The sequence below is a fragment of the Streptomyces sp. NPDC033229 genome, assembly GCF_055576875.1.
In genome coordinates this window covers 117,445-172,166 of the sequence record NZ_JBVIQR010000012.1, presented here as the reverse complement: position 1 = coordinate 172,166, position 54,722 = coordinate 117,445, and the positions used below count along the sequence as shown (strand labels likewise).

The following is a 54,722-nucleotide window of genomic DNA, read 5'->3' as shown; positions in this document are numbered from 1 at the left end:
GTCCGCTGCGCGTTGCTCGGCCCTTGCCCGCCGGAGGGGCAGGGGCCGAGCCGGGTGTCGCTCAAGGGCAACCCTCGCCGAACTTCACCGCGTCGAGCCGCACGGGCTGCCCGTCCAGCTTCGCGCCCGCCTTCGGCTCCTGCCCGCACACCTGCCAGTTGGACTCGACCAGGACCATACGGCCGCTGCCGGAGGCGTCCTTCACCGTGAGGCTCGTCGAGCTGTCGAGTGCCTGCCGGGCGACCTTGACGGACTTCCCCGTGAACGCCGGCATCGTGCCCCCGGCCTTGGCGGGTCCGCGCTCACCCGGGTCGTCCTTCGCCGGGCAGTCCTCGGTGAGCTTCACCGCGGCGAAGTCCACCTTGGTGTCCGTCGGCCGGGTCCCGGGGGCCGGGGTCTGCGAGCAGACCTTCCAGTTCCGGTCGAAGGCCTGCATGCGCCCACGGCCGAGCGCGTCATGCGAGGCGAGGCGGCGAAAGCCCGCGGCCTGTGCCTGGTCCTGCGCGGACTGGAGCCCCTTGCCCACGAGGTCCGGGAGCTCGGCCGTGCCGCCGCCGTTCTTGCCACGGCCGTCCTTGCCGCCGCCGTCCTTGCCCTGCGCGGACTCGGATGCCCGGCCGACGGTCCGCTCCGGCTTGGCATCGGAATCGGCGCTCTCGCAGGCGGTCAGCGTGAGAAGCGCCGCCGCGGCGAGGAAGGTGAGGGCTGAGGGGGTCCGCATAATGCCCATCATGCGTGACCGGGAAACAGTACGGGCGGCAATGGCGAAGGTGCCCCTGGGTCACAGGTTCCGTTCCGGGTGAATGACCCTTCAATACCCTCGGGCGGCCATGTCGCGGGAGTAGCGTGCGGGTCCCGATTCGCAGGGACCGTGCCGCAGGGGGAGAACCAACCGTGCAACAGCCCTACCCGCATCCGTACGCCGTGCCACCTCCCCGGCCCAGGCCGAAGTGGCAGCACCCCGTGCTGATCATCAGCCTTCTCGTCTTCCTGCCGCCTGTCGGGGTCTTATGGGTGTGGCTGAGCCGCTGGCCGCGCCGCAAGAAGACCATCGCGACGGTCCTGTCGCTCCTGTGGTTCGCGCTGGTGCTCGCGTCCGATCCACCGGCCGAAGGCAAGAAGGCGGACGCGGCCCCGAAGCGGGTGACGGCGGTGACGAACCCCAGCGCGAGCCCGACACCTCCGGCTTCCCGGAAGTCGTCCCCTTCGCCGTCCCCTTCGCCTTTCCTTTCCCCTTCTCCGACCCCCAAGCCGACGCCGACGGAGAGCCCGAAGCCGAAGCCGCTGGTTCGCCCCGAGGACAGCCGCTGGACGTCATGCGGCGGCGTGGAAGGGCGGCGTGCCGCGCGACTCGGGCCTGACGCGTGACGAGCACAGGGGCTACCGGCCGGCACTCGACGTGGACGGCGACGGCCATGCCTGCGGCAGCGACTACCCGGAGGAACCGGAGGCTGCGCCCACGGCGGCCGACGACAGCGGGGGCTCCTCCGGCGGCTCCTCCGGAGGTTCGTCAGGTGACTCGTCCGGGGGCGGAGCCGCCTACTACAGCAGCTGCGCGGCAGCCCGCGCCGCCGGAGCGGCCCCGATCCACCGAGGCCGGCCGGGCTACCGCGCAGGCCTGGACCGCGACGGCGACGGCGTCGCCTGCGACCGATGACGGGGCGGCCGTCGCGCGGATGACGCCGCGCCTACGACGAGGCGCGCCTTAGGGACGCGCCCTCAGCCGCCGGACGAGCCCGATGTGGCCGGCCTCAGCCCATCCCGGCCCGTCCGGTGCTTTGAGGGCTCCGCCGCGCGGCGGTGGTGGGCGGGTCGCTCACCCTCCCGCGGTGAACACCTCGTCCAAGATCTGCCGCGCGCGTTCCTGCTCCCTGGACGAAACCGGCCCCTCGCGGCGCTCGTAGTCAGCCAAGTACTCGTCCAGGATCCGACCTCGCAGCTCCCGCTCGACCGCCGCCGCGACGAACGCGGAGAACTCGTGCCTGCCTACCCGTTGCCTGATGGCTTCAGCGGTGCCCTCCGGAAGCGAGAGGCTCACCTTGATCGCCGGCCCCTGGCCGATGCCGTAGGGAGTCTCAGTCACGCAGCGAAACTATCGGAGCAGTAGGAATCGCGCCGGGTATCGGGGCGGACGGTGCATGGCCGCCACTGGACCGCTCTCCCCGCGAACCGGCCACTCACATGGCCTGTTCGCGCTCTCCTCTGAGTCGTGGGTGACCGGTACCTGATGGGGTGCAGGCGCCGCCAGCACCGATGGCAGAAGCTGAAGATGGTGGTCGCGCGCAGCAAGGCCGGTGATGTATCGCGCGCGGTCTTCCCGACCGCGAGAGACAAATTCGTGGCCTTCATCGCGGTGGGGCAGTCGATCTCTCGGATTACGACGATGGCGGAAATACTGTGGGGCATCCCCGCCATCGTTCGTTCATGCGGTCGGGCCTGTGACCTGCGCGAGGAAGTCGGTGTTCGCCTTCACGTCGTGCCCCAGGGCCAGGACGTTGTGGGGAAGTCCGCCAAGGAGTTCGAGCAGGGGCTGAGTGTCGGGGAGGTCGGCGGGCAGGAGGCCGAAGACGTCGGGGTAGCGGTCTTCGGTACCGGCGGTGAAGAAGTCGCCGACCCCTACACTTCGGCCCGCATCGAGGAGGACGGGCTTGGCGCCGGGAGTGATCCTGGGGAAGAGGACGCCGGCGGCGTGTCCTTCGGTGGCCAGGGTCAGGCCGAGCCAGGAGTGGAGCTGGTCGGGGAAGAACTGGGGTTTGAGCTCCTTGCCGGACTCCTGCCACAGGGGTGTGCGGCTGCCGGAGTGGAGGGCGTCGGTGACCTTCTGGTGCTGGGTGGGGTGGAGCTGTTCGCCGCGCTGGACGCGTTCGCGGACCTGGTCGTACCAGCCGAGGGCGTCGAGGAGGCCGAGGCCGATGGCGGCGGCCGAGGGCCAGGGCAGGACCCTTAGCCGGTCGTCCTCGCGGCGGATGAAGACGCGGTCGTTGGCCAGCAGTTGCCAGCCGGCACGGGCCAGGAGGAGGGCCGTGGTGGTCTTCCCGGCGCCCTTGTCGCCCAGGGTCAGCACGGTCTGCCCGTCACGGACGACGGCGGAGGCGTGCAGGATCGACCAGCCGTCCGCCAGGAGCTGCCCGCGGACGACCTCGCGGGCGAGCCGTGCGGCGGCCAGGGCGACGGGAACCTCTTCGCACCCGTAGATGCGCAGGGGCCCGCCGGGCTCGGCCCGGTAGACGAGCTTGTCGTCGGGCTGGGAGGCGAGCACGGTGCCGTCGTCGTCCCGGCCGAAGAACATGGTCGAGTTCGCGTAGACGGTTTCCTCGTGCGCGTGGTCAGCCACGCGCTGGGCGATCTCGGTGACTGGGGCAGGGTTCACGTCGGCGATCACCGCTGCGTTGGCGTCAGGGGCGGTGCTGGTGGCATTCCACCAGGGGCCGAAGTAGCGAAGAGCCCAGTCTGTGACCACCGGGCTGTTGCTGGTTACGGTTGCGGCCTGGGCGGCCGTGGCGATACGGACAGCGGTCTGGGGCACTGCGGTCTTCTCCTTCTGCCGGGGTTGCGCGGGGATGTACAGGCGGGCCAGGGGCTCGTAGGCATCACGGAGCTTGGCGTCGGCGGCTATCAGCTGACGGGCCTCGGCGGCGTCCAGCCGGGGGAGGCACACGGTGGGGGTTCCGGCGGTGAAGCGCAACGGAATTCCCATCCACCGGCCCTCGTGGTTGACGGACAGCTCCACCACCGTGTCGTTCAGGCCCAGGCCGGCACGGAGGGCAGCGATCACCGCTCCGGCGGGGCCGCAGCGGGTGACCTTCGCGTACAGGGGTTGGCCGTCCAGCGTCAGGCGCCGGACGTAGGCCGTCACGCTCGGCGTGTGCTGGCCGAACCGCACTTCGGCGCCCGGCCACAGCCTGGTCGCGGCCTGATTGATCTGCCGATCCGCATAAGCGAAGACGTCCCCAGCAGCCAGCGGGGCGTTCGACGTCATGTCACTGGCCCCCTGGCGTGGAGGGCACCGTGCTGTCCGGCATGGACAGCGTGAGAGGAAGCTATCGGCCGCTCCGCCGCCACGGCTGGCGAATCATGGGCCGCCCACTACTCGCCCGGCCGGTGGGCTCACGAATCCGGCATGATCCTCACCCGCCTGGGCGACCTCGACGCCGCCGAAGAACACCTCCGCCTTGCCCTCGACATCCACGGCCTCGACCGCCGTCGCACCCGAGCGATCGTCCTGGCCGACCTCGGCGGCGTACGCCTACGCCAAGGTGACCTCGACGGCGCCCTCGCTACTTGGACCGAGTTCGTCGACTGCGCGGACGGCATCCGCTCGGTAAAAGTCCACACCGCGGCTCAAGACATGCGCACCCGGCTCAACCGATTCCAGGACATGCCCGACGCGGCACAACTCCAGCAAAAGGCGTCCCGGCTCCTCCCGTAGCGGCGATTCAGGGCACAACCAGAACGCAAGAATGATCAAGGGGAGTTCAGGTGAATCCGTCTCGACGGCCTGCTTCACACCGCTCGCATGCTGCCCGGGAACGAGCTGATCCCGTGGAGGAGTACCGCCGGACCGGCCGGGCTTGGGGGTGCGACGGTGCCTGACCGAGGGCAAAAAGCCGCCGTGGGCGGCATCACTGAGGAGGGGATGCGATGACCAGTTCTGTTCCGTGGCAGGAGCGTCTGTCCACCGGTACCGAAACAGTCCAGGATGACGTAGTCCGCTGGTATCAGGACGCACGCGAGGGCAAGGCGTTCGTGCCCGGCATGATCTGGGGAACACTCCAGACAGAGGCGTAAAGGCTGCCGCCGCACAAAGGAGCCTGGGTAAGCCGACGAGGGCTGCTGCCCCGACTGTGGGGTAGCAGCCCTCGTGGTTGTTCGAGATCAAGTCAGAGCAGCGGCCGGGCGGTGCACACGCGGTGCCCAGGTCGCCCGACCTCGCCTCTTAGATGTCGAAGTACAGCTCGAACTCGTGCGGGTGCGGACGCAGCTGCATCGGCGCGATTTCGTTCGTGCGCTTGTAGTCGATCCAGGTCTCGATCAGGTCGGACGTGAAGACGCCGCCCGCCTGGAGGTACTCGTTGTCCGCCTCGAGGGCCTCGAGGACCGCCGGGAGGGAGGTCGGGACCTGGGGGACGCTCGCGTGCTCGTCGGGGGCGAGCTCGTAGAGGTCCTTGTCGATCGGCTCGGCCGGCTCGATCTTGTTCTTGACGCCGTCGAGGCCCGCGAGGAGGAGGGCCGAGAAGGCGAGGTACGGGTTCGAGGACGGGTCCGGGGCGCGGAACTCGACGCGCTTGGCCTTCGGGTTCGAGCCCGTGATCGGGATGCGCATGGCGGCCGAGCGGTTGCGCTGGGAGTAGACCATGTTGACCGGGGCCTCGAAGCCGGGGACCAGGCGGTGGTAGGAGTTCACCGTCGGGTTGGTGAAGGCCAGCAGCGACGGGGCGTGCTTGAGGATGCCGCCGATGTAGTAGCGGGCGGTGTCCGAGAGGCCCGCGTAGCCCTGCTCGTCGTAGAAGAGCGGCTCGCCGCCGGTCCACAGCGACTGGTGGACGTGCATGCCCGAGCCGTTGTCGCCGAAGATCGGCTTCGGCATGAAGGTCGCGGTCTTGCCGTTGCGCCAGGCGACGTTCTTCACGATGTACTTGAAGAGCATCAGGTCGTCGGCCGCGGCGAGCAGCGTGTTGAACTTGTAGTTGATCTCCGCCTGGCCGGCCGTGCCGACCTCGTGGTGCTGGCGCTCGACCTGCAGGCCGGCCGCGTCCAGCTCGAGGGAGATCTCGGCGCGCAGGTCGGCGAAGTGGTCGACCGGCGGGGCCGGGAAGTAGCCGCCCTTGTAGCGGACCTTGTAGCCGCGGTTGTTCTCCACCGCACCGGTGTTCCAGGCGCCGGCCTCGGAGTCGATGTGGTAGAAGGACTGGTTCGCGCTGGTCTCGAAGCGCACGTTGTCGAACACGTAGAACTCGGCCTCGGGGCCGAAGTACGCGGTGTCGGCGATGCCCGTGGAGGCGAGGTACGCCTCGGCCTTCTTCGCCACGTTCCGCGGGTCACGGCTGTACTGCTCGCCGGTGATCGGGTCGTGGATGAAGAAGTTGATGTTGAGCGTCTTGTCCTTGCGGAAGGGGTCGAGGCGGGCGGTCGACAGGTCCGCGCGAAGCGCCATGTCGGACTCGTGGATGGCCTGGAAACCGCGGATCGACGAGCCGTCGAACGCCAGCTCCTCGGCCGGGTCGAACGCCTTCGCCGGGATCGTGAAGTGCTGCATCACGCCGGGCAGGTCGCAGAAGCGGACGTCGACGAACTTGACGTCCTCGTCCGCGATGAACTTCTTGGCGTCGTCGCCGTTCTGGAACATCCAACTCCTCCTAGCCCGGCCGAGAGCGGTCGGGGTTGCTTCGGTGGCGCAGTCCATGTGCGGGTGACGCGCTGGGGCCGACCCTAGAGAGACGGGATTTCCCAAGCATGACCCATTTGTTTCGCCGAGGTTAACCGGAGTGAAGCCCTCTCACTGTGGAGACAGGCGGAGGGCCGACCCGGGCCGAAAGGAACGTATGCGGTCGCAGTACCGTGGACGGGTGGACAACAGGCAAGCAATCGGCTCGTGGCTCTCGGGTCCCCGCGCCGCCGCGGAGGAAATGGGCGTCGAATTCGGCTACCGGGGCGAAGGCCTCGGGCTGCCGGAGAAGGGGCCCGGGTCCGTCGCCCCGCTCGGGCGGCGTTTCGGGGCCATCTTCATCGACTGGGCGCTGTGCATGCTCATCGCTTACGCGTTCCTCGCGGACGGCGAGCCCCAGCGGGCGGGCAACTGGGCCCTGCTCATCTTCTTCCTGCTCAGCCTCCTCACCGTCGGGACGGTCGGCTGCACTCCCGGCAAGCGCCTGCTGGGCCTGCGGGTCGTCGCGGAGGACGGCGGGCGGCTCAGCCTGCCCCGGGTGCTGCTGCGCAGCGCCCTCCTTGCCATCGTAATCCCGGCGGTCATCTGGGACCGTGACACGCGCGGCCTGCACGACCGGCTCGCCCGTGCCGTCCAGGTGCGGATCTGATCCCGGACAGAAGGACAGAAGAACAGCGCAGAAGACAGCGCAAAGGGCGGGGCGGAACCCTTCGGTTCCGCCCCGCCCTTTGCGCGTGAAAACGTGCGGTAAGACCCTCAGCGGCCCTTCGGCATCCGCATGCCCTTGGGCATCGGACCCTTCGGGATGGGCATGTTGCTCATCAGGTCGCCCAGCGCCCGGAGGCGGTCGTTGACGACCGTCACCTGTGCGCCCGGCAGTACCCGCGGCAGCTTGAGCAGCGTGGTGCGCAGCTTCTTGAGCGGCACCTGGCCCTCGCCGTCGCCCACGACCACGTCGTGCACCGGCGTGTCCGCGACGATGCGCGCCATGCGCTTCTTCTCGGCCGCCAGCAGGCTCTTGACGCGGTTCGGGTTGCCTTCGCCGACGAGCACGATGCCCGCCTTGCCGACGGCCCGGTGGACGACGTCCTGGCTGCGGTTCATCGCCACCGCCGGAGTCGTCGACCAACCACGGCCGATGTTCTCCAGCACTGCCGCCGCCGCTCCCGGCTGGCCTTCCATCTGCCCGAAGGCAGCACGCTCGGCCCGTCGCCCGAAGACGATCGCCATCGCGAGGAAGGCCAGCAGGAAGCCCAGGATGCCGAGGTAGATCGGGTGGTCGATCAAGAAGCCGATGGCGAGGAGTACACCGAAGGTGACAATTCCCACAGCCGCGACGACAAGACCGACCTTCGAGTCGACCTTCTTGGTCATCTTGTAGGTCAGGGCGATCTGCTTCAGTCGCCCGGGGTTCTCGGATGTTTCCTTCCTCGCCATATAGCGAAGTTTACGTGGCCTGCGGACCCGGGGCGGCCACGGCCTCCAGTACGTGCTGAGCCTCGCGTCGGTCCTTGGCCCGGCGGCGGTCCTCGAGCACCGCGGTCCAGGCGTTCCGGCGGGCGGTGCGCTGGCCCCCGCGCAGCAGCAGCCCCTCCAGGGCGCGCAGGGCGCCGGTGACGGACGGAGGCCGTACGGAGAGCGTGGCGGGAAGTGCGGAAGGCGGTACGGAAGCGGCGCGTACGGTCGCGGCCTGCATTGGCGAGGTCCCCTCGGGAGCGGAAGTGAGGAATGAGGCGCGGGGGGCTGGGTACTGCTGTGCGTGCTTCTATCGTTACGCAACGGTGTTACCAATGGATGACCTGTTGGTCAAACACCTATGAAACGTTGACGCGGCCCGCACCGCCCCGCGCTCTTGCGGGGGATGCGGGCCGCGTTGTACGGCATGCCGGGGGAGGGGCGAGGCGGTCAGACGGCCTGGGTCGACGCCACGGTCTCGCGCCGCTCGATGGCCTGCTGGAAGAGCCGGCCGGCGCGGTAGGAGGAGCGGACCAGCGGCCCGGACATCACACCGGAGTAGCCGATCGCGTCGGCCTCGTCCTTCAGCTCCACGAACTCCTGAGGCTTCACCCAGCGCTCGACGGGGTGGTGCCGGGGGGAGGGGCGCAGGTACTGGGTGATGGTGATCAGCTCGCAGCCCGCCTCGTGCAGATCGCGCAGCGCCTCGCTGACCTCCTCACGGGTCTCGCCCATGCCCAGGATCAGGTTGGACTTGGTCACCAGGCCCGCCTCACGGGCCTTGGTGATGACCTCCAGCGAACGCTCGTAGCGGAAGCCGGGGCGGATGCGCTTGAAGATCCGGGGCACCGTCTCGACGTTGTGGGCGAGCACCTCGGGGCGCGCGGAGAAGACCTCGGCCAGCTGCTCGGGCACCGCGTTGAAGTCGGGGATCAGCAGCTCGACCTTGGTGTGGCCGCCCTCGCGCTCCGCCGTCATCGCGTGGATCTGCCGCACGGTCTCCGCGTACAGCCAGGCGCCGCCGTCCTCAAGGTCGTCGCGGGCGACGCCGGTGATGGTGGCGTAGTTCAGGTCCATGGTGACGACGGACTCGCCCACGCGGCGCGGCTCGTCGAGGTCCAGTGCCTGCGGTTTGCCCGTGTCGATCTGGCAGAAGTCACAGCGCCGGGTGCACTGGTCACCGCCGATGAGGAAGGTGGCCTCGCGGTCCTCCCAGCATTCGTAGATGTTCGGACAGCCGGCCTCCTGGCACACGGTGTGCAGGCCCTCGCTCTTCACGAGGTTCTGCATCTTGGTGTACTCGGGGCCCATCTTCGCCCGGGTCTTGATCCACTCGGGCTTGCGCTCGATGGGGGTCTGGCTGTTCCGGACCTCCAGGCGCAGCATCTTGCGTCCGTCGGGTGCGACAGCGGACACGTCCGGCTCCCTACGACTTCGATTCTTCGGCGGACACCAGGGTACGCCCGTTAATTGTGCGTCTTTACGTGCTGACCAACCTGGGGAGACCGGGGGCCATTCCCCGGACCGATCCCAGCGGGTTCTCCGACCGCCGCTCCGGGCGGTCGTCGAGGGGGCCCGACCCCCGTCGTCACACCGCCCGCGGCAGGGGTTCCGCCGACTCCAGGACCTCCCGGAGGTGCTTCTCCACCACCGGCAGGACCTCGGCGACCGGCACCCGCCGGCCCAGCTCGTTGGAGAGCGAGGTCACGCCCGCGTCGCGGATGCCGCAGGGCACGATCCGGTCGAACCAGGTGTTGTCGGGGTCACAGTTCAGCGAGAAGCCGTGCATCGTCACACCCTTGGCGATGCGGATGCCGATCGCGGCGAGCTTGCGGTCCTCCCGGCGCTGGCCGGCGTTGGACGGGGCGTACTCCGGCCCGTTCAACCGGGGGTCGAACTCCTCGTCCGTCAGCCGCGGGTCGAAGTCCAGGCTGAGGCCGCCGAGAGCCGGGCGGTCGGCCACCGGGTCGCCCAGCACCCACACCCCGCTGCGGCCCTCGATCCGGGTGGTCTCCAGACCGAAGTCGGCACAGGCGCGGATCAGCGCCTCTTCCAGCCGCCGTACGTGCGCGATGACGTCCACCGGGCGCGGCAGCTTCAGGATCGGGTAGCCGACGAGCTGACCCGGGCCGTGCCAAGTGATTTTTCCGCCACGATCGACATCGATCACAGGAGTGCCATCCAGGGGGCGCTCGCTGTCCTCCGTGCGCCGTCCCGCGGTGTAGACCGCCGGGTGCTCCAGCAGCAGGCAGGTGTCCGGGAGCTCGTCCGCGAAGCGGGCCGCGTGCACCCGTCGCTGCTCCTGCCAGGCCTCCTGGTACTCGACGGCGTCCGTTCCGAAGCCCAGGTGGACAAAGCGCAGCTCACTCACGGCAGCTCCTCTTCGAACCATTTCGAACCTTGCGTGGTCTGTCTCGGTGTTCCCGCGCCGTTTCCCGCGCCCCTGCAACTGTACGGCCGGGGTCCGACAAGCCTGCGGGCGGCCGACTCCGGGAGCGGTCCGGGCACCGTCAAGATCGACCCGGACGGCCCTGCGGGCGTATTTGATCTGTCCTCACACGATCGGATGAATGCGGGGCGAAGGTGGCGATCGGGGCGGCGGACGACGCTAAATTCACGCCGTTCCAGAGGGCGATCAGGGAGACCGGCAGGCTGATGACGGAACGACCCCCACAGCGCATCCCCAACCGTCAGCTCGCCGCGCTCATCGCGGAGGCCGGCTTCTCCAACGCGGGGCTCGCTCGTCGTGTCGATCAGTTAGGGCTGGAGCACGGCCTTGACCTGCGATACGACAAGACGTCCGTCACCCGGTGGCTGCGCGGGCAGCAACCGCGCGGCACGACCCCGGCGCTGATCGCCGAGGTCTTCACGCGACGGCTCGGGCGACGGCTCTCCGCGCAGGATCTCGGGCTCGACGCGTGTGCGCCGGTGTACGCCGGTCTCGAATTCGCCGCGTCACCCGAAGAGGCCATTGACATCGTCAGCGGGCTCTGGCGCAAGGACTCCGGGAGCCATACCGAGCTCCGGAAGATCGCGTTCACCCCCGCCGGGCTGGTGGTGCCCAGCCGTGACTGGCTGATCGGGCGGGCGGACGAGCGCGTGGCACGCGGCGGCTCGCCGCCCGCGGCGGACACCGCCCGGGTGCCCCTCCAGGCACGGGGCGTCCCGCCTCGCCAGCGGAGCGCCGAGCGGGGGCCGGGAGGCCGGGTCTCGATGGGCGACATCGCGGCCCTGCGGTCGGTGGGCGAGCTGTTCCGCACCCTCGACCACGCCTACGGCGGCGGCCACGCCCGGCAGGCCCTGGTCCGGTATCTCGAGCACGAGGCCGAGCCGATGCTCCGCGGCACCTACGGGGAGGCCATCGGCCGGCGGCTGTTCGCGGCGGCCGCGGACCTCACCCGGCTCGCGGGCTGGACGTCGTACGACATCGCCGCCCACGGGCTGGCGCAGCGCTACTTCGTCCAGGCACTGCGGCTGGCCCAGGCGGCGGGCGACCGGGCCTACGGCAGCTATGTGCTGGTCACCATGAGCCGGCAGGCCGTGTACCTGGGGCATGGGCGCGAGGCGGTGCAGCTCGCGCGGGTGGCGCAGCAGGGCGTGGGCTCCGGCGCACCGCCCGTCGTCCAGTCGCTGCTGCACGCCGTGGAGGCGCGCGGGCACGGCGTGCTCGGCGAGGTGCGGGCGTGCTCGGCGTCGCTCGCGCGGGCCGAGCGGGCACTGGAGACGTCCCGGCCGGGCGACGACGTGCCGTACTGGGCGCGCTTCTTCGACGAGGCACAGCTGGCGGACGAATTCGCCCACTGCCACCGCGATCTCCAGCAGTACCGCGCGGCGGCGCAGCACGCGGAGCGCTCGCTCCAACTGCGCAGCGCCTCCTACGCCCGCAGCAGGCTCTTCTGCAAGGTGGTGCTGGCCTCGGCCCGGCTGGGCCTCGGCGAGCTGGAGCAGGCGTGCGCGCTCGGTGTGGAGGCGGCGCAGCAGGGCGCCGAGATGCGCTCGGTCCGTGCGCTGGAGTACATCCGCGACTTCGAGCGGCGCCTGGAGCCGTATCGCGATGCCGCTCCGGCTCGGGCGTATCGGGAGAAGGTCGCGGCACTCTGAGTCTCCCCGCAGGCCGTGGTGGGTTCACCTCCGCTGCGCGGCGGTGTCCTCAAGCGCCGGACGGGCTTGATTTTGGCTGAGCTCAGCCAAAACAGCCCGTCCGGCGATTGAGGACGCGCCCGCAGGGCGCCCGCCGCCGCAGGGGGTATGACGGGCGGGGGCTACGCCACCTGCAAGGTCGCGGCGTCGAAGTCCGACCGGATGCCGAAGTCGCGCAGCACCGCGTGCGCGGCGCGACGGCCGGAGTGCAGCGCGCCCTGGACGGTGCTGGTGTCGCGGTGGTCGCCGCAGACGTACAGGCCGTCCAGGATCCGCACCGGGCGGCGTACGTCGTGGGGCGCGGGCATCGCCGGGACCGCGTCGGGGTCGTGGTGGGCGGCGAGGAGCCGCCAGCCCGTGGTGGACGTGCCGTAGACGCGGGCCAGCTGGGCGCGGGCCGTCCGGTCCAGCTCGGCGATCGGCAGCCCGGCGGCCGCGCCGAGCACCGTCGAGGTGATCAGCGGCCGGCCGGCGGGGGCCCGTGAGGGGTCCACCTCGCTGGCGACCATGGTGTGCGCGACCGGGCCCCGGCCGGTGGTGAGGATGAGCGACGCGTCGCGCAGCGGCGGTGCGTCGGCCGTGTGGTGCAGCACCGTCACGGGGTGGAAGCCCGGCAGCCGCAGGCCCGGGATCAGCTCGGCGGCGGCGCGGGCCCCGGTGGCCACGATCACCGAGCGGCAGCCGATCTCACCGTGCTCGGCCGTGCCGACGGAGGTGGTGCAGGCGGCCTTGGCGTGGATGCCCGTCCGGACCGTGCCGGGCGGCAGCGCCGCCGCCAGCAGCGCCGGGACGCTGTCCGCACCGCCCGCCGGCAGACACAGCCGGCCTCGCGCGTAGCCGCGCAGGACGAGGTCGGCGCAGCGGCTGGAGGTGGTCAGGTCCGGGTCGCACAGCAGGGAGGTCAGCAAGGGGCGCAGAAAGCCCTCGACCGTACGGGCCGGCAGGCCGCGGGTGGTGAGGGTGTCGGCGGTGGGCCGGTCGGGCCGGGCGAGCATCCGGTTGGTGGACAAGGTGGCGAGGCGGGCCAGCGCCGCGCCGAGCCGGGCCTGGTCGAGGCCGCCGCCGCGCGGTGCCCGGGCGGCCGTGGCGAAGGCCCGCGCGGTGGTGAACGCGCGCCGGGCACCGCGGGGTTCACCGGTGCGCTGGATACGGCCGCCGCAGTGGACGAGCACACCGGGGGTGAAGGGGCGCAGGGCGAGCGCGCCGAGCCCGGGGGCCAGCAGTTCGGGGAAGGAGGTATTGAGCAACTGGCCCGTGCGGTCGAGCCGGAAGCCGTCGACCGTGTCGGTCGTCATCCGGCCGCCCACGTAAGGAGCGGCCTCCAGGACGGTGACGGTCACCCCGGCGCTGGTGAGCTGATGAGCCGCGGAGAGACCGGCGAGGCCGGCTCCCACGATGACGACGTCAGCGTGCTGTGCGGTGTCGCGTGCGCTGCTGAGCACGTGCCCTCCCGGGATCGGTCCGCTCACTCGGGGGCCTGATGCCCTCAACGGGCGGCGGGGAAGCGCGAGTTTGCCTCGACCGTAGAGAGAAATTCGGTCAATAACAGTCGCGCACAAACAGGGCACGGTCGCACAGCGGTCGCACGGTGCGCAGTCCGCTGTCCGGACCCCTGGCTGAGGCCCCACCAAGGACCCGAAGCGCGCCCGGCTCACACCGGTGGCCCGCGCCGGTGTTCTGCCAGGTACCGGCCGTGCGGAGCGGTCCGAACGTCAGCGTGGAGCCGTCAGCGCCGTCCGTAGCGCCCCCTCGATGTCCGGGAAGGCGAAGTCGAAGCCGGACTCCAACAGCCGCCGGGGCAGCACCCGCTGACTGCCCAGGACATCCGTGGACAACTCGCCCAGCGCCAGCTTGAGCGCGGCGGCGGGCACGGGGAACGGGGTCGGGCGGCGCAGGACGCGGCCCATGGCCGCCGTCACCTCGCGGTTGGTGACGGGGTTCGGCGCGGTGAGGTTGACGGGCCCCGACAGCTCCGGGGTGTCCAGAAGGTGGCGCAGCGCGGCGATGTGGTCCCGCAGGGCGATGAAGCTCCAGTACTGGCGGCCGCTGCCGAGCCGCCCCCCGAGGCCCAGCTTGAAGAGCGGGAAGAGCCGGCCCCACGCACCGCCGCCCTGGGCCACGACCAGCCCGGTACGGGCGAACACGGTCCGGACGCCCGCCTCCACGGCCGGGTCGGCCGCCGCCTCCCACTCCTGGCAGAGGTCCGCGAGGAAGCCGTGGCCGGGGGCCGTGGCCTCGTCGACGGCCCGGTCCCCGGTGTCCCCGTAGACGCCGACCGCGCTGCCGCTGATCAGCACGCGCGGCGGGGTGGGGAGGGCGGCGACGGCCTCGGCGATCGTGGCGGTGCCCAGCACCCGGCTGTCGTGGAGCTCCCGCTTGTAGGCAGCGGTCCAGCGGTGGTCGCCGATGCCCGCGCCCGCCAGGTGCACCACGGCCTCGCACCCTGCGAGGCCGCCGGTGTCGACCCGGCCGCCCTTCGGGTCCCAGGTGACCTCGCCCTCCCGCTGTGGCGGCCGTCGTACGAGCCGCACCACCTGGTGGCCGTCCGCCTCCAGGGAGCGTACGAGTGCCGTGCCGATGAGCCCGGTCGAGCCGGTGATCGCGATCCGCATGACGCCCATCCTGCACGGGATCGTGGACAGGGGGTGGGTACCCGGCCGGGTGCGTGGCACAGTGATCGCATGCCCGAGCCGGTCATCCGCCCCGCCACCCACGCCGATGACGAGGCGCTCGCCGAGCTGGACCGGCGCGCCTGGTCGCCGCTGCACGCGGTCCAGCCACGACCCCGGCCGCCGTACGAGCCGTTCTTCGACGCCCGGCATCCGCCCGAGCACATCATCGTGGCGGAATCGGAATCGGGAGCTGCGTCCGGCGAGGGCGCCGCCGGCGTCCCCCGGCTCGTCGGTTATATCCGGCTCGCCCCGGCGACCCGGCTGGTCTGCAACGCCCACGTCCGTCAGATCCAGGGGCTGGTCGTGGACGACCGCTACCGGGGGCGAGGGATCGCGCGCGCGATGCTGCGGGCGGCGTACGCGGAGGCGCGGCGGCAGGGGGCGCGCCGCGTCACGCTGCGGGTGCTCGGGCACAACGCGCCCGCCCGCGCGCTCTACGCCTCGGAGGGCTTCGCCGTGGAGGGCGTGCTGCCGGGCGAGTTCCTGCTGGAGGGGGCGTATGTGGACGACGTCCTGATGGGCCGCGCGCTGTGACGGCCCGCCCGGGCGGGGCCGGACGGGCTCACACGGGGCCTCGGCCCGGGCGGCCAGGGAGCCTCAGGCCCTGAACCGGTCCCACAGCCTGGGGAACCGTTCCTCCAGGACCGCCTCGTCCTCCAGGTCGAACGGCGAACCCATCGGCTCGGCCGGGGGGCTCGACAGCCCGAGGTCCGGGGTCTGTGCCCCCGTCAGCTGCTCGTACGCCTCGTCCGCCGCGTAACCCAGGTCCTCCGCGTCGCCGTCCACCTCGTCGTCGAACTCGTCGAGGAGGTCCGCGAGATTGTCCGGATCGTGCACCGCGCCCTCGAAGACCTCGCGGCCCTGGCCGATGAGCCAGCAGCGGAAATAGTCGAACGCGTCATCGCTCGCGCCGTTCAGCAGCACGGCGGCCGCGCCCCACAGATCCCAGAGGTACGCGCGGTTGTAGCGCGCCTCGAAGTGCCGGGCGAAGTCCACCACGCGGTCGGGGTCGAGCTGCACCAGCCGCTCGACCAGCAGGTCGGCCTGATCCTCGGCGTCACCGCCGGCGGCCTCGCGCGTGCTGTCGACCAGCTCCCAGAACTCCGTCTCGTCCATCACGCCACCAGCATCGGGCCTGGCACCGGGCGGCGCACGCGGAGCGGAGCGGATGCGGCCGTGTCGTTACGTCCGGCTCGTGCGAGGTCGGCTGTGCCACGGGTGGCAGGGGGGACACGGGGGAGAGGGGACGGAAGGAAATGCCGGGAAATCACGACGGAAGGTGTCGGGTATCGCTGGAAAGATCGTTTCTGACGGAGAACGGTGGAACGAGAGGACCAATGGACGTGCAGTCGCAGAGTGCGCAGGCCGGAGAGCCGGCGGGCAAGGTCGCGCTCGTCGCGGGCGCGACGCGGGGAGCGGGCAGGGCGATGGCCGTGGAGCTGGGCAGGGCGGGCGCCACCGTCTATGTGACGGGCCGCAGCACGCGGGCGCGGCGCAGCGAGGTGGGCCGACCGGAGACCATCGAGGACACCGCCGAGCTGGTGACGGCGGCGGGTGGCACCGGCATCGCGGTACCCACCGACCATCTGGAGCGCGAGGCGGTGAAGGCGCTCGTCGAGCGGATCGACGAGGAGCAGGGGCGGCTCGATGTGCTGGTCAACGACGTCTGGGGCGGCGATCACCTGGTCGAGTTCGACACCAAGGTGTGGGACGTGGACCTGGACAAGGGGCTGCGGATGCTGCGGCTCTCGGTCGAGACGCACGCCATCACCAGCCACTACGCGCTGCCGCTGCTGATCCGCCGGCCCGGGGGACTGGTGATCGAGGTCACCGACGGGACGGCCGAGTTCAACAAGACCTACCGCGGCAACCTCTTCTTCGACCTCGCCAAGAACGCCCCGATCCGGATGGCGTACGGCCTCGCGCAGGAGCTGAAGGAACACGGCGGCACCGCCGTCTCGATCACTCCGGGCTTCCTGCGCTCGGAGGAGATGCTCGACCACTTCGGGGTCACCGAGGCCACCTGGCGGGACGCGGTCGAGAAGAGCCCGCACTTCGCCATCGCGGAGTCCCCGGTGTTCATCGGCCGGGCCGTCGCCGCGCTCGCCGCGGACCCGGACAGGGCGCGCTGGAACGGCGCCTCCGTCTCCAGCGGCGAGCTGGCCAAGGCCTATGACTTCGACGACGCGGACGGCTCCCGTCCGGACTGTTTCGCGTACTTCAAGGACGTCGTCTTCGGTGGCAAGGAGGCGAGCGCGGAGGAGTACCGCTGAGGCCTGTCCGGCGGATCGTGTTGGCGCACCTCCGCTGCGCGGCGGTGTCCTCAAGTTCCCCCAGCTACCGCTGGGAGGTGCCCCCAGCGGGCTGCTGTGCTGTGTCCTCAAGCGCCGGACGGGCTTGGCGTCTGAGCTCAGCCCGATCAGCCCGTCCGGCGTTTGAGGACGCGCCCGCAGGGCGCTCGCCGCCGCAGGCGGCACGGACGGCCTGCGGCCGGGGTGCCGTGGGCCGTGTGCCAGCACCACCGCTGCGCGGCGGTGTCCTCAAACGCCGGACGGGCTGGTGGGGGCGGCATACAGCGCCGCGCCGCGGGCCGCCGCCTCCGCGAAGCGGGCGCGCAGCTCCGGCGGGCCCAGCACCTCCGCCTCCGGGCCGAGGGCGAGCAACTGCTCGTACGCGACGTCGAGGCTCTCGACGGCCAGGGTGACGGTGACCCGCCCCTGCCCGTCCGGGCCGGCCGCCTCGGTGAGGGCCTCCCGCGCGGCCGTACGGTCCGTCAGATACGGCAGCCGTCGGGCGCCGTCGGGGGTGAGACGCAGCTCCACCCGCTCGCGCAGCAGCGACCGGGCGAACTGCGCCGCCCGCTCGTCCCAGAAGGCGGGCAGGTCGAAGTCGTCCGCGCGCGGGAAGCGCTTCTCGCCGGCGGCGACCGCCGTGAAGCGGTCCACCCGGTAGACCCGGTGGTCGCCGTCCGCCCGGGCCGCCAGGTACCAGACGCCCGCCTTCAGGACGAGCCCGTAAGGCTCCAGCTCCCGCTCGACCTCGGTGTCCGACCGGAGGTAGCGGGCCGTGATCCACCGGTCGTCCCACACGGCGTCCGCGATCGCGGGCAGCAGCTCGGGGGGTTCGGCGGGCTGCCACCAGCCGGGGGCGTCGAGGTGGAAACGCTGGGCCGCGCTCGTGGGGGCGTCGCTCAGCTCGGGCAGCAGGGCCGCCGAGACCTTGAGGCGGGCGGCCGAGGCGGCGTCCGCCAGGCCCATCTCGCGCAGCGCGGACGGCACCCCGGACAGGAACAGCGCTTCGGCCTCGGTACGCCCCAGGCCGGTGAGCCGCGTGCGATAGCCGCCGATGAGGCGGTAGCCACCGGTACGGCCGCGGTCGGCGTAGACCGGGACACCGGCTTCCGACAGGGCAGACACGTCCCGCGCGACCGTGCGCTCGGAGACCTCCAACTGCCGCGCCAGCTCGGCACCCGTCATCGAGGGCCGGGACTGGAGCAGCAACACCATCTTGATCAGCCGGGCCGCTCGCATGAGGACATCATGGCGGGCCCCACTGACAGTGAGGACAGGACCCGTGCGCCGGCCAGGGCAACGGATGACGTACGGGTTCCTGTCCTCACCCTTGAGCTGCGCCGTGTCACAGGACAGGGCGGCATGGCGCAGCTCAGTTCAGGGGTGGGGTGATACGTCCCGCGGAGACGATACGCCCCTGATCGATGATCGATCAATGCCGGATGCAGGAAAATTTTCGGCAGGCACCGGAACGGGCACCGGAAGGGGCGCGCGGACGGGCGGGAAGCGCCCCTCAGACCCGGGGCGCGCAGCTCAGCACGTGGGTCCGCAGCAGCTCGCCGATCCGGGGATCGCGCCGCCGGAACGCCGCCACGATCTCCGCGTGGTCCGCCGCGTGCGCGCGCGGCTCCGGGCTCAGCCAGCGGATCGAGAGCGTGGTCCACACCTCGATGCCCAGCGACTCCCAGGTGTGCAGCAGGACGGAGTTCCCCGCGGCCTTGACGATCTCGCGGTGGAAGGCCACAGTGTGCCGCACCTGCGCCTCGCCGTCGCCGGCCCGGTCCGCCTCGTACAGCGCGGCCACCTCCGGCTCCAGGGCCGAGACGTCCTCGGCCAGGACGGGGGCGGCCAGCTCGGCGGCCACCTGCTCCAGGCCCGCCCGCACCGGATAGCTCTCGCGCAGATCGGCGGCGGTCAGATCGCGGACCCGGACGCCCTTGTTGGGCGCCGACTCGATCAGCCGCAGCGACTCCAGCTCGCGCAGCGCCTCGCGCACCGGCGTCTGGCTGACCAGCAGCTCCGCCGCGATCCGGCGCTCCACGATCCGCTCACCCGGCTGCCAGCGCCCGCTGACGATCCCTTCGAGGATGTGCTCGCGGATCTGGTCGCGCAGCGAATGGACGACGGGTGGGGCCATGGGTGACGTGCTCCTCGGGCGGACGAGCGGTGGCTCGTAGCCCCATTATCGCGGCAGTACGGGCAGGCAGGGGGCGTGAGGGGCCAGTGATGGACATGGAGAAGGGCGCGGCCCCGGCTCGTACGGATACGAAGACCGGGGCCGCGCCCTCAAGGCAGACGCCTCACGAGACTCAGAGACCGATCTCGGCCTCGAACTCGGCAGCCTCCAGGAGCTGCTTGACCGTGGTCAGGTAGCGGGCGGCGTCGGCGCCGTCCACCAGACGGTGGTCGTAGGAGAGCGCCAGGTACGTCATGTCGCGGATCGCGATGGTCTCGCCGAGCTCCGGGTGGTTGATGACCACCGGGCGCTTGACGGTCGCACCGATACCGAGGATGCCGACCTGGTTCGGGGGCACGATGACCGTGTCGAACAGCGCACCGCGCGAGCCGGTGTTGCTGATCGTGAAGGTCGCGCCCGACATGTCGTCCGGGCTGATCTTGTTGGTGCGGACCTTGCCGGCCAGCTCCGCCGTCTTCCGGGCGATGCCCGCGATGTTGAGGTCGCCGGCACCCTTGATGACCGGGGTCATCAGGCCCTTCTCGGCGTCCACCGCGATGCCGATGTTCTCGACGTCGTGGTAGGTGATCGTGCCCTCGTCGTCGTTGATCCGGGCGTTGACGACCGGGTGGGCCTTCAGCGCCTGGACGGCGGCCTTGACGAAGAACGGCATCGGGGACAGCTTGACGCCCTCACGGGCGGCGAAGGCGTCCTTGGCCTTGTTGCGCATCCGCATGATCTTGGTGATGTCCACCTCGACCACGGTGGTCAGCTGAGCCTGACCGTGCAGCGCCTTCATCATGTTCTCGCCGATGACCTTGCGCATGCGGGTCATCTTGACCGTCTGACCGCGCAGCGGCGAGGCCTCGACGGCGGCGGCCTTCGGCGCGGCGGCAGCGGCAGCCGGCGCCGGGGCGGCGGCGGCCTGCTTGGCGGCCTCGGCGGCGACGACGTCCTGCTTGCGGATGCGGCCACCGACGCCGGTGCCCTGGACCGTCGCCAGGTTGACACCGTTCTCGGCGGCGAGCTTGCGCACCAGCGGCGTGACGTACGCGCCGTCGGCCTCGGCACCGGAGACCGGGGCGGCCGGAGCAGCCGGGGTCACCGGGGCGGCAGGCGCGGCCGGCGCCGGGGCGGCGGCGGGCGCGGCAGCCTGGACCGGGGCCGGGGCGGCAGCGGCGGGCGCGGCCTGGACCGGGGCGGGAGCCGGGGCGGCCGGAGCCGGGGTGGGCTCGGGCTGCGCGACCGGGGCCGGCGCCGGGGCCTCGGCCGGAGCGGCCGGGGCCGGGGCGGCGGCAGCGGCCGGAGCGGCACCCGCGACACCGATGACGGCGAGCTTGGCGCCGACCTCGGCGGTCTCGTCCTCACCGACGACGATCTCGAGCAGGGTGCCCGCGACCGGAGCCGGGATCTCGGTGTCGACCTTGTCGGTGGAGACCTCGAGCAGCGGCTCGTCGACGTCGACGCTGTCGCCGACCTCCTTGAGCCAACGGGTGACGGTGCCCTCGGTGACGGACTCGCCCAGGGCGGGGAGCACGACCGGGGTGCCCTCGGCGGCACCGGCGGCAGGAGCAGCCGGAGCCTCCTCGGCGGGCGCGGCCGGGGCCGGGACCTCGGCGACGGGCGCCGGGGAGGACTCGACCTGGGCGGCCGGGGCCTCGGCGGCGGCCGGGGCCGGCTCGCTCGGGGCGCCGGAGCCGTCGTCGATGATGGCCAGCTCGGCGCCGACCTCGACCGTCTCGTCCTCGGCGACCTTGATGGCAGCCAGGATGCCGGACGCGGGGGCCGGGATCTCGGTGTCGACCTTGTCGGTGGAGACCTCGAGCAGCGGCTCGTCGACCTCCACTCGCTCACCCTCGGCCTTGAGCCAACGGGTGACGGTGCCCTCGGACACGCTCTCGCCGAGCGCCGGCAGGGTTACGGAAACCGCCATGGTTGCGGTTGCTCCTTACGAATAGTGCGGATGGTCTAGCGCCCGGACTTAGTCGTGCGAGTGCAGCGGCTTGCCGGCCAGGGCCAGGTGGGCCTCGCCCAGGGCCTCGTTCTGCGTCGGGTGCGCGTGGATGAGCTGCGCGACCTCGGCCGGCAGCGCCTCCCAGTTGTAGACCAGCTGGGCTTCGCCGACCTGCTCACCCATACGGTCGCCGACCATGTGGACGCCGACGACGGCACCGTCCTTGACCTGGACGAGCTTGATCTCGCCCGCGGTCTTGAGGATCTTGCTCTTGCCGTTGCCCGCGAGGTTGTACTTCAGGGCGACGACCTTGTCCGCGCCGTAGATCTCCTTGGCCTTGGCCTCGGTGATGCCCACGGAGGCGACCTCGGGGTGGCAGTACGTCACCCGGGGCACGCCGTCGTAGTCGATCGGCACGGTCTTGAGACCAGCCAGTCGCTCCGCTACCAGGATGCCCTCGGCGAAGCCGACGTGCGCGAGCTGGAGCGTCGGGACGAGGTCACCGACGGCCGAGATGGTCGGCACGTTGGTCTGCATGTACTCGTCGACCAGGACGTAGCCGCGGTCCATCGCGACGCCCTGCTCCTCGTAGCCCAGGCCCTGCGAGACCGGGCCGCGGCCGATGGCGACGAGCAGGATCTCGGCCTCGAACTCCTTGCCGTTGGCCAGGGTGACCTTGACGCCGTCGGCGGTGTACTCGGCCTTCTCGAAGAAGGCGCCGAGCGAGAAGTTGATGCCGCGCTTGCGGAAGGCGCGCTCGAGCAGCTTGGAGCTGTTCTCGTCCTCGACCGGGACGAGGTGCTTGAGGCCCTCGACGATGGTCACGTCGGTGCCGAAGGACTTCCACGCGGAGGCGAACTCGACGCCGATGACGCCGCCGCCCAGCACGATCGCGGACTTCGGCACGCGGTCCAGGACCAGGGCGTGGTCCGAGGAGATGATGCGGTTGCCGTCGATCTCCAGGCCCGGCAGCGACTTCGGCGTGGAGCCGGTCGCCAGCAGGACGTGGCGGCCCTGGACGCGCTGGCCGTTCACATCGACGGAGGTCGGGGACGACAGGCGGCCCTCGCCCTCGATGTAGGTCACCTTGCGGGAGGCGACCAGGCCCTGCAGGCCCTTGTACAGGCCGGCGATCACGTCGTCCTTGTACTTGTGGACGCCCGCGATGTCGATGCCCTCGAAGGTGGCCTTGACACCGAACTGCGCGGCTTCACGAGCCTGGTCCGCGATCTCACCGGCGTGCAGCAGCGCCTTGGTGGGGATGCAGCCGTTGTGCAGGCAGGTGCCGCCAAGCTTGTTCTTCTCGATCAGGGCGACGTCCAGACCCAGCTGCGCTCCGCGCAGGGCAGCGGCGTAACCGCCGCTACCGCCTCCGAGGATCACTAGGTCGAAAACGGTGCTGGCGTCGTTCGCCACGTCACGTCCTCCATGCATGGAATACGCCGGAGCCGGTCGTCGATAACCGGGCGGCGGCTGTTGTTCGGCCGCTTTTGCTTCGGCCCTGGGTCAATGGGGCCCTGTCCTGCCGAGACAACATCTTCGCACTTGTTGACGGACGGCGGGACGCCGGGCCGGGCTGTGGGGCGACGGATACGTCACCTTCACGGGTTACTCGCGCGTACGAGTGTGTGGATTTCGTTAAGGGCGAACGAATACCGTGCGACCCCGAGCGGAATGCGCTCGGGGTCGCACGGGTGTGCGAATGACTCAGCCGAGGTCGCCTGCGGCGGTGCGCTCCGCGAGCCGGACCAGGGTGCGCACCGCGGATCCGGTGCCGCCCTTCGGGGTGTAGCCGTACGCGGCGCTCTCGTGGTAAGCGGGGCCCGCGATGTCCAGGTGGGCCCAGGTGATGCCCTCGCCCACGAACTCCTTCAGGAAGAGGCCCGCCACCAGGCCGCCGCCCATCCGCTCGCCCATGTTGGCGAGGTCGGCGACGGGGGTGTCCATGCCCTTGCGCAGCTCGGCGGGGAGCGGCATCGGCCACGCCTGCTCGCCGACCTCCTCGGCGATCTCGTACAGCGACGTGCGGAACGCGTCGTCGTTCGCCATGACGCCGAACGTGCGGTTGCCGAGCGCGAGGACCATGGCGCCGGTCAGGGTGGCGACGTCCACGATCGCGTCGGGGTTCTCCTCCGAGGCCCGGGCGAGGGCGTCGGCCAGGACCAGCCGGCCCTCGGCGTCGGTGTTGAGTACCTCGACGGTCTTACCGCTGTACATCTTCAGCACATCACCCGGGCGGGTGGCGTTGCCGGACGGCATGTTCTCCGCGAGGGCCAGCCAGCCGGTGACGTTGACCTCCACCCCGAGCTTCGCGGCGGCCACGACCGAGGCGAAGACGGCGGCGGCGCCGGCCATGTCGCACTTCATGGTCTCGTTGTGGCCGGCCGGCTTCAGGGAGATGCCGCCCGAGTCGTAGGTGATGCCCTTGCCGACCAGGGCGACGGTCTTCTTCGCCTTGGCGTGGGTGTAGGCGACCCGCACCAGGCGGGGCGGGTTGAGGGAACCCTGGCCGACGCCCATCAGACCGCCGTAGCCGCCCTTGAGCAGCGCCTTCTCGTCCAGCACCTCGACCTTGAGGCCGTGCTCCTTGGCGGCGGCCTGGACGGCCGCGGCGAAGGACTTCGGGTGCAGGTCGTTGGGCGCCATGTTGACCAGGTCGCGGGCGCGGTTGACCTCTTCGGCCACGGCGACGGCGCGCTCGGCGGCGGCCTTGGCCGCCTTGTCGCGGGGCTTGGCCCCGAGGACCGTCACCTCGGCGAGCGGCGCGCTCTTGTCGGCCTTGGCGTCGCCCTTCTTGGCGGAGCCGTTGCCGTCGGCGCGGTAGGCGTTGAAGACGTACGCACCGAGCAGCGCGCCCTCCGCGACGGCCGCGACGGCCTCCGCGTCGTCGACCGGCAGGGCGAACGCGGCCTTCTTCGTGCCCGACAGCGCGCGGGCCGCCGCACCGGCGGCGCGGCGCAGCGCCTCCTCGTCGTAGCCGTCGCCCTTCGCGGGGACGTCACCGAGGCCGACCGCCAGCACGAGGGGGGCCTTGAGGCCGGACGCGGCGGGGAGCTTGGTCACTTCGCCCTCGCCGCCTGCGGCGCCGAGGGTCTCCAGAACGGCGGCCAGCTTCCCGTCGAACGCCTTGTCGACGGCTTCGGCGCCGGGTGCGACGACGGGGCCCTTCGGGCCCTTCGCCACGCCGACGACGACGGCGTCCGCGCGCAGCGTCGCCGCACTGGAAGTGCTGAGAGTCAGAGCAGTCACGGTGGTTGGGTCCCTACTTCCGTTGAGTTTTGACGGCCGGGGGGTGGGCGGCCGCACCCTGCGCATCGTATGCGGCACGCCCGCGCCGCCGGGGTCCGGGCCAGCCGGGCACGCGCGAGCGTATCCCCGCCGGGCCGCGACGGGTTCGCCCGTGACCGCACCGATTTGCCGGATCCGCCGGTCGCCGGGGTCGACGCACGTCGAACGGTGGAGGGAACAACGGCGGTGACGCGCCTGTTCCGGCCCCGCGTTCCGAACGCTTGGCGCGGCGCGTCAGCCGAGCGTCAGCGCGAGCAGCGCGACCGTCGCCGACGTCTCGGCCAGGGCGCCGAAGACATCGCCGGTGACGCCGCCGAAGCGGCGCGTGCAGTGCCGCAGCAGCAGTTCCGCGCCGGCCAGGGCGGCCAGCGCCGCGGCACCCGTCCGCGCCGCCTCGAACCCGAGGGCGTACGGCCCTTGGCGCGGGTCCTCGTACGTGCCGAGGAGCGCGCCCGCCGCCGCGGCCGCGCAGACCGTCAGCGCCGCCACCACCAGCGCCGAGCGCGTGGACACCACCCCTGCCACGGCGGCCCCGAGCCCCTCCGGCCGCGCCGCGGGCACGCCCGCGCGTGAGGCGAGGGTCAGGGCGCAGCGCGCGGCGAGGGCCGCGACCAGAGCCGCGAGGGCGCCGCGCGCCCAGCCCCCGGTGTACAGCTCGTGGAGGGCGGCCACTTGGCCGAGCAGGGTCAGCAGCAGGGTGACGACGCCGAAGGGGCCGATGTCCGACTGCTTCATGATCCGCAGCGCGTCGGCGGCGGGCCTTCCGCTGCCCAGCCCGTCGGCGACATCCGCGAGACCGTCCAAGTGGAGTCCCCTGGTGAGCACGGCCGGCACCGCCACCGTGGCCACCGCGGCGAGCATCGGCCCGGCGCCCAACAGCAGGAACAGCGCCCCCACCAGAGCCGCGAAACCGCCCACGACCAGGCCCGTGAGCGGTGCCGCCAGCATTCCGCCGCGAGCCGCCGGGCGGTCCCAGCGGGTGACGCGCACGGGCAGCACGGTGAGCGTGCCGAAGGCGAAGCGGAGGGAGTCGCCGGGCGTCGCGGGGGCAGGCCGTGGCTGCCCGGGGTCAGGTCTCGTGTCGGTCATCGCGGGCAGGGTATCCCGCCCGCTGTGGGCAGTAGGTTGCCGATAGGGCACGTATCGGGAGCGGGAGTCATGGGTCAGTGGTTGGGCCGCAACATCGTCGAACCGGGCAAGCTGCCGCTGCTGCTGGCGCTCACCGCGTTCGTGCTGACCTTTCTGGTCACCCGCGTCATCACCCGGCTGATCCGGGCGGGCAAGGGCCCCTTCCGTAACGTCAGCGCGGGCAGCGGTCTGCACGTCCACCACGTCGTGCCGGGCATCGTGCTGATGGTGGTCGGCGGCTTCGGCGCGGTCGCCGCGGGCCGGCACGGCTTCGCGGCGGCGGTCTGCGCCGTGCTCTTCGGCACCGGCGCCGGCCTGGTGCTGGACGAGTTCGCGCTCGTCCTGCACCTGGACGACGTGTACTGGACGGAACAGGGCCGCAAGAGCGTCGAGATCGTGGTGCTGACGGCCGCGCTGGTGGGGCTGGTGCTCGCCGGCTCCTCACCGTTCGGGGTGAACGAGCTGACCCCGGACGAGCGGCACCACCGCGGCATCGTGCTGAGCACCGTCGGCACCAACTTCCTGATCGCCCTCTTCGCCCTGGTCAAGGGCAAGCCGCGGATCGCGCTGATCGGGGTGCTGGTGCCGTTCGTCGCGATCGTCGGCGCGGTGCGACTGGCCCGGCCGGGCTCACCGTGGGCCCGGCGCTTCTACCGCCACCGGCGCCGCGCCCGGGCCAAGGCCCGGGCCCGCGCCCACCGCCACGACCAGCGCTGGGAGGCCGTGCGCAACCGGCTTCACGACCTGGTCGCGGGTGCCCCGGACCGCTGACCGCCCTTGGGTGTGTTCGCAAATTCGCGCCCGGCCCACGACGCTCCCCCAGCTACCGCTGGGGGCACCCCCAGGCACGCACGCTCGCTGCGTTGTCGGGCTCGCCCGAGTACGCCCAGTACGAGGACGACCCTCCGCCTTGCGATCACACGCCCCAGACGCCGCGGGCCACGCCCTTCGGGCGTACGCCGCGACTTCGCGGACACACCCTCATCCCGGCCCCGGTAGCAATCCCGCCGTGGCTTGCGCCGCCGCAGTGCCTCCTCCGCGACGCACAGCACCAGCATCGAGGCCACGGCGGCCACATGCTCCTTGCCCGCCAGATTGGGCTTGACGACGGCCTCGCCCACCATGGCGAGCACCACCACCGCACAGGTGAACCAGGCGCGGTAGCGCCAGGTGACGTACACCGCGAGCCCGACGACCGCCGCCGACGGGCCGGTGTCGATGACCTCGGCCGCCTCCGGCGGAAGGCCGAAGGCGGAGTCGGGGCCGATGTGGATGGCCAGCCGGGCGTACATCGTGCCGGCCAGGGTGGCCACGTACGCGACGGCCAGCGTGCGCCACTTGCCCAGGGCGATCTCGGCGATGCCGAAGACGATCAGCACCTGGGCCAGCGCCCCCCACACCGGCAGGTCCAGCGCCGGGACGAACAGCGACAGCGGTGTGCGCAGCAGCGCCAGCCACCACGGCAGCCGCGCCTGCACCGAGCCGAGCTTCTGGACCGGCTCGAAGCCCCAGGGCTGGTTCTGGACGATCTGGAAGACCGCGGTGAGGGCCACGGCCGCAAGGGTCATGGGAATGACCCCCAGACGCTTGGCCACCAGCGTGTGCCGGACGGTGCCGACCAGCGGACCCCACTCGGTGCGAGCGGCGCGACGCAGCGCCGCACGGTTCATCGCCGGCTCTCCAAGTGCTTGCGGTTGAGCCACTTGGGGAGGCCCGGGGCCTCGAGGAAGCCCTCGGCCCGGGCGCTGGAGACGCCGATCCGCAGCAGGTCACTGCTCTTCTCGAACAGCATGAACCGAGGTTCCCAGATGGGGCGGTATTTCGCATTTGCTCGGTAGAGCGATTCGATCTGCCACCAGCGGGAGAAGAAGCTGAGCAGCGAGCGCCACACCCGCAGCACGGGACCCGCCCCGAGCTTCGAGCCGCGCTCGAAGACCGACCGGAACATCGCGAAATTCAGCGAAACCTGGGTGATGCCGAGCCCCTTGGCCTGCTGCAGCAGTTCGATGACCATGAACTCCATCAGGCCGTTCTCGGACTCCCGGTCACGCCGCATCAGGTCCAGCGACAGCCCCTGGGGTCCCCACGGTACGAAGCTGAGCACCGCGCGCAGTTCCCCCTGGCCGTCGTGGCATTCGAGCATCACGCAGCGCCCGTCGTCCGGGTCGCCGAGCCGGCCCAGCGCCATGGAGAAGCCGCGCTCGGTCTCCCCGTCGCGCCAGTCGTCGGCGCGCACCAGCAGCTCGGCCATCTCTGCCTCGGGGATGTCCTCGTGACGGCGGATCCGGACGGTGTAACCGGCGCGCTTGACCCGGTTGTACGCCTGGCGGACCGTTCGCATGGCACGCCCGTCGAGGGTGAACTCGGCGGTCTCCACGATGGCCTCGTCGCCGATCTCCAGGGCGTCCATGCCGTGCCGGGCGTAGATGGTGCCGGCCTCCTCGCTCGCCCCCATCACGGCGGGGATCCAGCCGTGCTCCCGGGCCTCGGCCAGCCATGGCTCGATGGCGCCGGGCCAGGCCTCGGGGTCGCCGATCGGGTCGCCGGAGGCCAGCGACACCCCGCCGACGACGCGGTAGGTGACGGCCGCCTTGCCGGTGGGGGACCAGATGACGCTCTTCTCGCGGCGCAGCGCGAAGTAGCCGAGCGAGTCGCGGTCGCCGTGCTTGTCGAGCAGGGCGCGCAGCCGCGCCTCGTCCTCGGGGGTGAGCGGATCGGTGGCCCGGCGGGCGCGGAAGGCCGCGAAGACCACGAGGAGCAGCAGGATCATGCTCATCACGTTGATGAACACGTCGACCCAGCCGGGGATGGAGATGCCCCGGTAGCGGCTGTCGTCGGCGGCCAGCGAGATCAGCCGCATGACGCCGTAGTGCCAGCGGTCGAGGAAGGTCGAGCGGTAGTCGTCGGTCGCCTGATTGGTGGCGGTGACCAGCAGTGCGGCGATCAGCGAGGTGACCAGCAGCCCGCCGGCGGCGACGGCCGAGGCCAGCTTGGGATTGGCCCGGTCGCCCTTGGCGTAGAACTCCCGGCGGCCCACGAGCAGCGCGAGGACGAACGCGGCGGTCGCCACCAGCGAGAACCAGTTCAGCGGGTGCCGGTTGAACTCCCGGAAGAACATGGCGAAGGCCAGGATCGCCAGCAGCACCCCGGACAGCACGAGGTTCAAGATCCACGAGGCACGCTTGCGCCGGCGCAGGGTGACGGCCATGACCAGCGACCACAGCGCCGACGCGAAGCCCGCCGTCAGCAGATAGGGAGTGAAGAACTCCTCGACGTTGTGCCGGCGGATGTCCGTGCCGAACGACACCCAGACGGCGCTGAGCAGGTTGACGAACGTCACGGCACGCAGGTACCACACGGCGAACGCGGCGGAGCGTCGTGGCCAGGCGCCGCTACGGGCGCCGTCATCCGGAGTCACGCGGACTTCTCCCATGAAAAGTGAGGATATGGGGCACTATCTACGGGGAAGTCCGAAGCGCGACGACGAGGTCGGTCAGGTGCGCTCGGGGAGTTCCGCCGCCAGGGCCGCCGCCGCCCGCACCAGTGGCAGAGCGAGCAGCGCCCCTGTCCCCTCGCCCACAGTGACGCCGTGGTCGAGCAAAGGGTTGAGCGCCATCCGGTCCAGCGCCTTCGCCTGCGCCGGATCGCCGCTCGCCTGCCCCGCCAGCCACCAGTCGGGGGCCCGGAAGGCCACCCGCTGGGCGACCAGGGCACACGCCGCGGAGACGACACCGTCGAGGATGACCGGGGTGCGCCGCACGGCGCTCTGCAGCAGGAAGCCGGTGATCGCCGCGAGGTCCGCGCCACCGCACGCGGCCAGCAGCTCCAACTGGTCGCCGAGGACCGGCCGGGCCCGGCGCAGCGCGTCCCGGATCGCGGCGCACTTGCGCATCCACGCCAGATCGTCGATGCCCGCGCCACCACGGCCGGTGACCACGGAGGCGTCGGTGCCGCACAGCGCGGCGATCAGGGTGCCGGCCGCCGTGGTGCCGCCGACGCTCAGGTCGCCGAGCACGACGAGATCGGTGCCGGAGTCGGCCTCCTCGTCGGCGATCGCCATCCCGGCGCGGAACGCGGCCTCCGCCTCCTCGGCGGTCAGCGCGTCCTCGATGTCGATCCGGCCCGAGCCGCGCCGCACCCGGTGGCGGGTCACGTCCTCGGGCAGCTCGGCCGGGTCGCAGTCGAGCGACATGTCGACCACCCGCAGCCCCGCGCCCAGCCCTCGGGCCAGGATCGCGGCGCTGCTCCCGCCGGTCAGGGCGGCCCGTACGAGCTCGACGGCACCACCCGCCGGGCCGCCGGAGACCCCCAGCCCGGCGACCCCGTGGTCACCGGCGAAGACCAGCAGCTTGGCCCGCTCGACCGGCTTGACGGGCACGGCTCCCTGCGCTGCGGCGAGCCACTCGCCCAGCTCGTCCAGCCGCCCCAGCGAACCGGGCCGCGGGCCGATCCGCTCCCGCCGTTCCTCGGCGTCCCGCCGCACACCGGAGTCGGGCCGCTCGATCAGCGTGGCGAAGTCATCAAGATTCAGACCGCTCATCCGTCGAACACTACCTGTCGCCCTTGGCTCTGCGGGCCGTCTGTGCCGCCTGCGGCGGCGAGCACCCTGCGGGCGCGTCCTCAATCGCCGGACGGGCTGGTGGTGTCCGAGCTCAGCCGAAACCAGCCCGCTGGGGGCACCTCCCAGCGGTAGCCGGGGGAGATCGAGGGCACCGCCGCGCAGCGGAGGTGCGTTCGACACCCAGGCCGCCGGCCGCTATCGCACCGGCAGGGACGCCCTGACCCGGAACCCCGGGGCGCCGCGGTCGCGGGGCCCCGCCTCGCAGCTGCCGCCGAGAGCCGCCGCGCGCTCGCGCATGCCGATCAGGCCGTGGCCGCCGTTGTCCGTGCCGACGGGGGCCGCCCCCGGCGTGAGGGCGGTGCGGCCGGCGCCGTCGTCGAGAACGGTCAGCAGGAGGCTGTCCGGGGCCCGCAGGAGGGCGACCTCGGCGCGGGCACCGGGGCCCGCGTGCTTGTGGACGTTGGTCAGGGCCTCCTGGAGCACGCGGTAGGCGGCCAGGTCGACAGCCGCGGGCAATGGCCCCACGACGCCCGCCGCCCCGGCGGCGCCGGTGGCGGTGGCCGGGCCGTCAGACAGGGTGGAGGACGCGGCGATGTCGACGCGCAGCCCCACCCGGGCGAACCCGTCGACGAGCTGGTCGAGGACGCCGAGACCGGGGGCGGGCTCGGTGGGTGCCTCGGGGTCGCCGTGCTGGCGCAGCAGCCCCACGGTGGCGCGCAGCTCCCCCAGGGCCGAGCGGCTGGCCTCGCGGACATGCGCGAGGGCCTCCTTCGCCTGGTCGGGGCGGCTGTCCATGATGTGCGAGGCGACCCCGGCCTGGACGTTGACCAGCGCGATGTGATGGGCGACGACGTCGTGGAGCTCACGGGCGATGCGCAGCCGCTCCTCGGCCACCCGGCGGCGGGCCTCCTCCTCGCGGGTGCGCTCGGCCCGCTCCGCCCGCTCCTCGATCGCCGCGATGAAGGCGCGCCGGCTGCGGACGGCGTCGCCCGCGGCGGCGGCCATGCCGGTCCAGGCGAACAGACCGAGATTCTCCTGCGCGTACCAGGGCCGGACGCCGAAGAGCATCACGGTGCCGGTGAGGACGGCGACGGTCACCGCGGCGATCCGCCAGGCGGTGGGCCGGTCGGTGCGGGCGGCGACGGTGTAGAGGGCCACCACGGCGGCGAGCGCGATCTGCGTGTGCGGCGGGTCGTCCCCGGTGGAGACGGTCTCCAGAAGGGTGAACGCGCAGGTGAAGGCGAGGACGGCGCGCGGCATCGGGCGGCGCAGGACGAGGCCCGCGCAGGCGAACAGCGACATCACCACGTAGGAGGGCCCCGGCCGGTGCGCCGCGGCGTGCGGGCCGACGTACGCGCCGAGCAGGACGACCATGAGGACGGCGGCGGCCAGGGCGGCGTCGGCGGCGTAGGGGTGCGCGCGCAGCCAGCGGTGCGGGCGGGCGAGACCTGTGGTGGCGAGGGAGGTCATCGAAGGTCCCATCAGGAGGGCCCGGGGCCGGTGCGCCCGGGAGGCGTCCGCGGCCCGATCCCGCCGCGCCCCCGTCCCTGGGTGGGGACGGGGGCGCGGCGAGGTGCCGGAGTGTGCCGGGGCCGCTTCGGCCGGACGAACGGGGCGGACCGGGAGCCGGGAGGTCAGCCGGGGATGAGACCGTCGTCGCTGAGCATCTCGCGCACCTCCGACAGGGAGGCGTCGGGCGCGGGCAGGATCAGCTCGGAGGGCTCGAGGGAGTCGTCGGGCAGCGGATCGCCCAGTCGGCGAACGGCGTCGAGCAGCGCGCCCAGAGTGCGGTGGAAGCCCTCCTCGTCACCGCTCTCCATCTCGGCGAGCAGCTCGTCGTCGAGCTTGTTCAGCTCCACGAAGTGGCTGTCGGCCAGCTTCAGCTGCCCTTCCCCCATGATCCGCACGATCATGACGGTCTCCCTCGGTCGGGTGCGGTGCTTACCGGGTGGCTCACCGGGTCTTCTACTGCTTGTCGAACCGCGGCTGGTCCTGGGTCGTCTGCGGCCGCCCGGCCGCACCGCCCTCGATGGCCTGCTGCCCGGCGCTGCTCCCGCCCGCCAGCTCCGCCTTCATGCGCTGGAGCTCCAGCTCCACGTCCGAGCCGCCCGAGAGACGGTCCAGCTCGGCGGTGATGTCGTCCTTGGCCGTGCCCGTCGGGTCGTCGAGGGCGCCCGAGGCGAGCAGCTCGTCGATGGCACCGGCGCGCGCCTGCATCTGCTGGGTCTTGTCCTCGGCGCGCTGGATGGCCATGCCGACGTCGCCCATCTCCTCGGAGATGCCCGAGAAGGCCTCGCCGATCCGGGTCTGGGCCTGGGCGGCGGTGTAGGTGGCCTTGATGGTCTCCTTCTTCGTGCGGAAGGCGTCGACCTTGGCCTGCAGCCGCTGCGCGGCGAGGGTGAGCTTCTCCTCCTCGCCCTGGAGCGTCTGGTGCTGCGTCTCCAGATCACTGACCTGCTGCTGCAGCGCGGCCCGCCGGGACAGCGCCTCACGCGCCAGGTCCTCACGGCCGAGCGCCAGCGCCTTGCGGCCCTGGTCCTCCAGCTTGGACGACTGGCCCTGCAGCTGGTTCAGCTGGAGTTCCAGGCGCTTGCGGGAGGTCGCCACGTCGGCGACCCCGCGGCGTACCTTCTGGAGCAGCTCGAGCTGCTTCTGGTACGAGTAGTCAAGGGTCTCGCGCGGATCCTCGGCCCGGTCCAGGGCCTTGTTGGCCTTCGCGCGGAAAATCATCCCCATACGCTTCATGACACCGCTCATGGGCCTCGCGCGCCCCCTTCTGACGGACTTTTCGGCTCCGGCACATCTCTCAGAACCCACAGTACGGGCCCTGCTTCCATTACCGCACTGTTCGGGCCCGGATGCGCTCCTCCTCCAGGACGATCACAAGGTCGCCCCCCTCCGGCGCAAGGAGTAGACGTACCCCCGGGAAGGGGTCCGGGGGCCCGCCGGGGAGCCGCCGGGAGCCCACGGGGGAGAGCCGCCGTTGCCGGATCGTTCCCCATGGGGCTGGGGTACCCACCCGGATACCCGTACCCTTGGGTTTTGTGTTCCGAAGCCGTTCGAAGGATGAGCAGGCCGCCGCCGCCAAGGTGACCGCGGACCAGCCCCAGCAGCCCCGTGACCCGCAGGCCCCCAAGGGCCGCCCCACCCCCAAGCGCAGCGAGGCCACCTCGCAGCGCCGCAGCCTGGCTGGCACGCCGACCAACCGCAAGGACGCCGTCAAGCGTCAGCGCGAGGCCCGGCGCGTGGACCTGGCCAAGCAGCGCGAGGCCCTCGCCAGCGGGGACGAGCGCTTCCTGCCCGCCCGCGACAAGGGCCCGATCCGCCGTTTCGCGCGCGACTTCGTGGACTCGCGGTACTCCGTGGCGGAGTTCTTCCTGCCGCTCGCCGTGGTGATCCTGATCCTCAGCATGATCAACAAGGGTGACTTCCAGTCGCTCGTGCTGCTGCTGTGGCTCGTCGTGATCCTCCTGATCGTCATCAACTCCGTGATCACGGCCATGAGCCTCAAGCGCGCCCTCAAGCAGCGCTTCCCCGACGAGAACCTGCGCGGCGCGGTGCCGTACGCCCTGATGCGTACGCTCCAGATGCGCCGGCTGCGCCTCCCGAAGCCGAAGGTCAAGCGCGGGGAGCGGCCCTGAGCGCCCTGGCGTCGGGGTTCGGCGGCGGTGCGCGGGGCTGGCTGAGCGGTCTCGGCGGGTTACGGAACACCGTCCGTCAGGAACTGGTCGCCCGGCAGCTGGACGAGCAGATCGCCGCGCGGTTCCCCGTCGGCAGGCGGTTGCGCGTGCTCGACGTGGGCCTCGGCCAGGGCACGCAGGCGCTGCGGCTGGCCCGCGCCGGCCATGAGGTCACGGGCCTGGAGTCCGACCCGCGCATGGTGGCCGCGGTCCGCGAGGCGCTGGCCGCCGAGCCCGAGGGCATCCGCGAGCGGGTGCGGATCGTCGAGGGCGACGGCCGGGACACCGGCGCGCACTTCCTTCCGGGCGCCTTCGACATCGTGCTCTGCCACGGCGTCCTGATGTACGTACCGGAGCCGGACCCCATGCTCGCCGGGCTCGCCCGGGTGCTCGCGCCGGACGGTCTGCTCTCGCTGGTCGTCCGCAACGCGGACGCGCTCGCGCTGCGGCCGGGGCTGAGCGGGGACTGGGAGGGCGCCCTGGCGGCCTTCGACTCGCCCGCCTACACCAACCGGATCGGCCTGCGCGCGCGGGCGGACCGGCTGGAGACCCTGACGGCGACCCTGGCCGGGATCGGCGCCCCCCTGCACGCCTGGTACGGCGTGCGCGTCTTCACCGACCAGGCGCCGGACGACGGCCCGCCGCCCCCGGTCGCGGAGCTGGAGCGCATCCTGACCGCGGAGGACCGCGCCGGCCGCACCGACCCGTACCGCCGGGTCGCTGCGCTCTTGCACCTGTGTGGTGTCCGGGGTTAGCCGTTATGTCTTTGCCGCCTGCGGCGGCGCCAGCGCGTCCTCAAGTGCCGGACGGGCTTGATTTGGCTGGGCTCAGCCGATTTCAGCCCGTCCGGCGATTGAGGACACCGCCGCGCAGCGGAGGTGGCGCGAGCCGGTCAGGCCTCCGCGGCAGCGGACAGGCTCATCGTGTAGATCTCCGTGTCGTCCTCGAAGAGCGTCACCCGCTCCGCGCCGCCGTCGAGCAGTTCCTTCCAGACTTCGCCGATCCAGGACTCCGCGTCCCCTTGCGTGGTGAACTCCTCCGGCTCCACCGCGGGTGACGTCTCCGTCCCGTCGGCCTTCTCGAACCGCCACGACCACACCATGTCCGCCTCCTGAGTTCTGCCTGCGTTCCTCAAGTGCCACGTGCTGTGCAGCGCAGCCTAACGGTCCGTAAAGGACGTGAAAGGGTGAGCCCCGCGCGCCCGTCGCGCGGGGACGCGAGACGATCGACCTGTGGAACTGACTCTGCTCGGCACCGGAGCCCCCGACGGGCTGCCGCGCCCCGGCTGCCCTTGCGCGTCCTGCGCCACCGCCGTCGGCGACGAGGCGCGGGCCGCGACCGCGCTCCTCGTCGACGGGGCGCTGCTCCTGGACCTCACCCCGGGGCCCGCCTTCGCCGCCGCCCGGGCGGGGCGGTCGATCGCCGGGGTGCGGCAGGTGCTGCTCTCGCACCCGCACGACGGGCCCGCCGTGGAGTTCCCGGCCGGGCTGCCCGCGCCGGGGCGGGTGCCGGACGGCCGGGAGCTGGCGGTCATCAGCGGGCACCGGGTGCGGGCGATGGCCCTGGACGCGCCGGGCACCGGATACGAGGTGACCGGCCCGGAGGGCGAGCGGCTGCTCTATCTGCCGCCGGGCGCGTCCCCGGCGGGGCTCGCGCCCCTGAACTCCTCGGGCCCGTACGACATGGTGCTGCTCGACGTGCTCGGCCGGCCGGACGCCCTGGCCCGGCTGCGGGAGACCGGGGCCGTGGGGGCGACGACGGACGTGCTCGCCGTCCACCTCGACCACGACGTACCGCCGGGCCGCGAGCTGCACCGCAGACTGGCGGCGCTCGGGGCGCGGACCGTGCCGGACGGCACGACGCTCGTGGTCGGCGACTACCACGCGGTGCCGGATCTGCCCCGGCGGACGCTGGTGCTGGGCGGGGCCAGATCGGGCAAGTCGGTGGAGGCCGAGCGGCGGCTGGAGGGGTTCCCCGACGTGGTCTACGTCGCCACGGGCGGCACCCGCGAGGGCGACCGGGAGTGGGCGGCGCGGATCGCCCTGCACCGCGAGCGCCGGCCGGGTTCCTGGCGCACGGCCGAGACCTGCGACCTGGTGCCGCTGCTGGCGGAGGACGGCCCCGCACTGCTGATCGACTGCCTCGGGCTGTGGCTGACCGACGCGATGGACTCCGTGGAGGCCTGGGACGACGCCGTCTGGGCCAACGGCGGCGCGCGGGCCCTGGCCAAGCGCGTCGCGGAGCTGGCCGCGGCCGTCCGCGCCACCCCGCGCACGGTCGTCCTGGTGAGCAACGAGGTCGGCTCGGGCGTCGTCCCGGCCACCGCTTCCGGCCGTCGCTTCCGCGACGAGCTCGGCCGGCTGAACACGGCGGTGGCCACCGAGTGCGAACACGTCCTGCTGGTGGTGGCGGGCCAGCCGCTGCCGCTGCGCGGCTGACCCCAACTCCGCCCGGAGCCCCGGCAACTGACGGGCACCCCGCTGCGTACGCTGGGCGCATGACTGTGCCCAGCGGCGACCGGCCCGTACGCCCCATCCGAGTCCTGCTCGCCGACGACCAGGCACTGCTGCGCAGCGCGTTCCGGGTGCTGGTGGACTCGGAGCCGGACATGGAGGTGGTGGGGGAGGCCGCGGACGGGGCGCAGGCGCTCGAACTCGCCCGTACCCAGGCCCCCGACGTGGTCCTGATGGACATTCGGATGCCCGGCACCGACGGCCTCGCCGCGACCCGCGCGATCTGCTCCGACCGCGCTCTCGCGGCGGTGCGGGTGGTGATGCTGACGACGTTCGAGGTCGACGAGTACGTGGTGCGGTCGCTGCGCGCGGGCGCCTCGGGGTTCCTCGGCAAGGGCGCGGAGCCGGAGGAGCTGCTCGCGGCGATCAGGATCGCGGCGGCGGGGGAGGCGCTGCTGTCGCCCGCCGCGACGAAGGGACTGATCGCGAAGTTCCTGGCGCAGGGCGGGGACTACGACGGCCCGTCCGGTTCCGCCGTGCGGCTCGACGTGCTCACCGGGCGGGAGCGCGAGGTCCTGGTCCAGGTGGCGGGCGGGCTGTCCAACGACGAGATCGGCGAGCGGCTGACGGTCAGCCCGCTGACCGTCAAGACCCACGTCAACCGTGCGATGGCCAAGCTCGGCGCCCGTGACCGGGCACAGCTCGTCGTGATCGCGTACGAGACGGGTCTGGTGCGGCCGCGGGGGGACTGAGGCGTGTCCTCGAGCGCCGGGCGGGGCTCTGTGCTGTGTCCTCGAAGCGCCGGACGGGCTGCCAGTAGCCCGTCCGGGCTTCGAGGGGGCGGCAACCGTTACGGAAGCGCCAGCATCCGCTCCAGGGCCAGCTTGGAGAAGCTGGCGACCTCGGGGTCGACCTCGATCCGGTTCACGACCTTGCCGTCCGCCAGCGACTCCAGCGCCCACACCAGGTGCGGCAGGTCGATGCGGTTCATGGTCGAGCAGAAGCAGACCGTCTTGTCGAGGAAGACGATCTCCTTGCCCTGGTCGGCGAAGCGGTTCGCGAGCCGGCGGACGAGGTTGAGCTCGGTGCCGATGGCCCACTTCGACCCGGCCGGGGCGGCCTCCAGGGTCTTGATGATGTACTCCGTCGAGCCGACGTAGTCCGCCGCCGCCACGACCTCGTGCCGGCACTCGGGGTGCACCAGCACGTTGACGCCCGGGATGCGCTCGCGCACGTCGTTGACCGAGTCCAGCGAGAAACGGCCGTGCACGGAGCAGTGGCCGCGCCACAGGATCATCTTCGCCGCGCGCAGCTCCTCGGCGGTCAGGCCGCCGTTCGGCTTGTGCGGGTTGTACAGCACGCAGTCGTCCAGGGACATGCCCATGTCGCGGACGGCGGTGTTGCGGCCCAGGTGCTGGTCGGGCAGGAAGAGGACCTTCTCGCCCTGCTCGAAGGCCCAGTTCAGCGCCCGCTCGGCGTTGGAGGAGGTGCAGATCGTGCCGCCGTGCTTGCCGGTGAAGGCCTTGATGTCGGCCGAGGAGTTCATGTACGAGACCGGGACGGTCACGTCGGCTATGCCGGCCTCGGTGAGCACGTCCCAGCACTCGGCGACCTGTTCGGCGGTGGCCATGTCGGCCATCGAGCAGCCCGCGGCCAGGTCCGGCAGGACGACCTGCTGGTCCTCCGTGGTCAGGATGTCCGCGGACTCGGCCATGAAGTGCACACCACAGAAGACGATGTACTCGGCGTCGGGCCGGGCGGCCGCGTCGCGCGCGAGCTTGAAGGAGTCCCCGGTCACATCCGCGAACTCGATGACCTCGTCGCGCTGGTAGTGGTGGCCGAGCACGAAGACCTTGCTGCCGAGCTTCGCCTTGGCCGCACGGGCGCGCTCCACCAGGTCCGGATCGGACGCCGCCGGCAGGTCGCCGGGGCACTCCACACCGCGCTCGCTCCGGGGGTCGGACTCGCGTCCGAGCAGCAGGAGAGCGAGCGGGGTGGGCTGGACATCCAAGGGTTGGGCGGTGGTCACGACACGCACCCTTTCTGTTCTGCGGACGGCCGATCCGGCCTTGTCGTCAAGTTGACGCTATCTATCATAACTGCTTCACGTCAGTTTGACGATGACGATCGCGTCGATGTGACGCATTCCCGATCCGGCGGGCTGTGTGCGAGCATGAAAGACGGAAGTCAGAAGTCCAGGCCCGGAATGAATCCGCGGCCTCGCCGGTTGCAGCCGACGGCAAGCAGTCCGCACCGAACCCGGGAGTGAAGCAGATGTCCGTTCAGGACGAGAAGACCACTGTGAGCGACGGCATCCTCCTGTCCGACGCCGCCGCCGCCAAGGTCAAGGGCCTGCTCGAGCAGGAAGGCCGCGAGGACCTCGCGCTGCGCGTCGCCGTTCAGCCCGGTGGCTGCTCCGGCCTGCGCTACCAGCTCTTCTTCGACGAGCGCTCGCTCGACGGTGACGTGGTCAAGGACTTCGACGGCGTCAAGGTCGTCACCGACCGGATGAGCGCCCCGTACCTGGGCGGCGCCTCCATCGACTTCGTCGACACCATCGAGAAGCAGGGCTTCACCATCGACAACCCGAACGCCACGGGCTCCTGCGCCTGCGGCGACTCGTTCAGCTAGTCCGGCCCGGCGGCCGGGCATCCCGGCCGCCCGCCGTACGCATGAAGGCGGCGCCCCCATCGCGGGGGCGCCGCCTTCATGCGTAGGGCTACGGCGCTACTTCGCCTGCTTCTCCGCCACGCGCTCGCCGCTCTTGGCGTCCACGACCTTCCGGTCCTCCAGCGGCTCATCCAGCGTCACCGTCTTCTCGAACGATTTCGCCATCATCACGCAGACCTTGCCGGGCTCCTTCTCCGCGCCCGTGATCTTCACCGTCACCTCGTCCGAGGACTCCTCGGCGGAGGCGGAGAAGTCACTGCACACCCCGCCCCAGAAGCGCAGGGTGAGCTTGTCGCCGTCCACCGTGTAGGACTCCACCGGCAGCGGACCGGACTTCGGCGGGACCGCCGACGGCTTACCGGTCGGCGCCGTCGGCGCCGGTGCCGGCTTGGCGATGAACTTCGGGTCCACCGCCGGCTGGGCGATCGTGATCGTGGCCTTCTTGTCCGCCTTGTCCGCGCCGGGCTGCTGGACCTGGAAGAGCCACGACGGCACCAGCGCCTGCCGCCCGCCCACCGAGTGCGCGGCCAGCGCGAACGAGGCGCCGCGCACCAGCGCGGTCTCCCGCTGCTTCGTCGCCCCCGGGCTCGTCTCCAGGCACGGCGGGGTCGGCTCCACAGCCTGGTCCCCGTTCGTCCCATCCGTGCCGTCCTTGCCGTGCGGGACCGCCGACGCGCAGCCGCCGATGACGACCCGGCCGGTGCCACCGCCCTTGTTCAGCTCCTTGAGCGCCTCCGCGGCCGTGATCAGCGGATACGTGCCGCCCTTCTTCGGGGTCTGGAGCGTCCCGCTGCCGCCCACCAACTGCGCGTCGGCACCGACCTTCAGGCTGGTCTGCCAGCCGTAGGTGGGCACGCCGCCCAGCACCGGCTCCGCCGCGACGGTCCGCACGGCCCCGAAGAGCCCGCTCGCGTCGACCTTGGCGTCGTCCTGGCCGAGCGCCTTGAGCACGGGAGCGGCGGCCCGCTTGGCCTTGTCCTCCGACACGGGCCCCTCCGCGCCGTCCGAGGGTGCCGGGGAGCCGCCCCGGAAGGACGGGCACGGCTTCGACGACGTCGTCCCCGAGGGGTCGGCGCCGGACAGCTCCATCGTCTTCTCCGGCCCCTCACCCGACGGCGGCACACAGGGCTTGCCGCCCGGGATGCCGTACCGCGAGAACGACCAGTTGCCCGGCCCCGTCCGCTGCACCTGAAGGGTCGGCCCGGCCGCGTCCGGGGTGCCGCCCACCTGCCACACGTCCTTGTCGAGCCTCGGCGTGCCCGGCACCTTCAGCACCTTCGCCAGGGCCGCCACCTCGCTCCGGTCGACCTCGCGCCCGGGCAGATAGACGGGCGCGGTCCGCGGCCCGTCGGGCAGCTTCCCCTCGGCCCGGTACCGGGCGCCGTTCGGGTCCGGCTCGCCGACCGCGATGCCCCGGGAGGGGCCACTGCTCCCGCCCGACCGGCCGTAGCCGTCCAGGGCGAGCGGCGCCGGGGCGCCGTTCTCGCCGGGTGCGCCGGGCGGGCTCGTGTCCTTGCCGTCGGCCGCGGTGGTGGCCCAGTACGCGGCGCCGCCACCGGCCAGCAGCACCGCCGCCGCCACCGATACGACCGCCAACGGCGAATGCTTCCGCCGGCGCTTGCTGTCGGGGGTGCCGCCTTCGGTGCTCACCACATCGCTCCTTCGCTCCGCTCAATGTGTGTACTGCGCCATCCCCCGTGAGGGGGACGCCGCTTGGACGGAACACAGGAGCGAGCGGTTCCACGGAGCCTCCAGGGGCGTTCCGGGGGCCGTCAGTCGCCGTAGTCCGACATGCTGTCGATCAGCCGCGCGGACGCCACGGGGACCGAGACGCCGTGGATGCGCGACGGCGATACGGGTACGGGCGCGGGGGCCGGGGCGCTGCTCGTCCAGTGCGGTGCCATCGCCGCGCAACAGCCGCGCAGCTCGTCCAGCGACTCGGGATCGTTCGCGGAAGTGAGAGTGACGTCCTTCACAGGGTTCGGCATACCCGCACCGTAAGCACCATGCGGCACGCGGAGAAAGGCCTACTATTTGGTAATTTTGGCCGTTCAGTGGCTTGAAACGAGCACGGCGACGCTATCCGGACCCGATAGCGTGGTGTGGCTCTTCTTGTTTTTCTCCTTATGTCACCTCGCCCCGCAGGGAGCAGACCAGCCGTGCGTATCGCAGTCACCGGCTCCATCGCCACCGACCACCTGATGACTTTCCCCGGCCGCTTCGCCGATCAGCTCGTGGCGGACCAGCTGCACACCGTTTCGCTGTCCTTCCTGGTCGACGAGCTCGACGTCCGCCGGGGCGGCGTCGGCCCCAACATCTGCTTCGGCATGGGCGTGCTCGGTCTGCGCCCGGTGCTGATCGGTGCCGCCGGCCAGGACTTCGCCGAGTACCGCGCGTGGCTCGACCGGCACGGAGTCGACACCGCGTCGGTGCGGATCTCCGAGGTCCTGCACACGGCCCGCTTCGTCTGCACCACGGACACCGACCACAACCAGATCGCGTCGTTCTACACCGGCGCGATGAGCGAGGCCCGCCAGATCGAGCTGCACCCGGTCGCCGAGCGGGTCGGCGGGCTCGACCTGGTCCTGATCGGCGCGGACGACCCCGAGGCGATGCTGCGCCACACCGAGGAGTGCCGCACCCGCGCCATCCCCTTCGCGGCCGACCCCTCCCAGCAGCTCGCCCGCCTGGAGGGCGAGGACATCCGCCTGCTGATCGAGGGCGCCACGTACCTGTTCACCAACGAGTACGAGAAGGCCCTGATCGAGTCCAAGACGGGCTGGACGGACGTCGAGGTCCTCGCCAAGGTCGGCACCCGCGTCACCACGCTCGGCGCGCGCGGTGTCCGCATCGAGCGCACCGGCGAGCCCGCCATCGAGGTCGGCTGCGCCCAGGAGGAGGCCAAGGTCGACCCCACGGGCGTCGGCGACGCCTTCCGTGCGGGCTTCCTCGCGGGCCTGACCTGGGAGCTCTCCCTCGAGCGCGCCGCCCAGCTGGGCTGCATGCTCGCGACGCTCGTCATCGAGACCCTCGGCACCCAGGAGTACGAGCTGCGCCGCGGCCACTTCATGGAGCGCTTCACCAAGGCGTACGGCGAGGACGCGGCCGCCGAGGTCAAGGCCCACCTGGCCTAGTCGGGGCTCCGCCCCGGACCCCGGTCCTCAAGCGCCGGACGGGCTGCATTCAGCCCGTCCGGCGCTTGAGGACAGAGCACAGCAGCCTGTCCGGCGCTTGAGGACGCGCCCGCGGGGCACTCGCCGCCGCAGGCGGCAACGGCGCTCGTGATCAATACACCTAGACGCGACGCCGCACCACGTACGCCGCCCCCCGCTCCGCCGGGCGCTCGCCCACGTACTCCTGGCCCCGCATCCCGCACCACGCCGGGATGTCCAGCCGGGCCGCCTCGTCGTCGGACAGCACCGTGACCAGGCCGCCCTCCGGCACCTCGCCGATGACCTTCGCCAGCTCGATCACCGGGATCGGGCACCGCTTGCCGAGCGCGTCCACGACCAGCTCCGAGGTGCCGCCGGCCGCGGCCGTGGCCCCCGTCGGCGCACCCAGCTGCTCCCGTACGGACGACACCACCCGGGGCAGCACCTCCAGGAAGCCCTCGACGTCCTCCTCCGTCGTGCCCGTCGGCAGCGACACCCGGATGTTGCCCTCCGACAGCGCTCCCATCGCTCGCAGCACATGGCTCGGGGCCAGCGTGCTGGAGGTGCAGGAGGAGCCGGAGGAGACCGAGAAACCGGCCCGGTCCAGGGCGTGCAGCAGGGTCTCACCGTCGACATACAGACACGAGAAGGTGACCAGATGCGGCAGTCGCCGCTCCGGGTCGCCGACGACCTCCACATCCGGTACGAGCTGCGGTACCCGCTCCCGGATCCGGTCCACCAGAGCCCGCAGCCGGGCCCCTTCGGCCGCCGCCTCCTGCCGTACGGCCCGCAGCGACGCGGCCGCCGCGACGATCGCGGGCAGATTCGGGAAGCCGGGCGCCCGGCCCGACTCCCGCTCGTCCGCCGGCCCCTGGGCGGCGAACCGCACGCCCTTGCGCACAGCCAGCAGGCCCACCCCCGACGGCCCGCCCCACTTGTGCGCGCTCGCCGTCAGCAGGGACCAGCCGTCGGCGACCGGACCCCAGCCGAGCGACTGGGCGGCGTCCACGAGCAGCGGCACCCCCGCCGCCCGGCAGGCCTCGGCCACCTCGGCCACCGGCTGCTCCGTGCCCACCTCGTGATTGGCCGACTGCAGCGCGGCCAGCGCGGTGTCCGGGCGCAGCGCCGCCGCGAACGCGTCGGGCCCGACCCGGCCCGCACGGTCCACCGGCACCTCGGTGACGGCGCCGCCCGCCGCCTGGAGCACCGCCGCGCTCTGCAGGACGGCGGAGTGCTCGACGGCGGACACCGCCAGATGGCGGCCCACGCGCCGACGGCCCGCGAGGGCCCCGGCGATCCCGTCGTGCAGGGCGCGGGTACCCGATGGAGTGAAGACGAGCTCGTCGGGCCGGCACCCGACGGCCTCCGCCGCGGCCTCGCGCGCGGCGTCCAGCAACAGCCGGGCCCGGCGGCCCTCCCGGTAGAGCCGCGCCGGGTCGGCCCAGCCCTCGTCGAGGGCGGCGAGCAGCGCCTGACGGGCGACGGGGTGCAGGGGAGCGGCGGAGGCGGTGTCGAAGTAGGGCACGTGAGGAACGCTAACGCGCGGCGCGGTGTCCTCGCCGGACGGGCTTGGCGGCTGAGCTCAGCCGATACCAGCCTGTCCGGCGCTTGAGGACGCGCCCGCAGGGCGCTCGCCGCCGCAGGCGGCAAGCCGTCGGCCACCCGGCCGGCGGCAGACCTCGCGCGCCCGCGCGCGGCACGCCCTCTCCATCGGCTCCGCCGACGCCGCAGCCGCAGGTCGCGGCCGTCTGACGGTCCTCCAGATGGCCCACGGAGTCCCATATTCCATCCCTTCGGGGAGTGACCCGGCGCGTTGGGCACCCTCCCCGCGCGACCCCAAATAGCGTCCAGTAGGGTTTGGTCCGCATAAACATCCAAACCCCTGCCCGTAGCGGGCCGGCGACCGACCCGAGACGGCCGCAGCCGACCGCGCGGGCGAGACTCTCGGGAAGGCGCTACGTGAGTCCCAACGGCTCCGACCGCTCGTCGCGGCGCCCGGTGCGGCGGAAGCTGCTGCAGGCGCTGGCCGCGGGCGCTGTCCTTGCGACCGCCACCGGTTGCACATCGAAGGACTTTCCCCGCCTCGGAATGCCCACTCCCGTCACGGAAGAGGCGCCGCGGATCCTCTCCCTGTGGCAGGGCTCCTGGGCCGCCGCCCTCGCGGTCGGCGTTCTGGTGTGGGGCCTGATCATCTGGAGCGTCATCTTCCACCGGCGCAGCCGGAGCAAGGTGCAGGTCCCCCCGCAGACCCGGTACAACATGCCCATCGAGGCGCTGTACACCGTGGTCCCGATCATCATCGTCTCGGTGCTCTTCTATTTCACCGCGCGCGATGAGAACAAGCTCCTGACCAACCCCGAGAAGCCGCAGCACGTCATCAACGTGGTCGGCTTCCAGTGGAGCTGGGCGTTCAACTACATGGAGAACGTCGACGGTCAGGCCGCCACCCCGGCCAAGCCGCTCCGCGAGAACAAGGAGCTGGACGCGATCCCCGACCGGTTCCTGAAGAAGGCACCGGCCGGCGCCGAGGGCGTCTACGACGTCGGTGTTCCCGGCGACCGGAACCCGCAGAACAACAACCCGGGCCCCACGCTGTGGCTGCCCAAGGGTGAGACGGTCCAGTTCATCCTGACCTCGCGGGATGTCATCCACTCCTTCTGGGTGGTGCCGTTCCTCATGAAGCAGGACGTCTTCCCGGCGCACACCAACAGCTTCACGGTGACTCCGAACAAGGAGGGCACCTTCATGGGCAAGTGCGCCGAGCTCTGCGGCCAGGACCACTCCCGGATGCTCTTCAACGTCAAGGTCGTCTCTCCGGAGCGTTACCGGGCGCACCTGAAGGAGCTGGCGGCAAAGGGCCAGACCGGCTACCAGCCGGCGGGCATCGCGCAGACCCCTCACGCGAAGAACGCGGAGACCAAGAACAAGTGAGCATCCTCAACGAACCCCAGGGTGCCGCCGCCGCGACAGCCACGGCAGCACCGCCCGTACGCCAGAAGCAGCCCGGCAGTAATGTGATCAAGTGGCTCACCACCACTGACCACAAGACGATCGGCACGATGTATCTGGTCACGTCGTTCGCGTTCTTCTGCATCGGCGGCGTGATGGCGCTCCTCATGCGCGCCGAACTCGCCCGTCCCGGCACGCAGATCATGTCGAACGAGCAGTTCAACCAGGCGTTCACGATGCACGGCACGATCATGCTGCTGATGTTCGCGACGCCGCTGTTCGCCGGATTCGCGAACTGGATCATGCCGCTGCAGATCGGCGCGCCCGATGTGGCGTTCCCGCGGCTGAACATGTTCGCGTACTGGCTGTACCTCTTCGGCTCGCTGATCGCGGTGGCCGGCTTCCTCACCCCGCAGGGTGCCGCCGACTTCGGCTGGTTCGCCTACACCCCGCTGTCGGACGCGGTCCGTTCGCCGGGTGTCGGCGCCGACATGTGGATCATGGGTCTGGCCTTCTCCGGCTTCGGCACGATCCTCGGTTCGGTCAACTTCATCACCACGATCATCTGCATGCGCGCGCCCGGCATGACCATGTTCCGCATGCCGATCTTCACGTGGAACGTCCTGCTGACCGGTGTCCTGGTCCTGCTGGCCTTCCCGGTGCTCGCCGCCGCGCTGTTCGCCCTGGAGGCGGACCGCAAATTCGGTGCGCAGATCTTCAACCCGGCCAACGGCGGCGGATTGCTCTGGCAGCACCTCTTCTGGTTCTTCGGACACCCAGAGGTGTACATCATCGCGCTGCCGTTCTTCGGCATCATTTCCGAGGTCATCCCGGTCTTCTCCCGTAAGCCGATGTTCGGCTACATCGGTCTGATCGCCGCGACGATTTCGATCGCCGGTCTGTCGGTGACGGTGTGGGCGCACCACATGTACGTCACCGGTGGTGTGCTGCTGCCCTTCTTCTCCTTCATGACCTTCCTGATCGCGGTCCCGACCGGTGTGAAGTTCTTCAACTGGATCGGCACCATGTGGAAGGGCTCGCTGTCCTTCGAGACCCCGATGCTGTGGGCCGTCGGCTTCCTGATCACCTTCACCTTCGGTGGTCTGACCGGCGTCATCCTGGCCTCGCCCCCGATGGACTTCCACGTCTCCGACTCGTACTTCGTGGTCGCGCACTTCCACTACGTCATCTTCGGCACCGTGGTGTTCGCGATGTTCTCCGGCTTCCACTTCTGGTGGCCGAAGTTCACGGGCAAGATGCTGGACGAGCGACTGGGCAAGATCACCTTCTGGACGCTGTTCGTGGGCTTCCACGGCACGTTCCTGGTGCAGCACTGGCTGGGTGCCGAGGGCATGCCGCGTCGCTACGCGGACTACCTCGCGGCCGACGGCTTCACCCTGCTGAACACCATCTCGACGATCAGCTCGTTCCTGCTCGGTCTGTCGATGCTCCCCTTCATGTACAACGTGTGGAAGACCGCGAAGTACGGCAAGAAGGTGGAGGTCGACGACCCGTGGGGTTACGGCCGTTCGCTGGAGTGGGCGACGTCCTGCCCGCCGCCGCGGCACAACTTCCTCACCCTGCCGCGGATCCGGTCCGAATCCCCGGCGTTCGACCTGCACCACCCGGAGATCGCGGCTCTCGAGCTCGAAGAGAACCTCTCCGCGGATGACAAGGCCCTCGCGGGTGGCAAGGAGGCCGGCAAGTGAAGATCCAAGGACGGATGTTCATCTGGCTCGCCGTCTTCATCCTCGCCATGGCGGCCGTCTACGGCGTCTGGTCGAAGGAGCCGGTCGGCACCACGGCGCTGTTCATGGCCTTCGGCCTGAGCATCATGATCGGCTACTACCTGGCGTTCACCGCGCGCCGGGTGGACACCGGTGCCCAGGACGACAAGGACGCGGACGTCGCGGACGACGCCGGCGAGCTGGGCTTCTTCGCCCCGCACAGCTGGCAGCCGCTGTCCCTGGCCGTCGGTGGCGCGATCGCCTTCCTGGGCGTCATCTTCGGCTGGTGGCTGATGTTCTTCGGAGCGCCGATCATCATGATCGGTCTCTTCGGCTGGGTGTTCGAGTTCTACCGCGGGGCGGACCAGAACCAGTAGGTTCACCGCACCTCGGCGATCGGGCCCCGCACACCTCGGTGTGCGGGGCCCGATCCCGTTTGCACCCGTTCGGAGTCACCCCGCGAGCCCCGCCCCGGGTTCCTCCCTACGGTGGTGAACATGAGCCACTCACCTCGACGCCGCACGGTGCTCGCCTGCGCCCTGTTGGTGGTTCCCGTGGCGCTGGGGGCCGCCGCGTGCGGCGGCTCGTCCAACCCACTGGCCGCCAAGCCCTACGACGCCACCCGGAACGTGGCCCTCACCAGTGCCCGGGAAGGCAAGCCCGCCGATCCGAGCAAGCCCCTGGAAGTACGGGCCGAGCACGGTGACAAGATCACCGACGTCACCGCGACGGACGCCGCCGGGCGGTACGTCAAGGGCGAGCTGGCGGCCGACGGTTCCAGCTGGCACAGCACCGGCGCGCTGTCCGCCGGCGCGCACTACACCGTGCGCGTCAGCGTGGAGGACGAGGACGGGGCCCAGGGGCGCCGGACGCTCGGTTTCGACACCAGCGCGGCCGACCGCCTGCTACGGGTCGCTTTCGGCCCGCAGAAGGGCACCTACGGCGTCGGACAGCCCATCACCGCCGAACTCAGCGCCCCCGCCCCGGACCCCGCCGCGCGGGCCGTCATCGAACGCTCCCTGCGCGTCGACTCCACCCCCGCCGTCGAGGGCGCCTGGCACTGGGTGGACGACCGGACGCTGCACTACCGTCCGCGCGAGTACTGGCCCGCCCACGCCACCATCGACGTGCGCTCCCACCTGAACGGCATCAAGGTGGGCGCCGGTCTCTACGGCGGCCCCTCCGCGCCCCTGAGGATCACCACAGGCGACCGCGTCGAGGCCGTCACGGACGCGAGCGCCCACTACATGACCGTGCTGCGCAACGGCCAGCAGATCCGGTCCATCCCGGTGACCACCGGCAAGCCCGGCTACGCCACCCGCAACGGGGTCAAGGTGATCCTCGGCCGGGAATCCTTCGTACGGATGCGCGGCACCAGCATCGGCATCGCCGAGGGCAGTTCCGACTCCTACGACCTGCCGGTCTACTGGGCCACCCGGGTCACCTGGAGCGGCGAGTACGTGCACGCCGCCCCCTGGTCCGTGGGCTCGCAGGGGGCGGACAACGTCAGCCACGGCTGTACGGGGATGAGCACCGACAACGCCAAGTGGTTCTTCGACACCGTCAAGGTCGGCGACATCGTGAAGGTCATCGGCAGCGCGGGGGAGACGATGACGCCGTTCGACAACGGCTTCGGCGACTGGAACATGCCCTGGGAGACATGGCGCCAGGGCAGTGCCCTCGTGGCCGGGAAGCACGACGGGAGCAGCCCCGCCGATGCGGCCCGTCTGCGACCGAGGGTGTAGGCGGCGGGCCCCGCTGGGCCCGCCGGGGGTGCCGAGGGGCCCCTCAGGCCTCGACGGCGGGGCGGGCGCGCAGCAGCCCGGCCAGCGCGTCGGCGAACGCCACCGGGTCCACCGGGTGGGTCACCACCGCCTCCGCCCGGCTCCAGGTGGCCAGCCAGGCGTCCTGCGGGCGCCCGATGAGCAGCAGCACGGGCGGGCAGTGGAAGACCTCGTCCTTGAGCTGCCGGCAGACGCCCATGCCGCCGGCGGGGGCCGTCTCGCCGTCCAGCACGCACACGTCGATGTGCCGCTCGTCCAGGGTCTTCAGAACGGCGGGCAGGGTCGCGCACTCCACGTACTGCACGGGCGGCACATCGGTCGCGGGACGCCGTCCCGCGGCCAGCCGCACCTGCTCCCGGGTGCCCGCGTCGTCGCTGTAGACCAGCACCGTGGCAGTCGGCTGCATCGTTCCTCCAGGCTCATGAACAGGCTCGTGAACAGAAGTGCGGACAAGCGTGCGGGCGGATTCCCGGGGGCGGGCGCCGCCTGCCGGATGCTACTCCGCGAGCGCCGCGCCGGAGGAGGGGTCGGCATCGGGGAAGATCGGCCGGACATGCCGTCAGCACCGGTCGTGACGGGGCCCGCGGAGCCCTGCGGAACGTCTGCTTCCCCCCTTTGGGGGACGCTCGTAATGAGCCGTACGAGCAGTGCATACGCCCTTGACACACCGAACGGCACCCCCCGGAGTGAGCGCGAGATAAGGGACCGACATAATGTCGGTCGTGGCGACAGCAACAGCAGTAGATACCGGGCACGCGCACCCCTCGGTCAACCGACCGAACCTCACCAGCGTCGGAACCATCATCTGGCTGAGTTCCGAGCTGATGTTCTTCGCGGCCCTCTTCGCGATGTACTTCACCCTGCGATCGGTGATGGGCGCCGACCATTGGAAGGAAATGGCGGACAGCCTGAACCTTCCGTTCTCGGCGACCAACACCACGATCCTGGTGCTCTCCTCCCTCACCTGCCAGCTCGGTGTCTTCGCGGCCGAGCGTGGCGACGTGAAGAAGTTGCGCACCTGGTTCACGGTCACCTTCGTGATGGGTGCCATCTTCATCGGCGGCCAGGTCTTCGAGTACACCGAACTGGTCAAGAAGGACGGGCTCTCGCTCTCCTCCGACCCGTACGGCTCGGCCTTCTACCTGACGACCGGCTTCCACGGCCTGCATGTGACGGGCGGTCTCATCGCCTTCCTGCTGGTCCTGGGCAGGACGTACGCGGCCAAGAGGTTCACCCACCACCAGGCGACGGCGGCCATCGTCGTGTCCTACTACTGGCACTTCGTCGACGTGGTCTGGATCGGGCTCTTTGCCACGATCTACTTGATCAAGTAATCGGTCCCGCACCGGACCAACAGTCCAGCATCGACGCAGAAGATCCTGACACCGGGGTAATCCGTGAAAAAGCTCTCCGCACGACGACGCCATCCGCTGGCGGCGGTCGTCGTCCTACTCTTCGCGCTGGCGGTAACTGGGGGGCTGTACGCCGCGTTCGCGCCCGCGGACACGGCCAAGGCCGATGACACCGCCCAGTCCCTTGCCATCGAGGAGGGCAAGAAGCTCTACTCCGTGGGCTGCGCAAGCTGCCACGGCACCGGCGGTCAGGGCACCACCGACGGCCCGAGCCTGGTCGGCGTGGGTGCCGCGGCCGTCGACTTCCAGGTCGCCACCGGCCGTATGCCGCTGCAGCAGCAGGGCGCCCAGGCGCCCAAGAAGAAGGCGATCTACTCGCAGGCCGAGATCGACCAGCTCGCCGCGTACATCGCCTCGCTCGGCGCCGGCCCCTCGGTTCCTTCCAAGAGCCAGTACAGCCCGGACGGCGCGGACATCGCCAAGGGTGGGGAGCTCTTCCGTACGAACTGCGCCCAGTGCCACAACTTCACCGGCAAGGGTGGCGCTCTCTCGAACGGCAAGTACGCCCCGCCGCTCGACGATGTCGACCCGAAGCACATCTACGAGGCCATGCAGACCGGCCCGCAGAACATGCCTTCCTTCCCCGACACCACGATGACGGAGAAGAACAAGAAGGACATCATCGCGTACCTCGACACGGTCAACAGCACCAAGTCGGAGAGCCCGGGCGGCCTCGAACTGGGTGGGCTCGGCCCGGTCAGTGAGGGTCTGTTCGCGTGGATCTTCGGCCTGGGTGCGATGATCGCCGTCGCCATCTGGGTCGCGGCCCACACCGCTAAGGCCAAGAAGTCATGAGTAGCCAAGACATTCCAGAAGAGAACCTGCCGAGCACGCAGGGCGACGCGCACGCCACCGCCGTGGCCGTCGCGGGCGACCCGTTCGCCGACCCGGGCCTGCCGCCGCACGAGCACCGCATCCAGGACATCGACGAGCGGGCCGCCAAGCGCTCCGAGCGCGTGGTCGCGTTCCTGTTCGTCCTGTCGATGCTGGCCACCGTCGGCTTCATCGCCTCGTATGTGACGCTGCCGGTCGACAAGATCGTCTACATCTTCCCGATCGGTCACATCAGCGCGCTGAACTTCGCCCTGGGCATGACCCTCGGCGTGGCGCTGTTCTGCATCGGCGCGGGCGCGGTCCACTGGGCCCGCACCCTGATGTCCGACGTCGAGCACGCCGACGAGCGGCACCCCATCGCCGCCGAGCCCGAGGTCAAGGCCAAGGTCCTGGCCGACTTCAAGCAGGGCGCGGAGGAGTCGACGTTCGGCCGCCGCAAGCTGATCCGCAACACCATGTTCGGCGCGCTGGCCCTGGTGCCGCTCTCCGGTGTGGTGCTGCTGCGCGACCTCGGTCCGCTGCCGGGCACCAAGCTCCGCAAGACCGCCTGGTCCGCGGGCAAGATGCTGATCAACCAGAACACGAATCAGCCGCTGCGCCCCGAGGACATCCAGGTCGGGTCCCTCACCTTCGCCATGCCCGAGGGCATGAAGGAGGAGGACCACGACTTCCAGAAGGAGATCGCCAAGGCGGCCCTGATGATCGTCCGGCTCCGTCCGGAGAACATCAAGGACAAGCGGGAACTCGACTGGTCGGCCGACGGCATCGTCGCGTTCTCCAAGATCTGCACGCACGTCGGCTGCCCGATCAGCCTGTACGAGCAGCAGACCCACCACGTGCTCTGCCCGTGCCACCAGTCGACCTTCGACCTCGCCGACGGCGGACGAGTGATCTTCGGCCCGGCCGGTCACGCGCTTCCGCAGCTGCGGATCAAGGTCAATGACAAGGGCTACCTTGAGGCCATGGGCGACTTCGCCGAGCCCGTCGGTCCTGCCTACTGGGAGCGCGGATGAGTACTACAGCTGACAACCAGCGCAAGGCGCCAGCCGGTGAGCGGATGGCCGACTGGGCGGATGGCCGACTGGGCATCTACGGCCTGGCCAAGGCCAACATGCGCAAGATCTTCCCGGACCACTGGTCCTTCATGCTGGGTGAGGTCGCGCTCTACAGCTTCATCATCATCATCCTCACGGGTGTGTATCTGACGCTGTTCTTCCACCCGAGCATGAACGAGGTCGTCTACCACGGCTCGTACGTCCCCATGCAGGGCATGCGGATGTCCGAGGCGTTCCAGTCGACGCTCAACATCAGCTTCGACGTCCGTGGCGGTCTGCTGATCCGGCAGATCCACCACTGGGGTGCGCTGATCTTCCTCGCGGCGATGTTCGTGCACATGATGCGCGTCTTCTTCACGGGTGCCTTCCGCAAGCCGCGTGAGGTCAACTGGCTGTTCGGCTTCCTGCTGTTCGTGCTGGGCATGTTCACCGGCTTCACCGGCTACTCCCTGCCGGACGACCTGCTCTCGGGCACCGGCGTCCGCTTCATGGAGGGCGCGATCCTGTCCGTGCCGATCGTCGGTACGTACATCTCGTTCTTCCTCTTCGGCGGCGAGTTCCCCGGCTCGGACTTCGTGCCGCGGTTCTTCTCCATCCACGTCCTGCTGCTGCCGGGCATCATGCTCGGTCTGCTGGTGGCGCACCTGATCCTGGTGTTCTTCCACAAGCACACCCAGTTCCCCGGCCCCGGCCGGACGAACAAGAACGTGGTCGGCATGCCGCTGCTGCCGGTCTACATGGCCAAGGCCGGAGGCTTCTTCTTCCTGGTCTTCGGTGTGATCGCGGCGGTCTCCGCCATCGCGACGATCAACCCGATCTGGGCGATCGGCCCGTACCGGCCGGACCAGGTGTCCACCGGCGCGCAGCCCGACTGGTACATGGGCTTCTCCGAGGGCCTGATCCGTGTCATGCCGGGCTGGGAGATCAACCTCTGGGGCCACACCCTGGTCCTGGGCGTGTTCATCCCGCTGGTGATCTTCCCGCTGGTCCTCGCGGCCATCGCGGTCTACCCGTTCATCGAGTCCTGGGTGACCGGCGACAAGCGGGAGCATCACCTGCTGGACCGCCCGCGCAACGCCCCGACGCGCACCGCGTTCGGTGCCTCCTGGATCAGCGTGTACTTCGTGCTGCTGATCGGTGGTGGAAACGACCTCTGGGCCACGCACTTCCACCTCTCGATCAACGCCATCACCTGGTTCGTCCGGATCGGCTTCTTCGTGGTGCCGGTGCTGACCTTCATCGCCACGCGACGGATCTGCATGGGTCTCCAGCGCCGCGACCGGGACAAGGTGCTGCACGGACGCGAGTCCGGCATCATCAAGCGCCTGCCGCACGGTGAGTTCGTCGAGGTCCACGAGCCGCTGTCGCAGGAGGCCCTGCACACCCTCACCGCGCACGAGCAGCCCAAGCCGCTCGAGCTCGGCCCCGAGGTCGACGAGAACGGTGTGAAGCGCAAGCTGAGCGCCACGCAGAAGCTCCGCGTGAAGCTCTCGAAGGGCTTCTACGGCGAGGGGACGCACATCCCCAAGGCCACCGCGGAGGAGTACGAGGAGATCACCAGCGGCCACGGCCACCACTGATCCCCGACTGACCGATCACTGATCGCCACGGCAAGAGCCCCGTCCATGCGCTGGACGGGGCTCTTCGCCGTCCCCGGTCCTGGATAGGCTGGACCCGCGAACACCGCGAACACCGCGGCATCACGGATTCGACCACCAGGAGCGTGGACCATGAACGTTGTGACCCCGGCAGGCGGCGACAGCGCGACGGCCCGCACCTGGCCGGGTGTGCTCGACGCCCTCCTCGATGGTGTCGACCTGAGCGCGGACGACACCGCCTGGGCCATGGACCGGATCATGCGCGGTGAGGCGACCGACGCCCAGATCGCGGGCTTCGCGGTGGCGCTGCGCGCCAAGGGCGAGACGGTCGCGGAGATCTCCGGACTCGTCCGGACCATGTACGCGCACGCCAACCTCATCGAGGTGCCCGGCCCGAGCGTGGACATCGTCGGCACGGGCGGCGACGGCGCCAAGACCGTCAACATCTCCACCATGTCCGCGATCGTCGTGGCCGGCACCGGCGCGAAGGTCGTCAAGCACGGCAACCGCGCCGCCTCCTCCGCCAGTGGCGCCTCGGACGTGCTGGAGAAGCTGGGCGTCAATCTGGACCTCACCCCGCGCCGGGTGGTGGAGGTGGCCGAGGAGGCCGGCATCACCTTCTGCTTCGCGGTGAAGTTCCACCCCGCCCTGCGCCATGTGGCGCCCGCCCGCCGCGAGTTGGGCATCCGCACCACGTTCAACGTGCTCGGCCCGCTGACCAACCCCGCGCGGGTCAAGGCCCAGGCGACCGGCGTCGCCGACGCCCGGATGGCCCCCATCCTGGCCGGCGTCCTCGCCGAGCGCGGCGCCTCCGCGCTCGTCTTCCGCGGCGACGACGGGCTGGACGAGCTGACCACCACCGCGACCTCGCAGGTGTGGATCGTCGGCGGCGGCGAAGTGCGCCGGGAGGCCTTCGACCCGCGGGACGTGGGGATCGACCTGGTGCCCGTGGAGGCACTGCGGGGCGCGGACGCCTCGTACAACGCCGATGTCGCCCGACGGCTGCTGGACGGCGAGAGCGGCCCCGTGCGGGACGCGGTGCTGCTCAACTCGGCGGCGGCGCTGGTCGCCCTGGAGCCGACCGGTGCCCCGCTGGACGAGCAGATCACGGCGGGCCTCGCGAAGGCGGCGGAGTCGATCGACTCGGGCGCGGCGAAGCGGGCGCTGGACCGCTGGGTCATGGCCAGCAACGGATAGCCTGGCCGGCGGGTTCTCGACTACGGTCCGTCCTGCCGACGGCGGTCCGTCTTGCCGCCTGCGGCGGCGGGCGCCCTGCGGGCGCGTCCTCAATCGCCGGACAAAGTGCCGTCGCAGAAGTTCACACGCCCCAGCCCACAGGACCGCCACGAAGGCGGACC

52 protein-coding genes and 1 pseudogene are annotated in these 54,722 nt (G+C 71.2%); 24 read left to right on the top strand and 29 right to left on the bottom strand.

Features of this window, described 5'->3' with window-relative positions; all coding sequences use genetic code 11:
- Positions 1-61: 61 nt before the first annotated feature.
- Entirely contained in the window at positions 62-721 is a 660-nt protein-coding gene (locus ACZ53N_RS13960; RefSeq protein WP_469141086.1) for a hypothetical protein, read from the bottom strand.
- Between the two features lie 173 nt (positions 722-894).
- Here ACZ53N_RS13960 and ACZ53N_RS13955 point away from each other — a divergent pair, with 173 nt between their 5' ends.
- Complete coding sequence (locus tag ACZ53N_RS13955) at positions 895-1,368, top strand: hypothetical protein (RefSeq protein ID WP_469141085.1); 474 nt, start codon at positions 895-897, stop codon at positions 1,366-1,368.
- Positions 1,340-1,657, top strand: coding sequence for an excalibur calcium-binding domain-containing protein (locus ACZ53N_RS13950; protein ID WP_469141084.1), 318 nt, complete (start codon positions 1,340-1,342; stop codon positions 1,655-1,657). Before ACZ53N_RS13955 ends, ACZ53N_RS13950 begins: the two co-directional genes overlap by 29 nt.
- A gap of 159 nt (positions 1,658-1,816) precedes the next feature.
- Here the strand turns inward: ACZ53N_RS13950 and ACZ53N_RS13945 are convergent, their stop codons facing one another.
- Both ACZ53N_RS13945 and ACZ53N_RS13940 read right to left on the bottom strand, forming a co-directional pair.
- Complete coding sequence (locus tag ACZ53N_RS13945) at positions 1,817-2,083, bottom strand: hypothetical protein (RefSeq protein ID WP_469141083.1); 267 nt, start codon at positions 2,081-2,083, stop codon at positions 1,817-1,819.
- Positions 2,084-2,422: 339 nt separating this feature from the next.
- Positions 2,423-3,979, bottom strand: coding sequence for a phosphoenolpyruvate carboxykinase (ATP) (locus ACZ53N_RS13940; protein ID WP_469141082.1), 1,557 nt, complete (start codon positions 3,977-3,979; stop codon positions 2,423-2,425).
- A gap of 141 nt (positions 3,980-4,120) precedes the next feature.
- On the opposite strand from ACZ53N_RS13940, the gene ACZ53N_RS13935 reads away from it, so the two are divergent.
- The gene (locus ACZ53N_RS13935; RefSeq protein WP_469141081.1) at positions 4,121-4,429 is read left to right on the top strand and encodes a hypothetical protein; all 309 of its coding nucleotides are present in this window, start codon (positions 4,121-4,123) and stop codon (positions 4,427-4,429) included.
- A 212-nt stretch (positions 4,430-4,641) separates the two neighbouring features.
- Complete coding sequence (locus ACZ53N_RS13930; protein WP_469141080.1) at positions 4,642-4,788, top strand: hypothetical protein; 147 nt, start codon at positions 4,642-4,644, stop codon at positions 4,786-4,788.
- A 148-nt stretch (positions 4,789-4,936) separates the two neighbouring features.
- Here the strand turns inward: ACZ53N_RS13930 and glnA are convergent, their stop codons facing one another.
- A complete protein-coding gene (gene glnA / locus ACZ53N_RS13925; protein WP_130877418.1) occupies positions 4,937-6,346 on the bottom strand; it encodes a type I glutamate--ammonia ligase in 1,410 nt (469 codons plus the stop codon).
- Between the two features lie 220 nt (positions 6,347-6,566).
- Between glnA and ACZ53N_RS13920 the strand changes: the two genes are divergently transcribed.
- Complete coding sequence (locus ACZ53N_RS13920) at positions 6,567-7,034, top strand: RDD family protein (RefSeq protein ID WP_469141079.1); 468 nt, start codon at positions 6,567-6,569, stop codon at positions 7,032-7,034.
- A gap of 107 nt (positions 7,035-7,141) precedes the next feature.
- Here ACZ53N_RS13920 and ACZ53N_RS13915 read toward each other — a convergent pair whose 3' ends face one another.
- The 4 genes from ACZ53N_RS13915 to lipB all read right to left on the bottom strand — a co-directional run bounded on the left by ACZ53N_RS13915 (position 7,142) and on the right by lipB (position 10,211).
- Positions 7,142-7,822, bottom strand: coding sequence for a DUF4191 domain-containing protein (locus ACZ53N_RS13915; protein WP_469141078.1), 681 nt, complete (start codon positions 7,820-7,822; stop codon positions 7,142-7,144).
- 10 nt (positions 7,823-7,832) lie between these two features.
- Positions 7,833-8,081 carry an SCO2195 family GlnR-regulated protein gene (locus ACZ53N_RS13910; protein ID WP_469141077.1) on the bottom strand — a complete coding sequence of 83 codons (249 nt, stop codon included), beginning with the start codon at positions 8,079-8,081 and terminating at the stop codon, positions 7,833-7,835.
- Positions 8,082-8,290: 209 nt separating this feature from the next.
- Positions 8,291-9,256, bottom strand: coding sequence for a lipoyl synthase (lipA, locus tag ACZ53N_RS13905; RefSeq protein WP_130877414.1), 966 nt, complete (start codon positions 9,254-9,256; stop codon positions 8,291-8,293).
- 172 nt (positions 9,257-9,428) lie between these two features.
- On the bottom strand, positions 9,429-10,211 hold the full coding sequence (gene lipB, locus ACZ53N_RS13900) for a lipoyl(octanoyl) transferase LipB (protein WP_455892319.1): 783 nt from the start codon (positions 10,209-10,211) through the stop codon (positions 9,429-9,431).
- Positions 10,212-10,495: 284 nt separating this feature from the next.
- Between lipB and ACZ53N_RS13895 the strand changes: the two genes are divergently transcribed.
- The gene (locus ACZ53N_RS13895) at positions 10,496-11,941 is read left to right on the top strand and encodes a regulator (protein ID WP_469141076.1); all 1,446 of its coding nucleotides are present in this window, start codon (positions 10,496-10,498) and stop codon (positions 11,939-11,941) included.
- Between the two features lie 161 nt (positions 11,942-12,102).
- Here the strand turns inward: ACZ53N_RS13895 and ACZ53N_RS13890 are convergent, their stop codons facing one another.
- Positions 12,103-13,422, bottom strand: coding sequence for an NAD(P)/FAD-dependent oxidoreductase (locus ACZ53N_RS13890; RefSeq protein ID WP_469141075.1), 1,320 nt, complete (start codon positions 13,420-13,422; stop codon positions 12,103-12,105).
- Positions 13,423-13,692: 270 nt separating this feature from the next.
- Positions 13,693-14,592 (bottom strand): TIGR01777 family oxidoreductase, encoded by a 900-nt coding sequence (locus ACZ53N_RS13885; protein ID WP_469141074.1) that lies wholly within the window; start codon positions 14,590-14,592, stop codon positions 13,693-13,695.
- A 69-nt stretch (positions 14,593-14,661) separates the two neighbouring features.
- On the opposite strand from ACZ53N_RS13885, the gene ACZ53N_RS13880 reads away from it, so the two are divergent.
- A complete protein-coding gene (locus ACZ53N_RS13880; protein ID WP_469141073.1) occupies positions 14,662-15,186 on the top strand; it encodes a GNAT family N-acetyltransferase in 525 nt (174 codons plus the stop codon).
- Between the two features lie 63 nt (positions 15,187-15,249).
- On the opposite strand, the gene ACZ53N_RS13875 is transcribed toward ACZ53N_RS13880, so the two are convergent.
- Positions 15,250-15,768: a DUF4240 domain-containing protein gene (locus tag ACZ53N_RS13875; RefSeq protein WP_469141103.1), complete on the bottom strand. Its 519-nt coding sequence runs from the start codon at positions 15,766-15,768 to the stop codon at positions 15,250-15,252.
- Between the two features lie 221 nt (positions 15,769-15,989).
- Here ACZ53N_RS13875 and ACZ53N_RS13870 point away from each other — a divergent pair, with 221 nt between their 5' ends.
- A complete protein-coding gene (locus ACZ53N_RS13870) occupies positions 15,990-16,925 on the top strand; it encodes an SDR family oxidoreductase (RefSeq protein WP_469141072.1) in 936 nt (311 codons plus the stop codon).
- A 267-nt stretch (positions 16,926-17,192) separates the two neighbouring features.
- Here the strand turns inward: ACZ53N_RS13870 and ACZ53N_RS13865 are convergent, their stop codons facing one another.
- The 6 genes from ACZ53N_RS13865 to ACZ53N_RS13840 form a co-directional block, all read right to left on the bottom strand.
- Positions 17,193-18,182: a helix-turn-helix transcriptional regulator gene (locus tag ACZ53N_RS13865; RefSeq protein ID WP_469141071.1), complete on the bottom strand. Its 990-nt coding sequence runs from the start codon at positions 18,180-18,182 to the stop codon at positions 17,193-17,195.
- 274 nt (positions 18,183-18,456) lie between these two features.
- Complete coding sequence (locus ACZ53N_RS13860) at positions 18,457-19,080, bottom strand: GntR family transcriptional regulator (RefSeq protein ID WP_469141070.1); 624 nt, start codon at positions 19,078-19,080, stop codon at positions 18,457-18,459.
- A gap of 172 nt (positions 19,081-19,252) precedes the next feature.
- Complete coding sequence (gene sucB, locus ACZ53N_RS13855) at positions 19,253-21,052, bottom strand: 2-oxoglutarate dehydrogenase, E2 component, dihydrolipoamide succinyltransferase (RefSeq protein WP_469141069.1); 1,800 nt, start codon at positions 21,050-21,052, stop codon at positions 19,253-19,255.
- 48 nt (positions 21,053-21,100) lie between these two features.
- Positions 21,101-22,489, bottom strand: coding sequence for a dihydrolipoyl dehydrogenase (lpdA, locus tag ACZ53N_RS13850; RefSeq protein ID WP_362216454.1), 1,389 nt, complete (start codon positions 22,487-22,489; stop codon positions 21,101-21,103).
- A 291-nt stretch (positions 22,490-22,780) separates the two neighbouring features.
- Positions 22,781-24,322 carry a leucyl aminopeptidase gene (locus ACZ53N_RS13845; protein ID WP_469141068.1) on the bottom strand — a complete coding sequence of 514 codons (1,542 nt, stop codon included), beginning with the start codon at positions 24,320-24,322 and terminating at the stop codon, positions 22,781-22,783.
- Between the two features lie 273 nt (positions 24,323-24,595).
- Positions 24,596-25,450 (bottom strand): adenosylcobinamide-GDP ribazoletransferase, encoded by an 855-nt coding sequence (locus tag ACZ53N_RS13840; protein WP_469141067.1) that lies wholly within the window; start codon positions 25,448-25,450, stop codon positions 24,596-24,598.
- 69 nt (positions 25,451-25,519) lie between these two features.
- Between ACZ53N_RS13840 and ACZ53N_RS13835 the strand changes: the two genes are divergently transcribed.
- Positions 25,520-26,260, top strand: coding sequence for a hypothetical protein (locus tag ACZ53N_RS13835; RefSeq protein ID WP_469141066.1), 741 nt, complete (start codon positions 25,520-25,522; stop codon positions 26,258-26,260).
- A 233-nt stretch (positions 26,261-26,493) separates the two neighbouring features.
- On the opposite strand, the pseudogene ACZ53N_RS13830 reads toward ACZ53N_RS13835, so the two are convergent.
- From ACZ53N_RS13830 to ACZ53N_RS13805, 6 genes and pseudogenes are all read right to left on the bottom strand, one after another.
- Positions 26,494-27,159, bottom strand: a pseudogene (locus tag ACZ53N_RS13830) (hypothetical protein); the annotation flags it as partial.
- Entirely contained in the window at positions 27,156-28,922 is a 1,767-nt protein-coding gene (locus ACZ53N_RS13825) for a phosphatidylglycerol lysyltransferase domain-containing protein (RefSeq protein WP_469141065.1), read from the bottom strand. The gene ACZ53N_RS13825 and the pseudogene ACZ53N_RS13830, both read right to left, overlap by 4 nt.
- Before the next feature lie 60 nt (positions 28,923-28,982).
- A complete protein-coding gene (locus ACZ53N_RS13820) occupies positions 28,983-30,029 on the bottom strand; it encodes a nicotinate-nucleotide--dimethylbenzimidazole phosphoribosyltransferase (protein WP_469141064.1) in 1,047 nt (348 codons plus the stop codon).
- A 216-nt stretch (positions 30,030-30,245) separates the two neighbouring features.
- A complete protein-coding gene (locus tag ACZ53N_RS13815) occupies positions 30,246-31,520 on the bottom strand; it encodes a sensor histidine kinase (protein WP_469141063.1) in 1,275 nt (424 codons plus the stop codon).
- A gap of 164 nt (positions 31,521-31,684) precedes the next feature.
- Positions 31,685-31,963, bottom strand: coding sequence for a PspA-associated protein PspAA (gene pspAA, locus ACZ53N_RS13810; RefSeq protein ID WP_469141062.1), 279 nt, complete (start codon positions 31,961-31,963; stop codon positions 31,685-31,687).
- 52 nt (positions 31,964-32,015) lie between these two features.
- Positions 32,016-32,795, bottom strand: a complete 780-nt coding sequence (locus ACZ53N_RS13805) for a PspA/IM30 family protein (RefSeq protein ID WP_130877398.1) — start codon at positions 32,793-32,795, stop codon at positions 32,016-32,018.
- Between the two features lie 299 nt (positions 32,796-33,094).
- On the opposite strand from ACZ53N_RS13805, the gene ACZ53N_RS13800 reads away from it, so the two are divergent.
- Both ACZ53N_RS13800 and ACZ53N_RS13795 read left to right on the top strand, forming a co-directional pair.
- Positions 33,095-33,691 carry a DUF3043 domain-containing protein gene (locus ACZ53N_RS13800; protein ID WP_418098984.1) on the top strand — a complete coding sequence of 199 codons (597 nt, stop codon included), beginning with the start codon at positions 33,095-33,097 and terminating at the stop codon, positions 33,689-33,691.
- A gap of 41 nt (positions 33,692-33,732) precedes the next feature.
- Entirely contained in the window at positions 33,733-34,485 is a 753-nt protein-coding gene (locus tag ACZ53N_RS13795) for a class I SAM-dependent methyltransferase (protein WP_469141102.1), read from the top strand.
- 137 nt (positions 34,486-34,622) lie between these two features.
- On the opposite strand, the gene ACZ53N_RS13790 is transcribed toward ACZ53N_RS13795, so the two are convergent.
- The gene (locus tag ACZ53N_RS13790; RefSeq protein ID WP_469141061.1) at positions 34,623-34,832 is read right to left on the bottom strand and encodes a hypothetical protein; all 210 of its coding nucleotides are present in this window, start codon (positions 34,830-34,832) and stop codon (positions 34,623-34,625) included.
- Between the two features lie 130 nt (positions 34,833-34,962).
- Here ACZ53N_RS13790 and ACZ53N_RS13785 point away from each other — a divergent pair, with 130 nt between their 5' ends.
- Both ACZ53N_RS13785 and ACZ53N_RS13780 read left to right on the top strand, forming a co-directional pair.
- The gene (locus ACZ53N_RS13785; RefSeq protein ID WP_469141060.1) at positions 34,963-36,168 is read left to right on the top strand and encodes a bifunctional adenosylcobinamide kinase/adenosylcobinamide-phosphate guanylyltransferase; all 1,206 of its coding nucleotides are present in this window, start codon (positions 34,963-34,965) and stop codon (positions 36,166-36,168) included.
- Between the two features lie 59 nt (positions 36,169-36,227).
- A complete protein-coding gene (locus ACZ53N_RS13780; protein WP_469141059.1) occupies positions 36,228-36,935 on the top strand; it encodes a response regulator transcription factor in 708 nt (235 codons plus the stop codon).
- Between the two features lie 98 nt (positions 36,936-37,033).
- On the opposite strand, the gene nadA is transcribed toward ACZ53N_RS13780, so the two are convergent.
- The gene (nadA, locus tag ACZ53N_RS13775; RefSeq protein ID WP_469141058.1) at positions 37,034-38,212 is read right to left on the bottom strand and encodes a quinolinate synthase NadA; all 1,179 of its coding nucleotides are present in this window, start codon (positions 38,210-38,212) and stop codon (positions 37,034-37,036) included.
- 245 nt (positions 38,213-38,457) lie between these two features.
- Here nadA and ACZ53N_RS13770 point away from each other — a divergent pair, with 245 nt between their 5' ends.
- Positions 38,458-38,814 carry a HesB/IscA family protein gene (locus tag ACZ53N_RS13770; protein ID WP_130877393.1) on the top strand — a complete coding sequence of 119 codons (357 nt, stop codon included), beginning with the start codon at positions 38,458-38,460 and terminating at the stop codon, positions 38,812-38,814.
- 96 nt (positions 38,815-38,910) lie between these two features.
- On the opposite strand, the gene ACZ53N_RS13765 is transcribed toward ACZ53N_RS13770, so the two are convergent.
- Both ACZ53N_RS13765 and ACZ53N_RS13760 read right to left on the bottom strand, forming a co-directional pair.
- Entirely contained in the window at positions 38,911-40,503 is a 1,593-nt protein-coding gene (locus ACZ53N_RS13765; protein WP_469141057.1) for a hypothetical protein, read from the bottom strand.
- Positions 40,504-40,625: 122 nt separating this feature from the next.
- Entirely contained in the window at positions 40,626-40,841 is a 216-nt protein-coding gene (locus tag ACZ53N_RS13760) for a hypothetical protein (RefSeq protein ID WP_469141056.1), read from the bottom strand.
- Positions 40,842-41,012: 171 nt separating this feature from the next.
- Here ACZ53N_RS13760 and ACZ53N_RS13755 point away from each other — a divergent pair, with 171 nt between their 5' ends.
- On the top strand, positions 41,013-41,987 hold the full coding sequence (locus tag ACZ53N_RS13755) for a carbohydrate kinase family protein (RefSeq protein ID WP_469141055.1): 975 nt from the start codon (positions 41,013-41,015) through the stop codon (positions 41,985-41,987).
- A gap of 160 nt (positions 41,988-42,147) precedes the next feature.
- Here the strand turns inward: ACZ53N_RS13755 and ACZ53N_RS13750 are convergent, their stop codons facing one another.
- The gene (locus ACZ53N_RS13750; RefSeq protein ID WP_469141054.1) at positions 42,148-43,530 is read right to left on the bottom strand and encodes an aminotransferase class V-fold PLP-dependent enzyme; all 1,383 of its coding nucleotides are present in this window, start codon (positions 43,528-43,530) and stop codon (positions 42,148-42,150) included.
- A 434-nt stretch (positions 43,531-43,964) separates the two neighbouring features.
- Between ACZ53N_RS13750 and ctaC the strand changes: the two genes are divergently transcribed.
- The 4 genes from ctaC (at position 43,965) to ACZ53N_RS13730 (ending at position 48,426) form a co-directional block, all read left to right on the top strand.
- Entirely contained in the window at positions 43,965-44,936 is a 972-nt protein-coding gene (gene ctaC / locus ACZ53N_RS13745; protein WP_469141053.1) for an aa3-type cytochrome oxidase subunit II, read from the top strand.
- Positions 44,933-46,663 carry an aa3-type cytochrome oxidase subunit I gene (ctaD, locus tag ACZ53N_RS13740; RefSeq protein WP_469141052.1) on the top strand — a complete coding sequence of 577 codons (1,731 nt, stop codon included), beginning with the start codon at positions 44,933-44,935 and terminating at the stop codon, positions 46,661-46,663. The genes ctaC and ctaD overlap by 4 nt, the downstream gene beginning before the upstream one ends.
- On the top strand, positions 46,660-47,058 hold the full coding sequence (locus ACZ53N_RS13735; protein ID WP_469141051.1) for a cytochrome c oxidase subunit 4: 399 nt from the start codon (positions 46,660-46,662) through the stop codon (positions 47,056-47,058). The genes ctaD and ACZ53N_RS13735 overlap by 4 nt, the downstream gene beginning before the upstream one ends.
- 120 nt (positions 47,059-47,178) lie before the next feature.
- Positions 47,179-48,426 carry a L,D-transpeptidase gene (locus ACZ53N_RS13730; protein ID WP_469141050.1) on the top strand — a complete coding sequence of 416 codons (1,248 nt, stop codon included), beginning with the start codon at positions 47,179-47,181 and terminating at the stop codon, positions 48,424-48,426.
- 43 nt (positions 48,427-48,469) lie between these two features.
- Here the strand turns inward: ACZ53N_RS13730 and ACZ53N_RS13725 are convergent, their stop codons facing one another.
- Positions 48,470-48,871 (bottom strand): hypothetical protein, encoded by a 402-nt coding sequence (locus ACZ53N_RS13725; RefSeq protein ID WP_469141049.1) that lies wholly within the window; start codon positions 48,869-48,871, stop codon positions 48,470-48,472.
- Positions 48,872-49,178: 307 nt separating this feature from the next.
- Between ACZ53N_RS13725 and ctaE the strand changes: the two genes are divergently transcribed.
- The 5 genes from ctaE to trpD all read left to right on the top strand — a co-directional run bounded on the left by ctaE (position 49,179) and on the right by trpD (position 54,561).
- Positions 49,179-49,799, top strand: coding sequence for an aa3-type cytochrome oxidase subunit III (ctaE, locus tag ACZ53N_RS13720; RefSeq protein ID WP_469141048.1), 621 nt, complete (start codon positions 49,179-49,181; stop codon positions 49,797-49,799).
- Positions 49,800-49,862: 63 nt separating this feature from the next.
- Positions 49,863-50,672, top strand: a complete 810-nt coding sequence (gene qcrC / locus ACZ53N_RS13715; protein ID WP_469141047.1) for a cytochrome bc1 complex diheme cytochrome c subunit — start codon at positions 49,863-49,865, stop codon at positions 50,670-50,672.
- Complete coding sequence (qcrA, locus tag ACZ53N_RS13710; protein ID WP_469141046.1) at positions 50,669-51,724, top strand: cytochrome bc1 complex Rieske iron-sulfur subunit; 1,056 nt, start codon at positions 50,669-50,671, stop codon at positions 51,722-51,724. The genes qcrC and qcrA overlap by 4 nt, the downstream gene beginning before the upstream one ends.
- Entirely contained in the window at positions 51,721-53,346 is a 1,626-nt protein-coding gene (gene qcrB / locus ACZ53N_RS13705; protein WP_469141045.1) for a cytochrome bc1 complex cytochrome b subunit, read from the top strand. Before qcrA ends, qcrB begins: the two co-directional genes overlap by 4 nt.
- Positions 53,347-53,496: 150 nt before the next feature.
- Positions 53,497-54,561, top strand: a complete 1,065-nt coding sequence (trpD, locus tag ACZ53N_RS13700; protein WP_469141044.1) for an anthranilate phosphoribosyltransferase — start codon at positions 53,497-53,499, stop codon at positions 54,559-54,561.
- Positions 54,562-54,722: the final 161 nt, after the last annotated feature.

Excerpts from the sequence above, each read along its gene's own strand:
- ACZ53N_RS13875 (WP_469141103.1), bottom strand. The coding sequence starts at position 15,768 with ATGGACGAGACGGAGTTCTGGGAGCTGGTCGACAGCACGCGCGAGGCC.
- ACZ53N_RS13870 (WP_469141072.1), top strand. The coding sequence starts at position 15,990 with ATGGACGTGCAGTCGCAGAGTGCGCAGGCCGGAGAGCCGGCGGGCAAG.
- ACZ53N_RS13725 (WP_469141049.1), bottom strand. The coding sequence starts at position 48,871 with ATGCAGCCGACTGCCACGGTGCTGGTCTACAGCGACGACGCGGGCACC.
- ACZ53N_RS13770 (WP_130877393.1), top strand. The coding sequence starts at position 38,458 with ATGTCCGTTCAGGACGAGAAGACCACTGTGAGCGACGGCATCCTCCTG.
- ACZ53N_RS13915 (WP_469141078.1), bottom strand. The coding sequence starts at position 7,822 with ATGGCGAGGAAGGAAACATCCGAGAACCCCGGGCGACTGAAGCAGATC.
- ACZ53N_RS13805 (WP_130877398.1), bottom strand. The coding sequence starts at position 32,795 with ATGAAGCGTATGGGGATGATTTTCCGCGCGAAGGCCAACAAGGCCCTG.
- ACZ53N_RS13730 (WP_469141050.1), top strand. The coding sequence starts at position 47,179 with ATGAGCCACTCACCTCGACGCCGCACGGTGCTCGCCTGCGCCCTGTTG.
- ACZ53N_RS13780 (WP_469141059.1), top strand. The coding sequence starts at position 36,228 with ATGACTGTGCCCAGCGGCGACCGGCCCGTACGCCCCATCCGAGTCCTG.
- ACZ53N_RS13835 (WP_469141066.1), top strand. The coding sequence starts at position 25,520 with ATGGGTCAGTGGTTGGGCCGCAACATCGTCGAACCGGGCAAGCTGCCG.
- ACZ53N_RS13820 (WP_469141064.1), bottom strand. The coding sequence starts at position 30,029 with ATGAGCGGTCTGAATCTTGATGACTTCGCCACGCTGATCGAGCGGCCC.
- ACZ53N_RS13910 (WP_469141077.1), bottom strand. The coding sequence starts at position 8,081 with ATGCAGGCCGCGACCGTACGCGCCGCTTCCGTACCGCCTTCCGCACTT.
- ACZ53N_RS13760 (WP_469141056.1), bottom strand. The coding sequence starts at position 40,841 with ATGCCGAACCCTGTGAAGGACGTCACTCTCACTTCCGCGAACGATCCC.
- ACZ53N_RS13935 (WP_469141081.1), top strand. The coding sequence starts at position 4,121 with ATGATCCTCACCCGCCTGGGCGACCTCGACGCCGCCGAAGAACACCTC.
- qcrA (WP_469141046.1), top strand. The coding sequence starts at position 50,669 with ATGAGTAGCCAAGACATTCCAGAAGAGAACCTGCCGAGCACGCAGGGC.
- ACZ53N_RS13895 (WP_469141076.1), top strand. The coding sequence starts at position 10,496 with ATGACGGAACGACCCCCACAGCGCATCCCCAACCGTCAGCTCGCCGCG.
- qcrB (WP_469141045.1), top strand. The coding sequence starts at position 51,721 with ATGAGTACTACAGCTGACAACCAGCGCAAGGCGCCAGCCGGTGAGCGG.
- trpD (WP_469141044.1), top strand. The coding sequence starts at position 53,497 with ATGAACGTTGTGACCCCGGCAGGCGGCGACAGCGCGACGGCCCGCACC.
- ACZ53N_RS13840 (WP_469141067.1), bottom strand. The coding sequence starts at position 25,450 with ATGACCGACACGAGACCTGACCCCGGGCAGCCACGGCCTGCCCCCGCG.
- ACZ53N_RS13865 (WP_469141071.1), bottom strand. The coding sequence starts at position 18,182 with ATGCGAGCGGCCCGGCTGATCAAGATGGTGTTGCTGCTCCAGTCCCGG.
- ACZ53N_RS13940 (WP_469141082.1), bottom strand. The coding sequence starts at position 3,979 with ATGACGTCGAACGCCCCGCTGGCTGCTGGGGACGTCTTCGCTTATGCG.
- sucB (WP_469141069.1), bottom strand. The coding sequence starts at position 21,052 with ATGGCGGTTTCCGTAACCCTGCCGGCGCTCGGCGAGAGCGTGTCCGAG.
- ACZ53N_RS13880 (WP_469141073.1), top strand. The coding sequence starts at position 14,662 with ATGCCCGAGCCGGTCATCCGCCCCGCCACCCACGCCGATGACGAGGCG.
- ctaE (WP_469141048.1), top strand. The coding sequence starts at position 49,179 with ATGTCGGTCGTGGCGACAGCAACAGCAGTAGATACCGGGCACGCGCAC.
- ACZ53N_RS13960 (WP_469141086.1), bottom strand. The coding sequence starts at position 721 with ATGCGGACCCCCTCAGCCCTCACCTTCCTCGCCGCGGCGGCGCTTCTC.
- ACZ53N_RS13885 (WP_469141074.1), bottom strand. The coding sequence starts at position 14,592 with ATGCGGATCGCGATCACCGGCTCGACCGGGCTCATCGGCACGGCACTC.
- ACZ53N_RS13815 (WP_469141063.1), bottom strand. The coding sequence starts at position 31,520 with ATGACCTCCCTCGCCACCACAGGTCTCGCCCGCCCGCACCGCTGGCTG.
- pspAA (WP_469141062.1), bottom strand. The coding sequence starts at position 31,963 with ATGATCGTGCGGATCATGGGGGAAGGGCAGCTGAAGCTGGCCGACAGC.
- ACZ53N_RS13825 (WP_469141065.1), bottom strand. The coding sequence starts at position 28,922 with ATGGGAGAAGTCCGCGTGACTCCGGATGACGGCGCCCGTAGCGGCGCC.
- glnA (WP_130877418.1), bottom strand. The coding sequence starts at position 6,346 with ATGTTCCAGAACGGCGACGACGCCAAGAAGTTCATCGCGGACGAGGAC.
- ACZ53N_RS13860 (WP_469141070.1), bottom strand. The coding sequence starts at position 19,080 with ATGGCCCCACCCGTCGTCCATTCGCTGCGCGACCAGATCCGCGAGCAC.
- ACZ53N_RS13790 (WP_469141061.1), bottom strand. The coding sequence starts at position 34,832 with ATGGTGTGGTCGTGGCGGTTCGAGAAGGCCGACGGGACGGAGACGTCA.
- ACZ53N_RS13930 (WP_469141080.1), top strand. The coding sequence starts at position 4,642 with ATGACCAGTTCTGTTCCGTGGCAGGAGCGTCTGTCCACCGGTACCGAA.